The sequence below is a fragment of the Haladaptatus sp. HS23 genome (assembly GCF_056892285.1).
The window spans coordinates 547,573-605,243 of record NZ_JBXGLH010000002.1; the positions used below are offsets into that span (position 1 = coordinate 547,573).

Below are 57,671 nucleotides of genomic sequence, written 5' to 3' on the forward strand. Positions count from 1 at the left end.
GTGTGTGCTCGTGCGAGCCGAATCGCGTGATAGGTCGCCTCGCTCCCGCTGTTGCAGAAGTTGACCTGCTCGACGCCGGGGAGGAGGGAGGTCAGTCGCTCGGCCACCTCGACTTCGAGGGGGGCCGTTCCCGCGCCGTAGAGGACGCCGTCGCCGATGGCGCTTCGCGCGGCGTCGTCCACCCGGTCGTACGCGTGTCCGAGGATGATGGGGCCGAATCCGAGGTGATAATCGGTGTACTCCTCGCCGTCCACCGTGGTCAGCGTCGGCCCCTTCGCTCGTTCGAACGCGACGTCACCCGTGTCGTAGGCCTGCGCCCGGAGTCCGGTCTGTGCGCCGCCCGGAATCACCTCGCGGGCGCGTTCGACGATTCGCTCGCTTCGCGTCGCGTCGGTTGTAGGGTCCGAATTCATCGATTGTCGTTGTTTCCGTCAGTCGTCGCCCGTGATAGTGTTGGGTGTGTCACCCGCGTCGATGCTCTTGTCGTCGGCCCACACGCCGGTGCCGAAGTCGATGGCGTCGTTCCACTTGGCGACGAGCGTCGTCACCGCGAGGTCGCCGGTGATGTTGTTCATCGTCCGCATCCGGTCGAGCAGCGGGTCGATGCCGAGGACGAACGCGATGGCCTGAATCGGCAGGCCGACCTGCGTGAACACGACGGTCATCATGACGATGCTCGCGCCCGGAACGCCCGCGGTTCCGACGCTGGCGATGAGCGCCGTGACGAGGATGCTCAACTGTTCCGAAATCGTGAGCGTCTTCCCGACCACGTTCGCGGTGAAGATGGCGGCGATACCGAGGTACATGGCCGTTCCGTCCATGTTGATGGTCGCACCGAGCGGCAGGGAGAAACTGTACACCTCCTGGTCGATGCCGAGGTTCTCGTCCGCGTTCGACATCGTGACAGGGAGCGTCCCGCTCGACGAGCGGATGCTCAACGCCGTCACCATGGCGTCCTTCCCGCCACGGATGAACTCCATCGGGGATTGACCGACGAGTCCGCGGACGATTACGAGGAGGTACACTATCGATATCTGGAGGCCGATGGCGATGGCGAGCGTGGCGAAGAGTTTGAACAGGGAGAGGATGGCTTCCGGTCCAGTCTTCGCGAACAGCGCCGCCATCAGCGCGAACACGCCGATGACGCCGTACTCCATGATGCCCCAGACGATTTTGAACATCACTTCGGCACCCGCCTCGACGACGTCGAACGTCGTCTGAACGCCGTTGTAGACGTCCGACCCCTCTTCGGCCTCGTCGCGGACGACGGTCAGGCCGATACCGAACGCCAGCGCGAAGAAGATGACGCCGAGGATTTTCCCCTCCGCCATCGCGCTGAACGGGTTCTCCGGGACGATGTTGAGGAGGACGCTCGCGAGTCCCGACGCCTGTTTCGTCTCGACGGCCGGTTTCGCCAGCGCGTCCTTGAGGTGCAACCCGACACCGGGGTCGATGAGGTTCGCCACGCCGAGGCCGATGGCGATGGCGACGGCCGTCGTGAGGAGGTACAGGAAAATGACCTGCCCGCCGACCTTGCCGAGGTTCTTCGGCGAGAGGTTCCGCGCCGCCATGATGAGGGTGAAGACGACGATGGGAACGATGACCATCTTCAACAGCCGGACGAAGAGGTCGCCGAGCGGTTGGAGGTTCGTCGCCGGTTCGCCGACCACGAGTCCGACGACGGACCCGAGGACGAACGCCGCCGCGATACGGTAGATGATGGCGACAGACCGGTAGCGCCGCCATGCCTGTTGGACAATGCTTGCCATACGTCTCCAATAGTACTCAAAAACAGTGCAAAAATACTTCGGTTCGGCTCAAAATATGGAAATAAATTCCAATAATGACTATTATATTGGATTGATGTAGTTTTCACCGAGATAGAACAGACGATCGTCGCTGGTAGCTATTGTCCGTCATTTTCCCGGTTGGAGCCTCGTTTGTCGCGTTCTCATCCACGCCGATACCGTGTTCACTCGCTGGGAAAGTCGGCAAAACAGAACGTTTGTAAGCGTGGAAATATAGTGAAAGAAAACCATCTTACTCCCGCTTCGCCCCCGGATTCGTCACCGCGCCAGTTCCACCTTTTTCCGCGGTCGGAAGCAGAATCCAGCGTGAACCGCGCCGGATTCTGCTTCTCCCTCGAAAAATCTGGACCAAAAGCCGAGAAACCCCGCTTCCGTCGCTCCTTTCAGTCACTCCGTCGGGAGATTCTCGGCCCGCTCACTCGACTCACGGCTTCGCCGTTCGTGTTTCGAGGCGCAGAGCGCCTCGTTCGTTCGCGGAAACGAATCGGCGCTTACTCCCGCTTCGCACCCGGATTCGTCACCGCACCGTTGGCCGCGGAGCCGAACGTCTCGCCGTATTTGGCGAGGACACCGGACGTGTATCGCGGGTCGTTCGGTTCCCAGTCGTCCAGTCGAGCGTCGAGTTCCTCCTCGGAGAGGCCCACGGAGAGTTCGCGGTTCGGGATGTCGACCGTGACTTCGTCGCCGTCCTCGACCACCGCGATGGGGCCGCCGTCGCGGGCCTCCGGGGCGACGTGGCCGACCATCGGGCCGCGGGTCGCGCCGGAGAACCGCCCATCCGTGAGGAGCGCCACGTCGTCCTCGTGGCCCTGTCCGACGACGGCCGCCGTCACGCCGAGCATCTCGCGCATGCCGGGACCGCCGCGCGGACCCTCGTTCCTGATGACTATCACGTCACCCGACTCGATGTCGCCTTCCTGCACGTACTTCATCGCGTCCTCCTCGTTCTCGAAGACGCGGGCCGGGCCGCTGTGGTGGAACGTGTCCTCCCCCGTGACCTTTAGGACCGACCCGTCGGGCGAGAGGTTCCCCTTCAGGATTTTGATGGCCCCTTCCTCGTGGAACGGGTCGTCGACGGGGCGGAGGAAGTCGGCGTCCGACTCGCCGGAAACTCCCAAGTGGTCCAGTTCCTCCTCGATGGTGCGACCCGTCACGGTCATGGCGTCACCGTGGATGTAGCCCCCGTCGAGCAATCGTTGGAGAACGACGGGGATGCCGCCCTCGTCGTGGAGGTCCTTCATGACCCGCGTACCGCCGGGTTGGAGGTTGGCGATTTTGGGCGTCCGACTCGAAATCTCGTCGAAGTCGTCAATGTCGAGTTCGATGCCGGCCTCCGCGGCGAGCGCGAGGAGGTGGAGGACGGCGTTGGTCGAACCGCCCATCGCAACCTGCATCGTGATGGCGTTCTCGAACGATTCCCGTGTCAGGATGTCCGACGGCTTGCGGTCGTTTTCGACGGCGTCCAGTACGAGTTCACCCGCTCCTTCCGCGACTTCATACCGTTCCGGCGATTCGGCGGGGGGACTGGCCGAACCGAGGGGTGCGAGGCCGAGGGTTTCGCTCATGGTCGCCATCGTGTTCGCGGTGAACATCCCGCCACAGGACCCCGCGCCGGGACAGGCGTCGTGTTCGAGTTCGACCAACTCGTCCTCGGTCATGTCGCCGTGGGCCACCGCGCCGACGCCCTCGAAGACGTTCTGAACGGTTACTTCCCGCCCTTCGTGTTCGCCGGGGAGAATCGACCCGCCGTACAGGAAGACGGTCGGCAGGTCAGTACGGATGGCCGCCATCATCATACCCGGAAGGTTCTTGTCGCACCCCGCGACCGTGACGAGGGCGTCCACGCGTTCGCCGAAGGCGACGAGTTCGACGCTGTCGGCGATGACCTCCCGCGAGATGAGACTGGCCTTCATCCCCTCCGTCCCCATGGAGATGGCGTCGGAAATCGTGATGGTACCGAACTCGATGGGCATGCCGCCCGCCTCGTTCACGCCGTCGATGGCCGCCCCGGCCACGTCGTCCAGATGGACGTTACAGGGCGTGATGTCGGCCGCCGGGTTCGCCACCGCGACCATCGGCGAGGAGAGGTCGTCGTCGTCGAACCCCATGGCACGGAACATCGACCGGTGCGGCGCGCGTTCCGGTCCCTCCGTCACTTCTCTGCTTCGCAACGACTCGTCTTTCTCTGTGCTGTTGCTCATGACTGTGAGTATGGGTAACGAAGTGTGTTAAAGGCTCCCGAATCGACAGACCTTGCTGTCGAATCCGTCGCACGGTTCGGCGGGGTCACGCTCGATGCCGTCCGTACGTGACCGACCAACCCGTCGGTTTGAGGACGCGCCACGCGAGGGGCGGACAGAACAGCGACGTGGGCGGTTGCTCCATCGTCATCACCCGAAGGAACGCGGCGGACAGCACGTCGTCGGTGTGCGCCTTGCGAAGCAACCGGGAGAGATACCGACCGATGAAATCGGTACCGCGTGGTTTGGAACCGGTCGTTCGTTCGAACCCGAAATCGTTCCCGACTGCCAGTAACCACGCGGTATCGATGACCGACGCGGCGCGGTCGAAAAAGCGGAGCGCGAGACGGTCCCGACCGCCCGCAGACATGGTGTGGTGGAGTACCAGCGCTTCGAGCGCGGCCACCGATATACCCTGCGCGTACACCGGATTGTAGCTGGCTATCGCGTCACCGACGACGAGTAGTCCCTCGGGAAATCGGTCGAGCTTTTCGTAGCGGTATCGCCGATTGGACGGGAACGGATAGCGGTCGATGCGCTCGGAAACCGGCGGGTGGTCGTCGAGTAACCGCTTCAGTTCGGTGACGGGAAGGCTCCCGGCGAATTCCGAGAACTCCTCGAAATCCGTCGGCGGGACGTCACCGTGGACGCCGTTCACGTTCACCACCCAGCGGTCACCTTCCACGGGTGCGGCCATGCCGCCACGAGTGCGGGGCGAGGACGGCGGCACGAGATACGTCCGGAGGTCGTCGGGCGGTCGGTCGATGAACGTCGTGCTGTACGTCACGTCGATGCGGACCGTATCGAGCGGCGGCGACGTGTATCCGTGGCTCACCAGCCAGTTCGGCGTTCTGCTCGTCCGGCCGGTGGCGTCGACCACCAAATCGGCGTGTAATTCCGTCCGCTCGGTACCGTCACGAACGGCGATACCCTCGACAGTCGACACCGTGTCGTCGTGGAGGTACTCCGTAAACTGGCAGTTCGGGCGTACCAGCACCCGGTCGAGTTCGGAGACGTGTCGTCGGGCCACCTGCTCGAACAGCGGCCGACTCGCGGAAATCGTCTCCATGCGGTTCGGCCCGTGGGCGAGAAAGTCGCCCTCGCTGTAGAAATTCACGTCGGTGGAGAAATCGAGGACCGTTCCACCGGCCGAGACGACGTCCTCGCTGAATCCCGGAAACAGGTCCTCCAGCGTCGCTCGCCCGGCCTCCATGAGCGCGTGCGGTTGGCGTCCCTGTGGTACGCCACGGCGTGCAACCGGTTCGTTGGGGAACAAATCCCGGTCGATGACCCTGACCTCCTCGAACCAATCGGTCAGCACCCGCGCGGTAACCAGACCGGCCATACCCGCTCCGATCACCACCGCCGTCCCGCTCCTGTCGGTCGATTTTGCGCCGTCGTACCGTGGAACGGTTGCCAAGGTCATGCGGACATCCCTCCCCATCGTAGGCTTCGTCGAGGTGTATGTTAACTGTTACCACGCAAAATGACGTCGGAGGGTCGACGATGCGGCGGCGCTCACTTCTGTTCGGAGAGAATTTCGTCCACCAACTCCCGCGCCCGTTCGACGTGTTCGTCCGCTTCCTCGCTGCCCGTCCCCTCGACGTGTGAGAGCAGTTCGTCCGCCTGCGAGACGCGCTTTTCCACGACCGGTTCGGGTGCGCCTCTGGCGTCCCCGACGACCGCTTGTGCTTCGCCGAGATACTGGCTCGGGCGGGTAGCGACCGGCAGGGACGCCGTCGCCTCTAACTGGCCGTACAGGTCCGCGACGAGTTGATGAAGGTCGGTGATGGTCGTGGTTCGTGGGGGTCGAAAAAGAAGTTATTCCTCGCCGGTTTCGATGGGAGCCCGGACCAAGTTCCCCCACTCGGTCCACGACCCGTCGTAGTTGCGCACGTCGTCGAAGCCGAGCAGTTCGTGAAGCGCGAACCACTCGATGGACGAGCGCTCGCCGACGCGGCAGTAGGCGATGATGGACTCCTCCCCGTCTACATCGTGGTCGGCGTACAGTTCGCGCAGTTCGTCCGCCGACTTGAACCGTCCGTCGTCGGCGAGGACCTGTGCGACCGGGACGTTGCTCGCGCCGGGGATGTGGCCGCCGCGCTGGGCCGTCTCCTGCAACCCTTCGGGAGCGATGATTTCGCCCGTGAACTCTTCCGGGGAGCGCACGTCAACGAGCGGCAGGCCGGATTCGATGGCCTTGTCCACGTCGTCCTTGTACGCCCGAATCCCCTCGAAGGGACCGCGGGCGTGGTACTGCTGTGCCGAGTGGTCGGTGACCTCTTCGGTCAGTTCGTAGTCGTTTTCGACCCAGTAGTCCTTCCCGCCGTTCAGTACGCGGGCGTCCTCGTGGCCGTAGTATTTGAACTCCCAGTAGGCGTACAGCGCGAACCAGTTCGGAATCCACCCGTCGCCGTAGAAGACGACGGTGGAGTCCTCCGTGATTCCGGCGTCGCCCGCCACCTCCTCGAAGTCCGCTTTCTTCAGGATGTCGCGCTCGGTTTCGTCCGAGAGGTCCTCGTCCCACTGCAACCCGATTGCGCCGTGGATGTGCCCGTCGTCGTAGCGCGACGGGAAGTCGCTGTCGGGCGATTCCGGGCTGTTCACCTCCACCAACCGGTAGTCGGGGTCGTCGCTCTCGAACGCCTCCCTGTGGTCTTCCACCCAATCCGCCGAGACGAGAACGTCGTGTTCGTACTCTGGCATCGAACTCTGGACGACGCCGCCCGGCAAAACTCTCTCGGCCAGCACGAATCGAGGGAGACTGTGTCTACCATCAGGACTACTTTCGTGCTCGACGTGGTTTCGCGTATGTCACGCACCTCGATACGCCAGATGGTTTCGACGCTCCGGGAGTCACGGGAGGCGATTCACGAGGGACGAATCGCCATCGCCGAAGCCAACGTCGAACTTCGAGCGCGGTACGACCGCGCCCAGCGTCGAATCGACGACATCGACCACGCCATCGGCTTGCTTCGAGAGGACGGTCCCGACACCGACCTCCGCGAGCTGTTCGAACTGCTCGGCAACGACGATACGTCCACCCGACGCGCCGCCGCCGACCGAACGGACGGCGAGGCCGTCGTTCCGTCACGCTGACCCTCTCGACGGAAACACGTGCCGTCCGAGTCGTCCCGTTCCTCCCATCGTTTTCGTGTCACCGTCGATCTTTTCGACGCTGTTTTACGAATCTGGAAGAATTGTTTGGTATACAAGAACTGAACTACCGTCATCTGGAACTGAAGGACGGGAATGGAAAACATAAGCGGCAAATTTATAAACAATACCTCTTATCTTCTACGCACAGGAGAGCCAGTTAATGTCCGAGGACTTACCCAAACACGGCACGGTAGAATCCGATTACGAGAGAGAGGACTACCATCGCTTCGAGACGATAGCCCAATTCGACCGCGAGGAGATTCGGGGGGTCGCCCGATGACGCTCGGCACCAATCACGACTGGTGGCCGGAGCACCTGAAGGTGGAACTCCTCGACGAGAATGCCCGGGACGTCGGCCCGATGGACGAGGAGTTCGACTACGCCGAGGCGTTCGAGTCGCTCGACCTCGACGAAGTGAAGGCGGACATCGAAGACGTGATGACGACGTCCCAGGACTGGTGGCCGTCCGACTACGGCCACTACGGGCCGCTGTTCATTCGGATGGCGTGGCACAGCGCAGGGACGTACCGCACGTGGGACGGCCGCGGCGGCGCGTCCGGCGGACGCCAGCGCCTCGCCCCTATCAACAGTTGGCCGGACAACGTGAACCTCGACAGGGCACGCCGACTGCTCTGGCCGGTCAAGCAGAAGTACGGCCGCGCGCTCTCGTGGGGCGACCTCATCGTGCTGACCGGGAACGTCGCGCTGGAATCGATGGGCTTCGAGACGTTCGGCTTCGCCGGCGGCCGCGAGGATTCATTCAAGGGCGACGACGCGGTCAACTGGGGTCCCGAGGACGAATGGGAAGGCGCCTCCCTGGACCGCTTCGACGAGGAGGGCGACCTCGGAGAGCCGCTCGGTAACACCGTGATGGGGCTCATCTACGTGAACCCGGAAGGCCCGCAGGGCGAGCCGGACACCGAGGGGTCGGCTCACAACATCCGCGAGACGTTCGGAAACATGGCGATGAACGACGAGGAGACGGTGGCGCTCATCGCGGGCGGTCACACCTTCGGGAAGGTCCACGGCGCGGACTCCGGCGACCACCTCGGTCCCGACCCCGAAGCCGCACCCCTCGAAGAACAGGGTCTCGGTTGGGATAGCGACCACGGCGAAGGTAAGGGTCCGGACACCATCACCAGCGGCATCGAAGGACCGTGGACCACCGCACCGACCCAATGGGACATGGGCTACATCAACAACCTGCTCGACTACGAGTGGGAAGCCCACAAAGGCCCCGGCGGCGCGTGGCAGTGGCGGCCGGTCGACGAGGAGGCACAGGGAACCGTCCCGGACGCCCACAACTCCGACGAGTCGGTCGACCCGATGATGCTCACCACCGACATCGCGCTCAAGAGGGACCCCGACTACCGGGAAGTCCTCGAACGCTTCCAGAACGACCCGAGCGTGTACCAAGAGGCCTTCGCGAAGGCGTGGTACAAGCTCATCCACCGCGACCTCGGCCCGTCGTCCCGGTTCCTCGGTCCGGAGGTCCCTGACGAGGAGATGATATGGCAGGACCCGCTGCCCGAAGCCGACTACGACCTCATCGGAGAGAATGAAGTCGCCGAACTCAAGCAGGAACTCCTCGATTCGGAACTGTCCGTCTCCGAACTGGTCAAGACCGCTTGGGCGTCGGCGTCGACGTTCCGCGGCAGCGACAAGCGCGGTGGCGCGAACGGCGCGCGCATCCGCCTCGAACCGCAGAAGAGCTGGGAGGTCAACGAGCCCGAGCAGTTGGCGGACGTTCTGGAGACCTTGGAAGGGATTCAGGAGGACTTCAACGGCTCGCAGTCCGACGGGACGAAAGTATCGCTCGCCGACCTGATAGTTCTGGGCGGCTCCGCGGCCGTCGAGAAGGCGGCTGCCGACGCCGGATACGACGTTGAAATTCCGTTCGAACCGGGACGAACGGACGCCACGCAGGAACAGACCGACGTCGAATCCTTCGACGTGCTCAAACCGGAAGCCGACGGGTTCCGGAACTACCTCGGCGGCGAGCACGACCGTAAACTGGAGGAGATTCTGGTCGACGAGTCGGAACTGCTGGACCTGACCGCGTCCGAGATGACGGTGCTGATCGGTGGCATGCGCACGCTCGGCGCGAACTACGAGGACAGCGACCTCGGCGTCTTCACCGACGAACCGGGGACGCTGACCAACGACTTCTTCCAGACCCTGCTCGGCATGGACTACGAGTGGGAACCGGTCTCGGACGACGAACAGGTCTTCGAGCTACGCGACCGGGAGACGGGCGAAGTCGAGTGGGAGGCGACCCGCTTCGATCTCGTTTTCGGTTCGAACTCCCGACTCCGAGCCGTCTCCGAAGTCTACGGTGCCGACGACGGTGAGGAGAAGTTCGTGAGCGACTTCGTCGACGCGTGGAGCAAAGTGATGAAACTCGACCGCTTCGACCTCGAGTAACCGCAGTCACGACTCGCCGTGTCGATGACCGTGTACCGCGTCTCGATGTCGCGTAATCACGGTCCCGACAGGGTCTCACGGAAGTGTCGTGACGGCTCTACGAACCGGCGTGCCGACATTTTTCTCGCGGCGTTCGAGCGAATCCATTATTTCGATTTTTCGATTCCGCGCGCGAAGCTGTTAGAGTCGATACAGAACTGCGCTTCGGGAAAGGTTGATATGCCGACGTTTCACATTCGTATTCGATGACAGGAGAGTTTTCCCTCGAAGCCCTCGCACGCCTCCCGGAGTTCAACCATCCGGCGGCGTCACCCGACGGCGAACAGGTCGCCGTCTACTACGACGACACCGGCCGCAACGAACTCCACGTTATCGACGTGGCGTCGGGCGAGATGCGGCAGGTGAGCGACGGCGAGGTTCCGCGAAACGCGCGGCATCCGTTCATGTGGGCACCGGACGGCGAACGCGTTTACTTCCATCTCGACGATGCCGGCGACGAGCAGAACGACATCTGGGAGATGGACCTCGATGGCAACGCCGCGCCGGTCGTCGAGGACTCCGGACAGTGTCTGCTCACCGACGTTCACGACGGGAAATTGCTCTACGTGAGCAGCGTCGGCGGGCAGATGAACCTCTACGAATACGACCGTGAGACGGGGACGAACGAGCGACTCACCGAGTACGAGTTGGGCGTCTATTTCGCGTCCTACGGTCCCGACGGCGACCGGATGGTCTACATGACCAACGAGTCGGACGACATGACCAACATGGACGTGTACGTCGCCGACGCCGACGGGTCGAATCCCCGGAACCTCGAACTCGGCATCGACGGCAGCGAGAGCCACTTCGAGGATTGGTCGGCGGACGGAACGGAACTCCTCGTCTCGGACGACGCGGAGGATAAGACCCGCTGTGGTATATACGACTTCGAAACGGAGTCGGTCGAGTGGTTCGGCGACGGCGAACACGTCGAGGAGGCCGTCGCGTTCCTCCCCGACCGAAACGGCTTCCTCGCGCTTCGGACGCGCCGTGCCGCCGTCGTTCCGTTAGTGTACGACTTCGACGGAACCGTGACGGAACTCGACCTCCCGACGGGTGTCGCCTCCTTCTCCAGTTACGGCGATGCCGCCCTCCTCGGCGACGGACGCGTGCTGGTCGAAGAAACGACGCCGACACGGCGCCCCGCGCTGCTCGTCCACGACCTCGAATCGGGCGAAACCGAAACGCTCCTCGAACCGGTCTACGGTGATATCGACCCGGAAACGTTCACCGACGCGGAGTACGTCACGTTCGAGTCGCACGACGGGACGGAAATCGGCGGCCTGCTGTACGACTCCGGGGAACGCCCGTCCAAAGCGGTCGTGAAGGTCCACGGCGGCCCGCCGGTACAGGACCAGCGGAACTTCAAACGGCGGACCCAGTTCTTCCTGAACCGCGGCTACACGGTTCTCGAAATCAACTATCGTGGGTCGGCGGGTCGCGGACGCGAGTTCAAAGAGCGCCTCATCGGCGACTGGGGCGGCGGCGAACAGGACGACGTCGCCGAGGGAGCGCGATGGCTCCGCGACAATGACTGGATAGACGAGGACGAAGTCGTCGTGTACGGCGGGTCCTACGGCGGCTACAGCGCCTACTGGCAGATGGTCCGGTACCCCGAACTGTATTCTGCGGGTATCGCGTGGGTCGGCGTCACCGACCTCCACGACATGTACGAGAACACGATGCCGCACTTCCAGACCGGACTGATGGAGAAGTACCTCGGCGACCCCGAGGAGAACCACGACCTCTACCGGGAACGAAGCCCCATCGAGTACGCGGAAAACCTCAGTTCGCCACTCCTGATGGTCCACGGCGTCAACGACCGTCGGGTGCCGGTTTCACAAGCTAGACTCTTCCGCGACGCGCTGGAAGAAGACGGCTTCGAGGAGGGAGAAAACGGCGACTTCGAGTACGAGGAACTCGGCGAGGAGGGACACGGCAGCACCGACATCGAACAGAAGATTCGGTCGATGGAACTCGTGGCCGACTTCCTCGACCGTCGGGTGGCGACGAACTGAGTACCGTCTCAGCGGTCGTGGACGACCGCCAATCCGCGTGCCGTCGTCCGCTCGAACTCGGTCGGCCACCCCTCGACCACTTCTCGCCACGTCGTCCCGGCGTCCTCGGTTCGGTAGATGCCGCGGTTGTTCACGGCGTACAGTTCCCCGCCCGAGTCGCCCGACCGGAAGACGGTTCGGGTGACGCCCTCCCCGGTCGGAAGGCCGTCCAATCGCTCCCACGGTTCGCCGTCCCGTTTTCGCGAGACGATGGAGTCCGCGGAATCGGCGTTGTGGGCGGTTCGCGGTCCCGTCGCGCTGGAGAGGAGGACGGTGTCCGGGTCGTCCGGTACGAGGGCGACGCTCCAGCAGTAGCGACGGTCGAGTCCCTCCTGCGGGTACTCCCACGTCTCGCCACCGTTTTCGGATTCGGCGTAGCCGTCCCCGGCGGCGGACCAAACTTGCCCCGGTGCATCGGGGTGGGTCGTCAAGGAATGGTTGTCGATACGGGCGGTCGGCACCTTGTCCTCCCACGTCTCGCCCGCATCGTACGTCTGGACGAGCGCTCCCGCTTCGATGCCGACGTAGAGGTGGTCCGGGTCATACGGGTCGGGTTCTATCCACCGGACGTGATGGGTGTGGGGTCGGGGTGGAAAGGACCAGTTCGGTTCGGAGGGAAGGTCGGTCAGTCCGTCGCGGTGTTCCCACGACTCGCCGCCGTCCGTGCTTCGATAGACCGCGCTGGGTTCCGTGCCGACCCACACGGTGTCCGGGTCCGAGGGGCCGACGGCGAGCGACATCACCGACTCGGGAATCGCCCCCTCGCCGACCGATTCGAACGAGTCGCCGCCGTCCTCGCTTCGGAAGAGACCGGCGTCGAACGTGCCACAGAAGACCCGTTCGCCCGCCGCGGCGACGCACTCCAAATCGTGGTCCGTCAGCCGAACGGAGGAGGTTCCGCTTTCATCGACGACGAACAGGCCGTTTCGCATCGCGGCGTACAGTCTCATGGTTTGTATGACGCGCTCCACCCGCCTGAATCTGTGGATTTAATAGCAATTTTTCTACAGGAATGCGTTTCAGGAAACGGTTTACCCTCCTTCGGCCGAACGCCGATTCGATGGCTCGCCTTTCAGCAATCTACAAATACTACTGCTATCAAGCGACCGTCTCGTTCGGGTTCTTCTCGCCGATATTCACCCTGTTTCTCCTCTACCGCAACCTCGATTACACGCAAATCGCGCTGCTGAGTACGCTGTACACGACGCTGACCATCGTCGGCGAGATACCGACGGGCTACGTCGGGGACCGAATCGGCCGCCGGGACAGCCTCGTCGTCAGTTCGGTTTGCATGACGCTCTCCATCCTCGGCTTCGTCGTCGCACGGTCGTTTCTCGCGCTCGCGGTGCTGTACGTCCTCTGGACGCTCGCGCTCGTCTTCCGCTCCGGGAGCGACGACGCGTGGCTCTACGACCACCTCCGCGTCGAACTGGACGCTGACGAGTTCGCCCGCGTCCGCGGCCGGGGCATGGCCGTCAATCGCGCGGTGACGGTCGTCACGGTACTCGCAGGGGGCGTGCTGTACGAACTCGACCCGCGATTGCCGTTTCTCGCCTCCGGCGTTCTGAACGGCGCTGGCGTGGTCGTGTTGCTGGCTCTTCCCCGCAACCGGGGATACGGCGACGGCGACGACGTGCTTTCGCCCACCGACGCCATCGACGTCATTCGTCGCCACCTCTCGGTCCCCCCGCTTCGGTCGTTCGTGGCTTACGTGGCGCTGTTCTTCGCCGCGGTTGGGGTGGTAGAAAGCTACGTCCAGCCCATCGCGACGGGCCCGCTCGGGTTTCCAGTCGAACTCATGGGTCCGCTGTACGCCGGATTCACGCTCGTCTCCGCGGGAGCGAGCTACTACGCCGGGGCGATAGAGGAGACCTTCGGGCTCCGAACGACGACCCTGCTCGTCCCCGTAATACTCTGTGTCTCACTTGTCCTGCCGGTGTTCGCGCCCCTCCTCGCTCTCCCGATGTTCGTCGCCCGAACGGGGTCGAACACGCTCCTCCGGCCGTTGGTCAACCAGTACATCAACGACCACTCGGAGTCCGTCGGACGGGCGACCGTCCTCTCCGCCGCGTCGATGGCCTATGCGGCGCTACGGCTTCCCCTCACCCTCATCGGTGGGTTCGTCGCCGACGCGTATTCGCCGCTGGTCACCGTCGCTGGCGTCGGCGTCGTCGTCCTCGTCGGACTCGCGCTGGTCGCCCTCTGGGGGTCGCCCGTCCGAGCGGGGACGGAGACGACCAGTACGTCGTGAGAAACACGCACCGAGTTCACTCGACGGGACGTGACTGGTCCCTCTCGACCGTTCGCGGCGGTTCCCCGTCCCGTCTCGTGATGTACCCCGCGATTTTGTTGCGGACGCTCTTCGAATCGACGTTCGTCAGGGCGGTCACGCTCTCCTTGTTCCGGTCGAAATCGTCGGTGAACGCGTTCGGATATCGTTCCAACAGGATTCCACCCACCTTCTTCACGTAATCTGGTTGGACTGGCATTGGAACGTCGTCAACCCACTCCGGGAAAACCGTTGGGGTGGGATTACTACCGGAAGGCGGAAACTGAAACTGGCCGTTCGATGGACCACCCGAACCTGTTGATTTATTGACTCAGCTCGGCCGAGGATTATAGGGTCGTCAGGAACCAACCTCGCCGACATGACACGGATTGCAGTGACGGGTGCCGGCGGCAACGTCGGGAGGGAGTCGTTGACCGCCCTCGACGAGTTCGACGTGACGCCGCTCACCCACAGCGAACACGACGACATCGACAGCGTACTCTGTGACGTGACGGACTACGACGCGCTTTCGGACGCCTTGTCCGGGCACGACGTGGTGGTACATCTCGCCGCGAACCCGTCGCCGGAGGCGGAATGGCGAAGCACCGTGGACGTGAACATCGAAGGGACGCGGAACGTCTTCGAGGCGGCGCGCGAACACGGAATTCGGCGGGTCGTCTTCGCCTCCTCGAACCACGCCGTCGGGATGTACAACGCGGCGGACAGGACCAAAACGGAGACGATGACGCCCGACACGGCCGAACCGATATACCACGACGACCCGCCGCGCCCGGACTCCTACTACGGCGTGAGCAAAGTGACCGGCGAGGCGCTGGGAACTTACTACGCCGACCGCTACGGCATCGAAGTCGTCAACCTCAGAATCGGCTGGCTCATTCCCGAAGAGAAGCTTCGGGAGACACAGGACGAACCGGAGGAACACGCCCGCTTCGCTCGCGCCATGTGGCTCAGCCCGCGAGACTGCCGCGACGTGATTCACGCCGCCGTGACGGCGGACCTACCGGAACCGACCGTCACCGCCCACGCCACCTCGCGGAACGACGAACGATTCCTCTCGCTCCTCTGGAGCGAACGTGCGCTGGGCTACCGGCCACGGGACAACGCGGCGGAAGTCCTCGACTGAAGGCGTTCACGAACGGGAAACCGGTCTACTCGGTCCGGCGAACGCCCGTCAGCAGTCGAACGAGCCACGTCACGACGACCGCGAACAGGTAGTACGTGACGAACAGTCCGGCTTCCCACAGTAGCTTCCCACCGCCGAAGACGCCATCGAGGGCGTAGACCACGTTTTCCAGCCCCCACGGGGCGTCGTAGAGGAAGAGCATCACTAAATACGACGGGATGAACAGAAGCCGCCAGAGGAGAGAACTGTAGATATCGAGGACGACGGGCAGTTGCGACGTGAGCGCGAGGAAGGCGAACAGGAAGAGCGTCGGACGAGCGAACCACACCGACGGTATCGGTGCGGTCGGTAGTGGTGTTTCGGCCATACCATCGCGTACACGTTCGAACGGCTTTACGTCGCGTCCGGTCGTCCACGACGAGGGCTGTCGCGGCCGTCAGACCGGTTCGGCGCTACTCCATCTGCGGCGGACCGTCGGACTGCCGTCGTGCGCCGATAGTCTTCGGATGAGGGTTCTCCCCGCGTTCGGCCATGCCGAGGTATAACGCCGCGTTGACCAATCCGACGTGACTGAACGCCTGCGGGTAGTTCCCCAACAATCTCCCCGACTCCGGGTCGATTTCCTCGGCGAGGAGGCCGAGCGGACTCGCGTGCTCGCAGACCGATTCGAACACGTCGCGCGCCTCCTCGACGCGTCCGGAGAGCGCCAACGCGGAGACGAGCCAGAACGAGCAGATGACGAAGGTTCCCTCCTCCCCCGGCAAGCCGTCCGTGCCGTTGTAGCGCCGAACGAGGCCGTTGTCGTCCGCTTCGAGTCGGTCGCGGACGGCGTCGATGGTGTTCTGCACCCGGTCGTCGTCGAACGGAAGGAAGCCGACGATGGGAATCAACAACGCCGTGGCGTCGAGCGATTTCGAGTCGTACGATTGGGTGAAGCTCCCGATCTCGTCGTCGTATCCTCGTTCGAGGAGTTCGCCGCGAATCATGTCGCGGGTCTCCTCCCACTCCGCCGTCGGGGCGTCGAACTCCCACTCGTCGGCGATTCGCAGGCCGCGGTCGATGGCGACCCAGCACATCACCTTCGAGTGGACGAAGTGGCGAGGCCCGCCGCGGACCTCCCAGATTCCCGCGTCGGGGTCGTCCCATACGTCGCAGACGTGTTCGACGATGCCGCGAATCGCGCCCCAGTCGTGGGGAGAGAAGTCGTCGGGTTCGGCGGTTTCGAATATCGCCAAGAGGAGTTCGCCGAAGATGTCGAGTTGTCGCTGGTCCTTCGCCGCGTTGCCGACGCGAACCGGGGTCGAATCGCGGTAGCCCGAGAGGTGGTCGAGCGTCCGTTCCGTCAGGTCGGGGTCGCCGTGCAGTCCGTACAGCGGTTGGAGTTGGGTCGGATGGTTCGCGTGACTGAGGTCGAGAAACCAATTCAGATACGCGTCGGCTTCGGCGGTGTGGCCGAGGTTGGCGAGCGCCTGAATCGTGAACGCGGCGTCACGGATCCAGTTGTAGCGATAGTCCCAGTTTCGAACCCCGCCGGGGTTCTCCGGGAGCGAGGTGGTCGGTGCGGCACAGATGGCCCCCGTTTCGCGGTGGGTGAGCAGTTTGAGTACCAACCCCGACCGAATCGCGAGGTCGTGTGCCACTCCGCTGAACGTACAGCCGTCGGGACAGGAATGCACCCAATCGTGCCAGAATTCGGTGGTTCGTTGGAGGCGGCCCTCACAATCGTCGGGTTCCGCCTGCCTCGTCTCGTCGTGAGACAGCACGAACCACGTCGATTCGTCCGCCGATACCGACCACGTGGTTCGTACCGTCGATTCGTCCATCTCGAATCCGACGCCGCCCGAGAGGAAGACGAACTCCCCGTCGTCCGTTCTGCCGCCATCGTCGCCGTCTCCGTCCGTAACTCGAATCCCGTTCTCGACGGACTCCACTGCCGTCTCTCCGCGGGCGTAGTCGAGGCGTGGTTCGAACGTCAGTTCGAGTTCGACGCTCCCCTCGAGGGCCGCCACCTTACGGTAGACGGCGCGCTCCGTCCCGTCGTCCTGGACGGGCATGAAATCGATGACACGTACTCGACCGGAAGCCGTCTCGAACGTCGTCTTCAACACGTTCGTTTCGTCCAGATACGACTGCTCCGCGTCGAACGGTTCGGTGGGCTGAATCCGCCAGTAACCGCCGTCTTCGGCGTCCAAGACGCTCGCGAACACGCTCGATGACTCGACGTGGGGCATGGGGAGCCACTCGATTTCACCCTCGTCGTTCACCAGCGCACAGGTCTCCAGATTGCCGATGAGTCCGTACCGTTCGAGGGAGGGGTAGCGAGTCACCGTTTCGCACCTCCGGAAAACTGCGTCATACTGATAGTTCGACCGAGAAACGAATTGAAGCTTTGGGCGGATTGCCGTTCATATTCGGGCCGGTCGGCGTACGTTTTTATGCGATGACGGGAGCACTCCCGGCCACCGTGGGACACCGAGCACTCGTCGCGTACGAGCGACCGGACGGCCGTTACGACCGCCACTACGCCCATTGGGGTGCGACCGACCTCACGCTGCGCCACGAAATCACGGCGGAAACGCCGTTCGCGGCCAAACGGGAGGAACGAACTCCGGCCTCATGGACCCCGGCCATCGACCCGACACCGCGAGAACGGGCGCTGTCGTTCGAAGATGCCGCCACGTTCGACTATCGGACGTACGAGGCGTTCTACGTCGTCTCGCTCGCCTGGGTCGTCACCGCGTTCCTCCCGCTGTGGTTCGGCACCTCCACCGACGACGACCCGCATGCCGGCGTCCTCCTCGCTGTCAACTCCGAGCGCGATTCCGAACGCGTTCGACGGTGGTTTCGCGCGACGAGGGTGGTGGTTCGGGACATGGTCCGTCGGGAAGCGCTCGACGGAGCGGCGGCACACGACTACCTCGACGCTCGCGTCGGCGAGTGGACGGGAAGCCGTCGGGAGGTGATTTCCGTGCGCTGATGGCAATCGGTTTTTATCCGACTACCATCTACCATCCGGAAGTGACGCAGACGAACGATACGGACCCCGCCACGCTTCGAAGGCCGACACACGACGAGGCGCTGGCACACGTCGAAACGGCGGTGGAACGAGGGGACCTCGTGACCATGTTCGGCCGCTGTACCGTCGATTACGACGGACGCGCGGAGAGCTATCTCGGACCGGGCGACCGCCTCGTCGTCCTCAAACCCGACGGAACCACACTCGTCCACACCGAGGAGGGACAGAAACCGGTGAACTGGCAACCGCCGGGCGGCATCCTCGCCACTGAACTCGTGGACGGCCAACTCCGCGTCGGGAGTCGACGGACGAGTCCGAGCGAATCGCTCGAAGTCCAGTTCGAACGCCTCGTACAGGTGTCGGCGTTCGACGTTACCGACGCGAAGGAACTGTCGCTCGCGGGGACAGAGGAGGACCTCCGCCAACGAATCCTGGACGACCCGGACCTGGTGGAAGCCGGGTTCACGCCGCTCGCAACGGAACGGCAGACGGCGGCGGGTGCCATCGACATCTACGGCAAGGACGCGGACGGAATCACGATGGTCGTCGAACTCAAACGGCGGCGCGTCGGCCCCGATGCGGTGGGGCAACTCCGGCGATACGTGGACGCCCTCCACCGTGACCTGCATGCCGAGGCCGAGGTTCGCGGCGTCCTCGTCGCGCCGTCGGTGACGGAACGCGCCCGCAACATGCTCGCCGAAAGCGGCTTGAAGTTCGTCTCGTTGGAACCGTAAAACGGCAGTCGTTCAATCCAACTGCCCTTTCAGCTTATCGAGCAGTTGCAACGCTTCGAGCGGCGTCGTGTCCGCGACGTTGGTTCGTCGGAGTTCGGCCAGTACGTCGTCCGAAGCGGCCGACGCGGACGGAGAGGGGGCGGAGTCGGTCGAATCGGTATCTCGGGAATCGGAATCCGTTGCATCTACCCCGTCGCTTTCGGCCAGCAACTCCTTCGAGCGTCGAATGACCGACTCCGGCACGCCCGCGAGCCCCGCGACTTCGACGCCGTAGGACGCCATCGTCGCGCCCTCCGAGATGTGATGTTCGAAGACAACGTCGCCGTCCCGCTCCGTCGCGCCGAAGTGGAGGTTCGTGGCGTTCGGGAGGTCGGCGGCGACGGCGGTGAGGTCGTGGTGGTGCGTCGCGAAGAGCGTCTTCGCGCCGATTTCGTCGTGAATGTGTTCCGTCACCGAACGGGCGATGGCGAAACCGTCCGTCGTACTCGTTCCGCGACCCACTTCGTCAAGCAAAATCAGCGACCGGTCGGTCGCGTCGCGGAGGATATCCGCGAGTTCGGTCATCTCGACCATGAACGTCGAACGACCGCCCGCGATGTCGTCGCTCGCGCCGACGCGGGTGAACACGCGATCCACTAATTCGACGCGCGCTTCGTCGGCGGGCACGAAGCTGCCGACCTGTGCGAGGATGGAAATGAGCGCGACCTGCCGCATGTACGTCGATTTTCCGGCCATGTTCGGCCCGGTGATAACTGCGAGCGTGTCGTGGTCGAGGTGGGTATCGTTCGGGACGAACGAGGATTGGGTTCGCTCGACGACCGGATGACGACCGTTCCGAATCTCGATTCCCTCGGGAACGATTTCGGGGCGAGAGTAGCCGTGATTCGCGGCGACTTCGGCGAGCGCGACGAGGGTGTCGAGTTCGGCTAACGTCTCGGCGAGCGACTGCACTCGTTCGGACTCCTCGGCGACAGCCTCGCGAACCTCGCGGAAGAGGTCGTACTCCAACTCGTCGGCGCGCTGTTCGGCGCGGACGATTTCGTCCTCGCGCTCCTTGAGTTCCGGCGTGTAGAACCGCTCGGAATTTTTCAGGGTCTGCCGTCGCGTGTAGTCCTCGGGCACCTTGTCGAGGTTCGGGTCGGTGACTTCGATGTAGTAGCCGTGGACCTGATTGTAGCCGACTTTGAGCGAACCGACGCCCGTTCGCTCGCGTTCGCTCGCTTCGAGGTCGTCTATCCACGCCTTGCCCGAGCGCTCCGTCTCACGGAGGGAATCGAGTTCGTCGTCGTAGCCCGACTTGATGACGCCGCCCTCGGTGATTTCGATGGGCGGCTCTTCGGGAATCGCACGGCCGATTCGGTCCCGTACGTCGGCCATCTCGTCCAGATTGGCGTGGAGCGTTCGGAGCTTGGGTGATTCGACTCCCTCCATCGCGTCCGCGATGTCGGGCACCACGTCGAGCGTCGCCTTCAGCGAGCGCAGGTCACGGGCGTTGGCCCGGCCACGCGAGACGCGCGAGATGAGGCGTTCGATGTCGTAGACGTTCCGAAGCAGGTCGTGGACCTCCTCGCGTGCCTGCACCGCGGTCGTCCACTCCTCGACGGCGTCGAGTCGGTCCTCGATGCGGTCGCGTTCCAGCAGGGGTCGGCGAAGCCAATCCTTGAGTTTGCGACTCCCGAGGGCACACGCCGTTTCGTCCAAGACGCCGACGAGGGTGGCTTCCTCCTGTCCATGGACGGCACGAGGGGAGAACAGTTCGAGGCTCGTGAGCGCGACCGCATCCAACAGCATGTACGAGCGCGGGTCGTAGCGCGTGAGGTGGTTGAGGTAGTCGAGTCGGGTGTCCGCGACGTACTCGCTTCCATCCTCGTCGACCGCCCCTTCGCCGCCGCGGACGTACTCGGCGTAGGAGAGGAGCGCGCCACAGGCCCGGACTTCGGCGTCGGTGGCGAACAGCCGTTCCGGCGGGCCGAAGTAGTCGGAAACGAGGTCGCTCGCGCCGTCGATGCCGAACGTGGCACCCTCGTACTCCGTCACCATACAGTCCGCGTCGAACACGTCGGGCGTCGACGCGTCGTCGGCGTCGAACGCGGGCGCGACGATGGCTTCCGTGGGCGCAAAGCGCTCCACTTCGTTGCGGACCTCACCCTCGGTTTCGACCGTCGTCGCGTAGAAGTCGCCAGTGGAAACGTCGAGGATGGCGAGTCCGTAGCCGTCGTCGCGGGCGAGGCTGGCGACGAAGTTGTTGTCGTCGCCGTGAAGTAGTTCGTCCTCGGTCAGCGTGCCGGGCGTGACGACGCGGGTGACGGCACGTTCGACCACGCCCGAGGCGTCCGCCGGGTCCTGCACTTGGTCAGCGACGGCGACGCGATACCCTGCCTCCAACAGCGCCTCGATGTACGATTCGGCGTTGTCGATGGGGATTCCGGCCATCGGATACGTCCCCGTGTTGTCCTCGCGTTGTGTGAGCGTGATTTCGAGAATCCTCGAACAGCGCTCGGCCGCCTCGCAGAACGTCTCGTAGAAGTCGCCGACCTGAAACAGTACCATCGAATCGTCGTACTGGCGACACAGCTCGAAGTACTGACGCATCATCGGCGTCAGCTCGTCGCTGTGTTCGGCCATCTTCTCGGGTGCCCCCAGCGCCGCGTCCATGGGTGAGACCCAGTCCCCGCACGGCAATAAGCCACCGGAATCGCGGCGCAGGTTCCCGGTTTGGCCTATCGTTCGTCCGTGAACGCCACGTCGTAGAGGTGGTAGTCCGCCGTAGCGAGTTCGAGTGCCCCGTCCATGTGTTCGCGTACGTCGGGTCGCTCGAAGATGGCTTCGTAGTCAGCTTCGCTCTCCCACTGGGCGTAGTTGACGACCCGCTCTCCGTCCCGGCTTCGGTGGATGTTCGCGGAGATGAAACCGGGGAGGTGGCGCATGGCCTCCTCGGTGGCGTTGGCGAGGAAGTCCACCAGTTCGTCCTGCCGCTCGGGAGCCACCGTGAGGACGTTGATGAGCGTCGTTACGTCCGTTTCCGTGTCGATAGTCGTCATCGAATCCTGTTCGTCACACCGACGGAAATACGCTCCTGCCCATCGCTCCCGTCCGTTTCCAGTGGAGTTAAGTGGAGTCGGCCTCTCGGAAGTGAAGGTTACCGATGGACATCAGGACAGGTCTCTCGTACGGCGATGTACTGCTCGTTCCGCAACGCTCCCCGGTCGATAGCCGGAGCAACGTCTCTCTCACGACGAATCTGACGCCGAACCTCGAACTCGACGCGCCGCTTCTCTCCGCGCCGATGGACACCGTCACCGAGACGGACGCCGCAATCGCCCTCGCCGAGATGGGCGGTCTCGGCACGATTCACCGCTTCATGGGTATCGAGGAGCAGGCCGAACAGGTGCGCGCGGTGAAAGCGGCCGGTGGACAGGTCGGTGCCGCCGTCGGCATCAACGAGGAGTTCATCGACCGGACGGAGGCCACGCTCGACGCGGGTGCGGACTGCATCATGGTGGACGTCGCCCACGGCCACATGGAGCGCTGTTTGGACGCCGTTTCGGAAATCAAATCCGAGTTCCCGGACGCGGAACTCGTCGCCGGAAACGTCGTCACACCCGAGGCCGTCTCCGACCTCTACTCCGCGGGCGCGGACGGCGTGAAGGTCGGCGTGGGTCCCGGTTCGCACTGCACGACCCGCAAGGTGGCCGGGGCGGGCGTCCCGCAACTGACCGCCGTGGACGACTGCTCGGAGCGGGCAGACGAGTTGGGAACCCCCATCGTCGCGGACGGCGGCATCCGCACCTCCGGCGACGCCGTGAAGGCGCTCATGGCAGGCGCGGACACCGTCATGATGGGAAGCTTCTTCGCCGGAACCGAGGAAGCGCCCGGCGAAACCGTGACCGTGGACGGGCGGACGTTCAAGCGCTCGCGCGGCATGGCCTCCACCGCCGCGAACGCGAACCGCACCGACAAGGACCTCACCCCCGACGCCGACGAGGGAATCGAAGGCCTCACCGCGTACAAAGGCTTGCTCGCCGACGAAACCGAGACCTTCCTCGCCGGAATCCGCTCTGGACTCAGCTACTGCGGCGGCCACGACATCGCCGCCGCCCGCGAGAACGCCCAGTTCATTCAGGTCGCCCCGAGCGCGCGGGAACGCGAAGGCGCTCACTCGGTCTTCGCGGACGTGAAAACGGAGGAGGAGAAAGCACTGGCTCCGCTGCAGTAATCCGGTTTCACGTCGCGCATTTCGATTTTAGATATGGCGCGCGCTGGGACAACCCTGAGGGCAGCGAGGTTTTGGAAAACCTCGAAAGCGAGCGGCGTCGCCGCGAGCCATCGTCCGAAGGGCTGTGCTGATAGCGTGCGAGGTCTTCGTGAGTGACGAAGGAACGAGCGAATGGCTCGTCAGAGGGAAGCTCTGACGGTGGATGAGCACCGGAACGAACGAATGTGAGTGAGAAGCGCAATCGGTTGGGGAGGGTGTGGCTGTCGTGGTGCTGTGCGGTGCGGAAGCGGGTGTGGATGGACTGAAAGGGACCGCCCGGTCGCGTTTGTCGTGGTCATCTCGGCGACCGTTATCGGGGACCGGGCGTTGTGGAGAGGTCCCCGATATGTTGTCGAGTGGCCGCGAGCGGGCGGGGGCTTTCGAAGACACCTTCCCGGCGATTGAAATCGCACTAGAGTCAGGATTCTTTCGTAGCGAGCGTGGCGGGAACCCTGAAAGTCCCCTCCGTCCTCGTTACCGAGACGAAACCAGCGCGACGAAGAGAACGTTTCAATACAGTTTTCGACCGAACCAACACGGTATTTGTGCGCCGCCGAAATACCACCGGTATGAGCGACCTCGGGAAGATAGACCGCGACTTCTTCGACGAACACATCTATCCCTATCTCGGCGCGGACCGCGACGACGAACTCCTCGGGCCGAAACACGGCGTGGATTTCGGCGTGATTGAACTGGAAAACCAAGTCGTCGCACTCGCCACCGACCCCCTCTCGCTCCTGCCCGAACTGGGATTCGAGCGGGCGGCGTGGTTCGCGTTCCACGTCGTGATGAGCGACGTGGCGGTCAGCGGCCTGCGACCGACCCATCTGGCGGTGGACTTCAACCTGCCGCCGGAAATCACCGACGAGGAGTTCGCCACGGTGTGGCGGACGTTCGACCGGGAAGCGAAGAACCTCGGCGTCAGCGTCGTCACGGGCCACACCGCGAGATATTCGGGCTGTCAGTATCCGTGGGTCGGCGGCGCGACGACGCTCGCGGTGGGGGAGAAGGGGAATCTGGTCCGACCGGACGGGGCACGACCTGGCGACAAGGTCCTCGTGACGAAGGGACCGGGCGTGGAGACGGCGGGGTTTCTGGTGACGCTGTTCGAGGACCGAATCGACCTTCCCGAGGAAACTATCGCGGACGCGAAAGAGCGATTCTACGACATGAGTCCGGTCGAGGACGCGCTGGTGGCGGCCGAAGCGGGACCGGTCACGGCCATGCACGACGCCACGGAGTGCGGGATTCACGGCGCGCTGGTCGAGATGGCCCGCTCCGCCGAAGTGCGCTTCGACGTGAGCCACGACGACGTGCCGATTCTGCCGGGCGTGCTGGAGGCCTGCGAGTACTTCGACATCGACCCGTGGGCGTCCACGACCGAGGGAACGCTCGTGCTGACCGTCGCGTCGGAGGGCGCAGAGGACGTGTTGGCCGCGTTCGACGACGCCGGGATTCCGGCGGCCGAAATGGGGACGGTGCGTGAGGGCGAAGGTGTGTACGTCGATGGCGACCGAATCGAGCATCCCGACGTAGACCCCTCGTGGCAGGTGTTCGCCGAGTTGTCGGGCGAACGGGAGTGAACACCACGGATAAATACCACAAGATAATATTTCGGACCGATGAGCGAGTTAGGCAAAGTGGACGGCGAGTTCTTCGAGGAGTACATCTTCCCGCATCTCGGCGCGGAGCGAGACGACGTGACGCTACAGCCACAGCACGGCGTGGACTTCGGGGTCATCGAGCTTGACTCGATGGCCAGTCAGACGGAGTCTGACGATGTTCTGGAGGTCGGCGGAAACGCGATTGTGACGGCGACGGACCCCATTTTCGTCATGCCCTCGCTCGGCTTCGAGCGGGCGGCGTGGTTCGCGTTTCACATCCTGATGAGCGATGTGGCGGTCAGCGGTCTCCGTCCGACCCATTTAGCGGTGGACTTCAACCTGCCGCCGGAAATCACCGACGAGGAGTTCGCGACCGTTTGGCAGACGTTCGACCGGGAAGCCCGAAAACTGGGCGTCAGCGTCGTCACCGGTCACACGGCCAGATACGCGGGGTGCAACTACCCGATGGTCGGCGGAGCCACCGCGATGGCCGTCGGCGACCCCGAAAAGGTCGTCCGACCGAACGGCGCGCGACCGGGTGACAAGGTGCTGCTCACGAAGGGTCCCGCCGTGGAAGCGACCGGCCTGTTGAGCAACCAATTCGAGGACCTCGTGGACCTCCCCGAGGAAACCGTCGAGCAGGCAAAAGAGCGATTCTACGACATGAGTCCGGTCGAGGACGCCCGCGTCGCGGCGGAGACGGGCGACGTGTCGGCCATGCACGACGCCACGGAGGGCGGCGTCCACGGCGCGCTGGTCGAGATGGCGACCGCGAGCGGGGTTCACCTCGAGGTGAGCAGCGAGGACATGCCTGTGCTACCGGGCGTGTTAGAAACCTGCGAGTTCTTCGGCATCGACCCGTGGGTCTCCATCAGCGAGGGGACGCTCCTACTGACCGTGGCACCCGAGGACGCGGAACGCGTCGTTTCCGCGCTGGACGACGCCGACATCCCCGCGGGAATCATCGGCGACGTGCACGACGGGGACGGTGTCACCGTCGATGGGGAGGAGATAGCACATCCCGAGGTGGACCCCTTCTGGGCCGCCTTCGAGGAGTTCATGGAGAAATCGACGTGACCCGAAACGCCGCACCGGTCGAGATTCCGGTCGCGCTGACCATCGCCGGGAGCGACTCCGGCGGCGGGGCGGGGATTCAGGCCGACCTGAAGACGATGGAGGCCCACGGCGTGTTCGGCACCAGTGCGATCACGAGCGTCACGGCACAGAACACCCGCGGCGTCGAAGGGTTCGCCACGCTTCCCGTCGCGGAAGTCGAAGCCCAATGTGAGGCCGTCCTCTCGGATTTCGACGTTCGAGCGGTCAAAACCGGCATGCTCGCCGAAGCTCCCGTCGTTCGAAGCGTCGCGTCGCAGGTCGCCGACGTGGACGTCCCCGTCGTCGTGGACCCGGTGATGGTCGCGGCTTCGGGCGACCGACTGCTCGATGCTGACGGCGAGGAGGCCTACGCCGACCTGTTCGAACACGCGACGCTCGTCACGCCGAACGCGGACGAAGCCGAGGTTCTGACGGGTATCGAACCGACCGACGACGAGAGCGCCACGGCGGCGGGAGAAGCGCTCCTCGAACTCGGCGCGGACGCCGCCCTCGTGAAAGGTGGACACGTCCCCGGCGAGACGGTTCGGGACGTGCTCGTCACGGACGACGGTACGGCGGTCTTCGAGCACCCGCGAATCGACACCGACGCGACCCACGGGTCGGGATGCACGCTCGCCAGCGCCGTCGCCGCCCGGTTCGCGTTGGGCGACGACCTCGAAACCGCGGTGTCGGGAGCCACCGACTTCATGGAGCGAGCGGTCCGCTACGCGGCCGACGTCGGCGAGGGACCGGGAGCGGTCCACCACCTCGCCGATCTCCGGAACCGAGCGGCACGGAACGACACGGCGGAGGCGGTCGAGCGAATCGTCCGCTCCTTCGTCGAACGGGACGTGAGCGCGCTGGTCCCCGAAGTCGGCATGAACGTCGTCGCGGCGACGCCGTACGCCGAGAACGCGGGAGAGACCGCCGCCGTCGAGGGGCGAATCACCCGCACCCTGTCCGGTGTGAACCCGAATCGCGGCGTTCGATTCGGCGCATCGAGCCACGTAGCCCGGTTCCTGCTCTCGGCCCGTGAGTTCGATTCCGACCTTCGATTCGCCGTCAACTGCCGGTTCGACGCCGACGTGGAGGACGCCCTCTCGACGCTGAGCGGCGAAGTCGCGGAGTTCGACCGCGACGCGGAACCCGAGTCCGTGAAAGAACAGGAGGGAAGTACGATGGGGTGGGGCGCAAAGCGAGCCTTCGAGTCGGCTGACGAAACGCCCGTGGCGATAATCGACCGCGGCGAAGTCGGGAAGGAGGCAATCGTCAAACTGCTCGCGACGGACGAGGAGGAACTCCAGCGACGGACGTTAGCCCTCCAGTCCGCGTTGGAAGCGGGAGGGTCGTCGTGAACGCCGACGTCGGAGTCATCCTCCCGCAGTACGGCCACGACTACGATACCGTCCACGACGTGGCGCTCGATGCGGAAGCGTGCGGGTTCGACGCCGTCTGGCTCGAAGACCACTTCCAGTCGTGGATCGGGAAAACCGAACGGGACACCTACGAGTGCTGGACGACGCTCTCGGCGCTCGCGGAGGCGACGAACGGCATCCGACTCGGAACGCTCGTCACCTGTCAGGCGTACCGTCACCCGTCGTTGCTGGCGAAGATGGCCGCGACAGTGGACCGCGTGAGCGACGGTCGCCTCGACCTCGGACTCGGCGCGGGGTGGTACCGGGACGAGTTCGAGCGCTTCGGCTACGAGTTCCGCGAACCGCCCGCCGCGCGCATCGAGCGACTGCGCGAAACGGTCGAGGTTCTTCAGGGGCTGTGGACGAACGAGTCGTACACTCACCACGGCGACCACTTCGATGTGGACGACGCGTTCTGTCGTCCGGAACCGGTACAGGACCCGCACCCGCCCATCTGGGTCGGTGGCGGCGGGGAGCAGTTCACCCTGCGGTACACGGCCGAACTGGCCGACGGGTGGAACTACGGAACCCTCGACCCCGACGGCTTCGCGGAGAAGTTGGCGGTGCTCCGGGACCACTGTGCGGACGAGGCGCGGTACGACGACATCACGAAATCCGCGGAACTGTTCGCGTTCGTCGCCGACTCGCGGGCAGAGGCGGAGGAAAAGCGGGACCGGTTCACAGAGCGCCACCTGCCGGATGAACCGAGCGAACCGCGGGAGTTCTTCCTCGGAGGCTACGTGGACACGGCGTTGGTCGGCACGCCGGACGAGATTCGGTCGGAGTTGGAACGCTACGAGGCGGTCGGTATCGAGGCGTTCATGCTGAGCGTTCCGGACGCACCGCGCGACGACAGTTTGGCCGTACTCGCGGACGAACTCGTTTGAATCGGCGGGCGGCAGGGAACCGTCTTCCTGCGTCCTCTACGCCATCATCTGGCGACAGCTTTTCGCACAGTCCTCCAGCACGTCGGCACAGACCTGGCAGTGGTCGTGGTCGTGCTGGGAACACTCCTCGGCACACTCCTCGCAGGCACCGGCACAGGCTTCGGCGAGTTCGGCGTCGTAGTTCGAGTTTCGCGACATGAACCGCGCGTGCATCGACGCGAGGTCGGCCACGTCCCGACAGAGGCGGATGCACCGTGCCATTCCCTCACCTTTTTCCGCACACTGGTCCGCGCACCATTCGCAGGCTTGGGTCGCCTCGAAGCAGTCGTTGATGCAGTTGTCCATCTCGGCGTCGATGTGGTCGATTTGGGTCAATGCCATGGGACGATTGACGGCGGAACGACGAGTGTTTATTCTGGTTGCTCACGCAACCGGCTTTTGGGACTTCGGACGAACAGCCAGAGGCCTGCAAGAAAGACGAGGAGGGCCACACATCCCAACGCGAGGTGCCACCCGGCAACCCAGTACGGGAGCGCGACCACGTGCCGGGCGCTGTCGAGGAGGTAGCCGAAGACGGGCAGTTTCGTCGTTCCGACCCCGACGGTCCCCGTCTCCCCCGTGGGCGGTCCGGCGGGGTATTCGCCGGGGTAGCGGTCCGCCTCGTAGGGAAGGGTGGGAACGCGGGCGCTCCAGACCATCGCCCCCGACTCGTTCAGTTCCACGACGCGGTTGTTCCTGCTGTCGGTGACGAGCGTGTGGCCGTTCGGTAAACGGTCCGCGTCCCGCGGCCAGTCGAAGCCGATGCCTCCCGCACCGTGGGCCTGCCACGCGATTTTCCACGTCCCGTCGACGCGGTGGAGTTCGACCACACGGTCGTTCTCGCTGTCGGCGACGAGGATGGCGTCCGTCGAGAGGTACTGGGGATTGTGCTGTTTGTTCAACCGTCGCCAGTTCCCGTCATCGTTCACGACGTCGACGACGCCCTCCCCGCGCTGGAGGACGACGAGTTGGTTCGCGTTCCGGACGCTGACGAGGTAGCGTCCCGGCCCGATTCGGTCCACGTCGTTGATGTGCAACCAGTCCGTTCGCGTCGGGTCCGACGGCGGGTCGTACCGTTCGCTCGCGTTCCACTGCCACGTTACCGTCCCGTTGGGTGCGAGCGTGAACACCCGTTCCTCGTCCATGTCCGCCACGAGGAGTTCCCCCGAGGGAAGCAACTCGGCGTCGTGCATCTCGCTGTCCCGTCCGGTTCGGACGGGAAACGTCCACTCGTAGACGACGTGCGGCGAGGGCTTCGGGTCGATGACTCGTACGCCAGTTCGGGCACACGGGAACTCGTAGGGGCCGCAGTTCCGGTAGCCGTTATCGATGAACGACGCGAGGACCGTGCCGTTCGGGAGCCACGACACGTCGTGATAGCCGTTGGCGTGACCGTACTGCCAGAGCGTGTGCCCGTCGGCGTCGAGGGCGACGACCCGTCCGTCGGTCGTCGTGGACTGGACGCCGACGACGGTCGGGTTGGAAACGGTCGGGGACGAGACGTTCGAAATCGGCGGCGTGACGGCGGCGCTAACGACGAGCGTGAGGACGAAGCCGAGGACGGCGACACCCATCAACGTCGCGCCGAGTCGACGCGAACCGGACGGAGCGGAAACCACGCGAGGAGAAGGTAACGGCGGCGGACGGCAAAACCGTACCGGCGGGAACACGTCCGAGCGTCCGACGGATTTCGCGCCGAATCCGTACCGTTTTAGTCGCCGTCCGACCCACTGTCGCACATGAATTCGGTTCTCGCCTTCGGGGGTGTCCGTCGTGAGTGAGGGCGGCATCGTCGGGGAGTTCCTCTCGCTCAAGGCCGAGACGGACGCGGACGTGTTGACGATGCAGGTCGGGGACTTCTACGAGTTCTTCGCGGACGACGCGGAGTTCGTCGGCGACGTCCTCGACCTGAACGTCTCGAAGAAGTCCAGCCACGGCAGCAGCTATCCGATGGCGGGCGTTCCGCTCTCGGAACTGACGCCGTACGTCAAACAGTTGGTCGAACGTGGCTACCGCGTGGCCGTGGCCGACCAGTACGAGACGGACGGCGGCCACGCCCGACGGATTTCGCGGGTCGTGACGCCCGGCACGCTGCTCGAAACCTCCTCGGCGGACGCCCAGTACCTCGCGGGAATCGTCCGCGTCGACGACGGCTACGGGTTGGCGTTCGCGGACGTGACCACGGGGAGGTTCCTCGTCAGCGCCGTTTCGGGACCCGACGCGGAGTCGAAGGCCCTGACGGAACTGTATCGGTTCGACCCGGCCGAGGTCCTTCCAGGGCCAGAGATTCGGAACGACGATTCGTTCCTCGAACGGGTGCGCGACCGGACCGACGCCTCCCTGTCGGTCCACGACGCGAACGCCTTCGCGCCGGGCAAGGCCGCACACCTCACTCGCGAACAGTTCGGAAAGGAGACCCTGTCCAGCCTCGGATTAGATTCGGGCGACGGGGTGGAAGTACGGGCGGCGGGCGCGGTCCTGTCCTACGTCGAGGAAACCGGCGCGGGCGTCCTTGGGTCCATGACGCGCCTGCAGTCCTACCACGCCGACGACCACGTCGAACTCGACGCGACGACTCAGCGAAACCTCGAACTCACCGAGACGATGCACGGCGACCGAAAGGGGTCGCTGTTCGAGACGGTGGACCACACGAAGGCGAGCGCGGGCCGACGGTTACTGAAGGAGTGGCTCCAGCGCCCCCGTCGTTCCCGCGACGTCCTCCGGGGACGCCAGTCGAGCGTCGCCGCCTTCGCCGAGTCGGCGCTCGCCCGCGAGGAGATTCGTGAAACGCTCGCGGACGCCTACGACCTCGAACGGTTGGCGAGCAAGGCGGTGTCGGGGAGCGCCGACGCCCACGACCTGCTACGAGTTCGGGACAGTCTCGCCGTCCTCCCGTCCGTGGCGGACGCCATCGCGAACGCGCCGTCGTTGTCGAATTCGCCGCTGTCCGAACTCGTCTCCGACCCGGACCGCGAGGGCGCGGAGCGATTGCGCGAGGAGCTAGCCGAAGCGGTGGCCGAGGACCCGCCGAACACGGTCACGCAGGGCGGCCTGTTGCGACGCGGCTACGACGCTGAACTGGACGAAATCATCGACAAGCACGAGGAGAATCTGGAGTGGTTCGACACGTTAGCGGGGCGTGAGAAGTCCCGAACCGGCATCTCGCACCTGCAGGTGGACCGCAACAAGACGGACGGCTACTACCTGCAAGTCGGGAAGTCGGACACCGACAAGGTTCCCGCGGAGTACGAGGCCGTCAAGACGCTGAAGAACTCCGAGCGGTACGTCACCGACGAACTCCGGGAGCGGGAACGGGAAATCCTCCGACTCGAAGAGCGTCGCGGCGAACTGGAGTACGAACTGTTCGGGGAACTCCGAAACCGCGTTGCCGAACACACGGAACTGCTACAGGACGTGGGACGAACACTGGCTGAGTTGGACGTGTTGGCCAGCCTCGCCGTCCACGCCGTCGAAAACGGCTGGGTACGGCCCGAACTGACCGAATCGGGACTCGACATCGAACAGGGTCGCCATCCCGTCGTGGAGCGGACGACCGAGTTCGTCCCGAACGACGTGCGGATGGACGACGACCGCGAGTTCCTCATCGTCACCGGGCCGAACATGAGCGGGAAATCGACGTACATGCGGCAGGTCGCGCTCATAACGTTGTTAGCGCAGGTCGGCAGTTTCGTGCCCGCACGGTCGGCCCGCATCGGCGTCGTCGACGGCATCTTCACCCGCGTCGGGGCGCTGGACGAGTTGGCACAGGGGCGTTCGACGTTCATGGTCGAGATGCAGGAGTTGAGCAACATCCTCCACTCCGCGAGCGAGGAATCGCTCGTCATTCTCGACGAGGTGGGTCGCGGAACCGCGACGTACGACGGGATTTCCATCGCGTGGGCGGCGACGGAGTATCTGCACAACGAGGTCAGGGCGAAGACGCTCTTTGCGACTCACTACCACGAACTGACGACGCTGGCGAACCACTTGGACCGCGTCGAGAACGTCCACGTGGCGGCCGACGAGCGAGACGGCGACGTGACCTTCCTCAGGACCGTTCGAGACGGCCCGACCAATCGCTCCTACGGGATTCACGTCGCCGACTTGGCGGGCGTCCCGATGCCCGTCGTGGAACGTTCGCGCGACGTCCTCGACAAACTCAGGCAGGAGAAGGCCATCGAGGCCCGCGGGTCGGGGTCGAACGAGTCGGTGCAGGCGGTGTTCGACCTCGGGTCGGGACAGTTCCAGACGAACGGTGCAGAGGAGAGGACGGAGGAAAGCGACGCGGATGGGACGAACGACGGCGAGGAGTCCGACGCGCGCGATTCCGCGCTCGACCCCGAAGCGGAGGCCGTGCTCTCGGAACTCTCGGGCGTCGAAGTCGCCGACATCTCGCCCATCGAGTTGATGTCGAAGGTACAGGAGTGGCAAAAGCGAGTCGAGAACTGACCGACGGTCGACGCGTTTTCAGGAGTGGCGCTGTCGGCGTCCGTAGCGGTGTTCGCCGCAGTGCCCGTGTCCGTCTCCGGGCGCTCCGTCGGGGAGGTCGTGTCCCGGCGGATGGATGATGTACGCGATGCCGCCGGTTCCCGTGGTTCGCTGCCAGACGTTCTCGAAGTTCGCACGCGGATAGACGAGTCGTACCTCCTCGTCGGTCGGGGCTACCGGGTCGTTGGCGACGACGTCGCCGTCCTCGGTGAACCCGACGACGACCATGAGGTGTCCGTTCGTTCCGTATCCGGCCCCCGGCAGTTCCTCCTCCTCGAACGACTGTGAGGTGATGACGGGTACTCCGGCTTTGATGTACCCTTCCAACTCGTTCAGCGAGCGCAGTCGGGTCACGAACCCGTCGAGACCGAACCGTCCGGCGTAGGCGACGTTGAACGGCCAGTTTCCGGCACCGTCGTAGCTGTAATCGAACGTTCCGCGCGCCGCAAAGTCCACTTGTGGGTCCTCGTACTCCGGGTTCACCCAACTCATCTGTTCCTCCGTGGGACCACGACCCCAGTAGGAAACGACCATCGCCGTCGAAGTGGGACTACACCACGCCTCGCCGCCGCCGTCCCACCGCGGGTACTCGCCGTCGTGAATCGACTGTGAGTACTCGGGAACGTCGAGCGTGATTCCCTCCGCGCCGCCGAGCGGGCTAGCATCGACGTGTTCCCGTTCCGGCAGGTGGGAGGCCATGGCGCTGACCGAGCGCAGTACCGGCGAGGCGTCGTTCTCGGGCAAGCGATACAACGACACGCGGAGCTGATACGCACCGAGCGCGACCCCGTCGGCGGCTTTGAACGTGTCGATGGCTATGTAGCCGTGGTCGTCGCCCTGAGACGAGACGGAGGTCCGATGAATGTCCACGTCGGTCGCCGCCCAACGACCCATGGCGTACCAGTCGGTCAGCTCGCCGCCCGTCGTCGCACCGCGCATCTCTACCTGCAACCACGTCCCCTCCGGGGTGTCCGCCGTCCACGATGCGACGAGTTGCTTCGCGCCGAATCCGACAGGAGACATCCGGGACGTCCATCGAGCGTACTCCCACGCCTTCGTGCCGTTGCCGAACGGGTCGGTGTACTCGTACTGGCCGATAGGGTACGCGACGGTGAGCGCCGTGCCTCCGCGAGCAGGGCGAACGCCCCGAAATTCGCCAGTGGCGAAATCGCGGAGGGACCGCCACCGCTGTACGTCGATTCGCTCGTTTCGCTGCTCGGAGTCACTTCTGGCGGAACCGATTCCCGGAAGGGTGGATAACAGACCGACCGTTCCGACCGTTTTCAGAACGCTCCGTCGAGGAAGACCGCCGTCTCCGTCGATGTCATGTTGGTTGATACCGTTGTTCACAATTCGTTCATGCGATGATAAATATTATATTTATTTATCTATTATTTAAATAAAAATTATGTGGTTCGAAACCGAACACCGGCCAACGCGGGTGAATCCCGTTGCCGAGAATTATTCGCCGGACGAGTAGTTGACGGTGACCGTGGCGACGCCGTAGATGTCGTCCCAGTCCTGGTCCTTGTCCATCAGCAGAACCATCAGTTTGACCTCGCCGTCCTCGGCACCGGCCTCCTCGAGGCCGCCGGGGCGGATGTCGATGGTGAACTCGCCGTTCTCGTCGCGGGAGACGTCGGACCGCTCGATGAGCGTGCCGTCGGTCCGAGCGAAGCGCGACCCGTTATCGAGCGACCCGTCGACGTACACGAGGAAGAACGGTTCGCCGTTCACCGTCCCGTGTTCCGCGGGGTCGACGTGGTGCATGTTCGTGTTGGCTTCGACCTTCAGGTCGAAGTTGGAGTATCCGCCGTTCGCGGATTTCGTGTTCACGACCGAGACGCTCTCTATCCAGTTACCCCCGTCCTCTGATTCCATCTTGTTTTGGAGGGGGGTGTTGGGGGATTGCGGTTCGGACCACGACGATTCCGTGGTCGTGGACGCTTGCGTCGTCGTCGCTGTCGTCGACTGTGTTGTCGTCGCTTGCGACGTCGTCGTGGTTTCTTCTGCCGACTCGGTCGTGTCGGCGTTCTCTTCGGTTGTCGCTGTCGCCGCGGTCGATGTCGCGACCGTCGTCGTTTCCGTGGGATTTTCCATGGACGATGTCGTGCTGGCCGTTCCGTCGTCGCTGCCGGTGAGCGACGAGCAACCGGCGACGGCCACGCAGAGGACCAACAGGAGTGTAATGGTCGTTCTCTTCATGTAGTTGCGAATGACCTCGGACTGGAATTCACGCATGAGCCCATAACTTTGGTACATTGTTTCGTTAGTTGTACGGAATTAAGTATGAAATACACGTCGTCAAATCGACCTGCGTGGTTCGATTTCGTACCAAGCGGTGAAACGATTCCCGGACGGTGGTATCCCTCCCTCTTCGCTTGTTCTAATAGGTGACTAATCGAAAAGTATGAATGACATATGAACGGTCTAATGATTCGGAACCGAGAAGTATTGTGTCAATAGATATGATTTTTGTGCCGAAGTGGTCGTCATCAAACGGCGTCCGAGGAAATAGTTCAGCGAGAGAAACTCTGTCGCAACAACAACAACTCTACATAGTCCCGAAATCGTCGTATCGTTGCTAATCGTACCACCGTTCGAATAGACGAGTTTGAACATCGTATGTACGACACTGCACCCGAGCGGCGGAAAAGTGAAACGAACACGCACATGTGGTTCTCTTCAGGGTCCGAAAACCCGGAATATTTATCTGAAAGAATTCCAATTCATACGGTATGACTTCGGGACACCAGTTTCGGGGGGACGATGCGGATTCGAACTTCCAGACGTGGTTGCAGCAGTTAAAACGACGCGGGAGCAACCTCCTCGTGACCGGAAACGTCCCCGACTGGGTTTCCGCAGCGGCGGCGCGCGCGCTGTTCGGGTACGGACGAAAACGGTATCGAATCTTAGCGCTCATCGACCGAACCATCGACAGCCCCGAATCCCGATTCCCGGAGGACGCGTCCGTCGCGGATACGACGACGTGGGTCATCGACCAGCGAAACGGAGAACGGTCGATTCCGGCCGCCGCGACGTCTGCTGTGTCCTATCTCGACCCGCCGGAGAGGGATAACATCCATCAACTCGGGGAAGAAGTTCAGACGGCGATCAGCTTTTACGAGGAACACGAAAACGGACTCGACTCCGCTCAACTCCGGGTCGGTATCGACTCGCTCTTTCCACTCATTCAGCGAGATAGACGGGCAACGAAACGGGTCCTTCGAACCCTCACCGCGACGGTCCGTGGAGTGAGCGGAATGGCACACTACCACCTTCGAGTCCGGGACGACGAAACCATCGTGAACGACTTGACGCCGCTGTTCGACGCGCGAATCGAACTCCGCCGAAAGCCGGGGATGCACCCCGAACAGCGCTGGCACGTGCCCGAACTGAACGAGACGACGGCCTGGATAGAGCTGTAATCACCGCGAACGTGATACGAGATTGACATGGAGTTCGATACCCTCGACCGGCGCTCCGGGCTCGCCCTCTTCGACCCCGTCGAGAACGTTCGATTCGAACTGTACACCGGGAAACCCCCGTCGATAGAACCCGCCGAGACGGCCGGTTTTTACTTCCCCATCGACGGGGCAGTCGGGTTCGAAACGGCTGCAATCGAGGTTCCGAACCACCTCTCGGTCGTCGTCCGCACCCAAGACGGGTCCATAGTCACGGACGTGACGACGTTCGACGGGTTGTCCCTCCCCTTCGATGCCTACCTCCTCGAAGTGCAGAGCACGCCGATGAAACTCTACATCGCGGTCGAGAGTTCGCTAACACTCGACCACGGCGAAACGTCCGCGATGATCCGTTTCGACGGGCGTCGCCGGGTCCGAATCGGCGCACGGTCGTTTCACGACCGACCGGCGGGGACCATCACCGTCACCGACGACGTCGAGGACGCGATGTCCGCCCTCTCGTTGCTCGGGTCGGCGCTGAAAACGACTTCCTGTGAGCGGTCGTTTCCGACGCTTCGAGGACATCCACCGGTCATCGAGTTCGGGGAGTCCTTCGACGTTCCGAGCGGTATCGAGCGCCCGAAAACGGGCGTCGAACTCGTCGTGCCACCCGAGCGACAGTACGTGTATCCCGCCGCGTCGTTGGCGTACTACCTCGGCGCGGAACTCGTCGCGGGGGACGCACCACGATTGCGAATCGGGGAGTTCGAACACTCGCTTTCCGGACCGGACGGATACGAAGCCGCGGTCAATCGCACCCTCCGACAGGTGTTCTTCCTCGACTGTCTCACGCGCACGGAGGGATACTATCCGGTGGAACTGCACGAACGCGAGCGGGTCGAACCGTTAGTGGACCTCGATTTTGCCGTGTTGTACGACCAACCGTTGGCAGAACAGCTCCCCGACTACCTCTCGATTCCGTTCGAGACGCTCCGACCGCACGTTCCCGACTGGCATCTCACGACGGACGTGGTTCCGACGGCGGAGACGCTTCCCGCGCTCCCGTACTTCGCGAACGAACTATCGCTGTTGCGGACGCCACGGAACCCCGCAACGTACACGTCACGACCCAAGCCGAAGATGTTCGACGAATTTACGCGAACGGCGGCGGTTGCGGCGGGCGACTTCACGAGAAGTACCGATAGCGCGTGGGACTGGGGGGAGGACGAACTGTTCCAAATCGAGACGGCGGATACCATCGAGCACGCGTGGGTCGGCAACGGCTATCCCATCGAGGCGAACAAGGTGTCGATAGAATCCCTCCGCCAGCGGGTCGATTACACCGCGCCGGACGATTCGGCGCTGAAGGTCCACGTCGTCTGCAACGACGTCGCGATGGACGAGGAGAACGTCGTGGGGGGGTTCTACGGACTCCGGGATTTCGTCGCCTTCGACGTGTCGATTCACGAGGAGACGACGACGGACGAACTCGCGACCCTGTTCCGGTCCGACGCCGACTTCATCCACTACATCGGCCACGTGGACGACGACGGGTTCCACTGCACCGACGGCTGGCTCGACGTGAACACGCTCCCCGAGGTCAACGTCGATGCCTTCCTCCTGAACGCCTGCCGTTCCTACCGGCAGGGAGCGACCCTCGTGGAGAAGGGGAGCAGGGGCGGCGTCGTCACCCTCGCGGAGGTCATCAACTCCTCGGCGACGAAAATCGGACGCTCGCTCGCCAGACTGCTGAACTGCGGGTTCTCGCTCCGGAGCGCGCTCAGCATCGCAAAGGAGGGGTTGGCTGGCGGCGTGGAGTACATTACAGTTGGGGACGGCGGGGTAACGCTGTGCCAGAGCGAGAGTGGCGCTCCAGCGATGTTTCGGGTTTCTCGTGATGGTGAAGAATTCTTGCTTGAACATTACCTTTTCCCGACAGCAAACTACGGGTTAGGGTCGATGTCTGCGTCTAAACTCGAAGATGCCCCCATCCGATATCTCATATCTGGGCCATTGAAGCGGTTTGAGGTTTCAAGGGACGAGTTAATGTCCCTGATGAAGCTTGAGTTGCTTCCAGTTAGGGTTGAAAATGATCTCTATTGGAGTGATGAAATTAATACTGCTGATTTGTAGCTTAAGGTCCGTTAGTAGTGTCCGCTGACGCCGCTAAAACGTTCCCCGCTTGTAAGAGGAGCGTACAGATCGTGAACAGAACGCCGATCATTCGCGGGTGCTGTGCTAGGTACCGTTGTAGGTTATCCTCTGACATGCGATTAAATGAATTCAGCGTGTATACCTATCTTTTTCTTAAAGGTACATACCTATGTAATATAGAAATAAATAGGGCAGAATACGACAGGAGTTTGAATGTGTTCGAATATCCGGGAAATCGACGGAGTGAACCGGCTTTGTTCGACACGTCCGACGTAGTTCGACGATATTATCAATCAATTGACCAATGTTCCGGATGTCGCTATCGAGGAAGAACGCGCTCGGAAACGAAACCCGAGCGCCAACCCACACATGAAAAACTACGAGTAGCACGCTCGGCTATCGGTTCGTAGCAGCCAACTATCCGTGACACCACTCGTCACGTCTCAGTGGTGCCGACCGCTCTCCAACAACCATGAAACGGTATCCAACGACGCCGCACGCCGACGACGCGCCCGCCCTGTTCGAACGAGGCCACCTCTGGATTCAGGAGAAGATAGACGGGGTCGGCGTCCGCTTCCAGTTACAGGAGTCCGGCGTGATTCGCGTCGGCGACCGGGAACGCGTGTACGACCCCGAGGAGATACCCGCTTCGCTCCAGCACCTGATTCGGCACCTCCGGGAGAACCTCGACCGCGAAGCGTTGCGCGCCGCGGTCGGCGACGTCGAATCTGTGGTCTTCTTCGGCGAAGCGACGGTCAAATGCGACATCGATTACGAGTGGGAGCGCGTCCCGTCGTTTTTGGGGTACGACATCTGGGACGGAGACGAAGGGCGGTTTCTTCCGCCGGATGCCGTCGAGAAGGTGTACGAACGCCTCGGACTCCACGCCGTGAACGCCCTCCAGAAGGAGGTCCGGGCGGTCGATTTCGACCCCGACAGCTACGAGATTCCGCGCTCGAACTGGTACGACGGGACGGCGGCGGGCGTCGTCCTCCGAAACAAGACGGGGGGTCGGGCGGAACTCACGGACCAAAACGTGGGAACTGAGGCGGGCGCGGAACCGATGCAGTCGCCCGCCGACGAGGCGGCGAAGGAACTCGCGACCGACCGACGGTTTCGGAGGGTCGCCGCGGAGGTCGAAGGCGGAAATCAGGGAGTCACGGTCGATACCCTGTACGACCGCGTGTTCGAGGACATCGTCCGGGAGGAACGCGACCGACTGTTTCACGACGCCGCCCAGTTCGACGAGCAGGCGTTTCGGTCCGAACTCGCAGCGCTCACGGGAGAGTTCGTGGCGAAGCGGTCGGCATAGTCGTCCCATTCGATAGCGGTTCGGTTGTGAACCAGTTCGCAGATGGAATAGGATGTGTCGTTGAATTTGGGTACTAATTTGGATTTTATGGAGAATTCTCGGTTAGAAGTCGTAATCGGGCGACACGACGAGCAGTGGATTCATGACCGTGCCGCCCATTCTATCCCTCAAGGACCCTCGTTACCGAGGGGGATGGTACAATGACGTCATTTCCCGACAAACGGACGTCGCAGAACGTCGGCGGGTTCGACGCCCTCGTATCGAGTGTAGGTGATGATCCTCAGTCGCTCGCGAAACTGTTCTCGGCGTTGGACGACACGGTATTCGCGTTCGCGTTCCGGCACGAGGAACCCCTGTCGTGGTGGTCCGACCGAGTGACCGACCTGACCGATCGTTCCGATACCGACCTCGCCGCACAGCGGGCCGGTGCCCTCGTGACCGAGTCCGACCGCGAACGCTTCGACGCCGCGTGTACCTCGGCGCTCGACGAGGGCGAAGCCACCGTCTCCGTCGGCTTTGCCACGGCAGGCGAACGGGAACGTTCCGGGGACTGCCACTTTGTTCGACTTTCCGAAAGTGACCGCCTCTTCGTCGCCGTCGAGATGGACGAGGAACCAACCGAACGGACGGCGCACGAGCGCGACCTCGAACGGTACGAAACGATATTCGAAACCGTCGACGACGGTATTTACGCGCTGGACGACGATTTCTATCTCCTCGCCGTCAACGGGGCGATGGAGGAGTTGACGGGGTACGATCGGGACGAACTCGTCGGCGCACACGGGTCGCTCATATCTGACGAGAAACACGTCTCGGAAGCGTTTCGACAGCGTGAGCTCCTTCTCGACGGTGAGAAGGACGTCGGCACGTACGAAATCGAAATTCGGAGGGCCGACGGCGAGACGGTTCCCGTCGAAGTGCGATTCACGTCGCTTCCATCCGAGGACGGCACGTTCGAGGGAACGGTCGGAGTCATGCGCGACATATCGGAACGGACCGAGCGCGAACGGCGTCTCCAACTCGAACGCGACCGGGTCGCGGCGTTGTTCGATGATTCGGGTGACGCGACGGCCTACTGCGAGTACGAAGGCGACGTTCCGACCATCAGAGCGGTGAACGCCGCGTTCGAGCGGACGTTCGGCTACCCCGAAGACGAGATGGTCGGCCGCCCGATAGACGACGTCGTTCTGCCGTCGGAACTCGCCGCGGAAGGGGAAGTCATCAATCGCCGGGTGAAGAAGGGAGAGTACATCGAGGACGAAGTCAGGCGCGAAACGGCCGACGGCGTCCGGGACTTCTTCCTGCGGTCGATTCCGGTTCACCCCGGCGAGTCCGGTGAGCGGTCATACGCCGTGTACACCGACATCACCGAACGGAAGGAGCGCAAGCGCGAACTCGAAGAAACCAAGACGCGCCTCGAATCGCTCGTCGAGAACGTTCCGGTCATCCTGTTCGCACTCGATTCCGATGGACGGTACACGCTTACCGAGGGTCGTGGGTTGTCGGCGTTCGACGCATCCCCGGGTGTGGCTGTCGGTGAGTCGATATTCGACATGCTATCGGAGTATCCCGATATTATCGGCGACGTACGGCGGGCACTCGGGGGTCAACGAGTCAACGCCGTCTACGAACTGGATGACCAGTACTTCGAGACGTGGTACCAACCGATGCGCGACGAAGATGACGAAGTGACGGATGTCATCGGCGTCTCGATGGACGTCACGGCCCGGATGCGCCACGAGCAGGCTCTCACGGCGTTACACAGCGCGACACAGGAGATGCTCGAAGCGTCATCGACCGAAGAAGTGGCACGAATCGCCGCCGACGCGGGTGCGTCGGTGCTCGACCTCCCCGGCGTCGTCGTCTTCCTCTTCGACGAGGAGACGAACACGTTGGTCCCGACGGCCCATTCGGACGACGTCCCACCGCTCGTCGGCCCACCAGTTCCCTTCGAGGCGGGCGAGAGCATCACGTGGCAGGTGTTCGCCACGGGTGAGACGCAGGTGTTCGACGACGTTCGCGAGTCCGAACACGTGTACAACCCGGAGACGCGTCTCCGGAGCGGGCTGTACGTCCCGCTCGGGAACCACGGGGTGTTCATGTCCGTCGACGACGAAACGGGGACGTTCGAAGCGGACGCCATCGAACTGGCAACTCTCTTCGCCGCCACGACGCAGGCCGCGCTCGACCGGGTGAGCCGAGAGACCGCGCTCCGCAAACGGGAGCGCGAACTCGAAGAACAGGCTGCACGCCTCGAACGCCTCCACGAGACGACGGAACTGCTCCGCGACATCGAACACCTGCTCGTCCTCGCGGACTCGCGCTCGGACGTCGTGGACGAGGTGTGTGAGCGTCTCGCCGCGACCGACCGATTCTCCATGGCGTGGGTCGGCACCTTCGACGAGGCGGCATCGAAGGTCGTCCCGGAAGCGTGGTCCGGGATGGAACGTGGGTATTTGGACAGCGTTTCCTTGGAGTTGGAGACGGACTCGACGGCGGTGGAACCGGCGGTGCGTACGGTGAAAAACGGCTCCCTCACGAGCGTGACGAACGTCGCCGGAGGCGTCCAACGCGAGGCGTGGCGGTTCGAAGCGCTCACGCGAGGGTATCAGTCGGTTATCGGAATCCCGCTCGTCTACCGGGATTACTCCTACGGCGTTCTGATGGTGTATGCGACGCGCTCGAACGCGTTCGACGCGCTCTCACAGGCGGTGTTCGCCGAACTCGGGGAGACCATCGCGTACGCCATCGACGCCCTCGAAACGAAGCGTGGCCTGTTGACCGACCGGAGTATCGAACTCGACTTCCGGGTCACCGGTTCCGACGACTTGCTCCAACGACTCGCCACGAGTCTCGACTGCCGAGTCACGTACGAAGGCATCGTCACCGACGAGGAGAGGGACCACCTCTTCATCACCGTTCACGAGGCGGATGTCGATGCAGTCGAGGCGTATCTGAGTGAAGTCATCACGGTGGAACGCAGTCGCCCCGTCACCGAACGCGACGACGAGGCGTTGTTCGAACTCACGGTGACGGAGTCGCTCATTCCGTCGGTGTTCGGAGAACGGGGTGCGGTTCCCGAGTCGATAACCGCCACCGAGGAGCGAATCCGGGCGGTCGTTACCGTCCCGCCCACGACGGAGGTCCGGGAACTCGTCGAGACGCTCCGAACGCGTTATCCGGGGCTCGAACTCGCCGCACGGCGCGACCGCGAACGGCCGGTACAGACGGTTCAGACGTGCCGTGCGGCCTTCGAAGAGGGGCTCACCGACCGGCAGCAACAGGTGCTGAAGACGGCCTACTTGAGCGGCTTTTTCGACTCGCCTCGCGGCACCACCGGGCGAGAAGTCGCGAAGTCGCTCGATATCACTCAACCGACGTTCATCAACCATCTCCGAATCGCACAGCGGAAGTTGTTCGACCGGCTCTACGAGACCGAGTAGCTAGATATCTAGTGTCGACCTCGCCATGGTACTGCATAGCTAGCTGGAATCGCTTTACCGATACTTGTTCTGCTTCCGGTCGTGGAACGCATGAGTGAACGAGGAACTACTGCCACTATAGCTGTCGAAGACGGACGCGTCAGCGAGGCCGTGATACGTGCCGTCGCCGACGTCGCCGAAGCCGATCCCGCCCGTATCACACCGCTATACGACATCATCGACCCGGACGCGCTCGACAGGCTATTCCGACCGACCCCATCTGTAACGCGGAACGTCGAATCCAGCGTTTGCTTTACCATGGCCGGTTGCGAAGTGGTGGTTTCCGACAACCGAACGGTAACTGCCACACTCCTCTCGCAAGTAGAGGCATGAACGATACCCCCGGCATAGAGGAGCGGGATGGTCGTTGCGATGACACCATCACTCGGTCCGTGACGCCCGTCTGTTCCCACTGCGATACGCCCATCGACACCACCACTTGGTACCCCATCGTTACGGAAACGAAAGAGGACGGAGCGGTCGTCCTCCACTCGTTCTGCGACGAGACGTGTCAAGCGGCGTGGAGCCACCGATGAACCTCCGCTCGGCGTCCCCAGCGATTCGCTCGGCAGCGACTCACTCACCCCCTACCCAACCATGACGATTACCAGCGACGAACGAACCGAAGAACTCCAGTGTACCGAATACTCCGACGGGGCGGGTCGGGTCGTAATGATGTACGACCCGAAGAACTCGAACGCGTGGATTCGCTCCTGCGTGACCGCACCCGTCGAACGCTGACCACCGACCGATAGTGCCCAGACGGGTCGGCTATCGGCGACAGCAAGTCGGCAGTCACCGCGTGATTTCCATCCCGAGCGCTTCTCCGGCGACGGTCCAGTCCGCGTCGCCGAGGCTGTAGTGGCGAACCTCCGGCGTCGTCCACGACCCATCGACGCAGACGGCACTGATCTCACAGCGTCGTATCCCCTCGTGTCGTGGCTCGATTTCGAGGCGGAAGCGGTCGTCGGGCATGTAGTCGATGGGGCTGGCCGGACCTTCGAACGCCTGCCCGTTCTTGAGTTCGATTCGGACGTGATTCCCCAACGTCACGAGTTCCAGCGTTTCGGTAAACGACTCCATAGCAAGAGCGTACACGCGACGGACGCGAGTAAACGTTGCGATTCCATTATTATTATTCGTGATAAATGTCGCGGCGAACGAACACACGAACCTTGATTACGCCGGGACGAAACGGTTCGAGAAATGAGCGACGGGGAGACGAACATCCGGGCGCTTTCCGAGACGACGATTCAGCGAATCGCGGCGGGGGAGGTGGTCGAACGGCCGTCCTCGGTGGTTAAGGAACTGGTCGAAAACAGCCTCGACGCCGACGCCTCACGGGTTTCGGTGCGGGTCGACGGCGGCGGAACGGAGCGAATCGCGGTCACGGACGACGGCATCGGGATGAGCAGGGAGGACGTCCAAACCGCCGTAGAGGAACACACGACGAGCAAGATTCGGGACATCGACGACCTCGAATCGGGAGTCACGACTCTCGGCTTTCGCGGCGAGGCGCTGTACACCATCGGCGGGGTGTCGCGGACCAAAATCCGAACGAAACCGAGAGACGGCGACACGGGGACCGAACTCCGTCTCGTCGGCGGCGACGTCGAGGGACTGGGACCGGCAGGGTGTCCTGAGGGAACGACGGTGGAAGTGAAAGACCTCTTTTTCAACACCCCCGCCCGTCGAAAGTACCTGAAAACCGATTCCACGGAGTTTGCCCACGTCAACCGCGTCGTCACGCAGTACGCGCTGGCGAACGCGGACGTGGCGTTCTCGCTGGAACACGACGGGCGCGAAGTGTTCTCGACCACGGGGCAGGGGAACCTCCAGTCCACGATTCTGTCGGTGTACGGCCGGGACGTCGCCACGTCGATGATTTCGCTGGACGGCGGGGACGCCGTGGACGTTTCGGGCTACGTCAGTCACCCCGAGACGACCAGAAGCACCCGCGAGTACGTCGCGACCTACGTCAACGGACGGTACGTCCGCTCCTCGGTGGTTCGGGAAGCCATCCTCGACGCCTACGGCAACCAACTCGCGCCGGACCGCTACCCGTTCGCGGTCCTCTTCCTCGACGTGCCCGGCGACTCCGTGGACGTGAACGTCCACCCGCGAAAGATGGAAGTCAGGTTCGGCGACGAAGCGCGGGTGAAGACGGCGGTCCGTGACGCCGTTACCGACGCACTCCTCGACGACGGTTTGGTCCGGGCGTCCGCTCCGCGCGGTCGTTCGGCACCCGACGAAACGAACGTGACCCCTGAACCCGTACAGTCGGAACTCGGGGAGGACGAAGGAGCGGACGAGGAGACGATGGACGCGAGGGCGGCCGATTCGGAGACGACCCCACAACCGGGGTCACGGAACGTCTCGTCCGGTTCCCAAGGTACTGACCCCACGGACGCGAATGCGACGCAATCGGGCCGGACGTCGTTAGGGGGCAGCGATTCGGCCACCGAGCGGACCGCGACGGAATCCCGGACGGAGTCGGTGTCCGACGACGATTCGGCAGCGAATGAGACGACGCCGGGTGACTCAGCGAGCGAGCGGAGCTTCGCGGCGGAATCTTCGACGGGCGAGCGTTCGACGGACAACCCTCCATCCCGCAATCCGGAACGGAAGTTCAGCGCACCGACGGCGGCGACGACGCTCTCCGAAACGGACGAGGGAGGAGTGGAAGGGTCGGACGAACGTTCGTACGAGCGACTGCCGAGCATGCGGATACTCGGCCAACTCCACGACACATACGTCGTCGCCGAAACCGACGACGGGTTGGTGCTCATCGACCAGCACGCCGCCGACGAGCGGGTGAACTACGAACGGCTCTGTCGACAGTTCGCGGGCGAGACGACCACGCAAGTCCTCGCGTCGTCAGTCGAACTCGAACTGACGGCAGCCGAAGCGGCGCTGTTCGAGGAGTATCGAGAGGCGCTGGCGCGCCTGGGTTTTCACGCCGCGCTCGTCGGAGACAGGAGCGTCGAGGTGACGACCGTTCCCGCCGTCTTCGAGGAGACGCTTTCGCCGGACCTCCTGCGAGACGTCCTCTCCGAGTTCATCTCGGCCGATTCGGAAACCGAGACCACGTCCGCGGAGGCGGTCGCGGACGAACTCATCTCCGATTTGGCGTGTTATCCGTCGATAACCGGCAACACGTCGCTCCGGGAGGGGGACGTGGTGAGCCTCCTCGCGGCGCTCGACGAGTGTGAAAACCCCTACGCCTGTCCGCACGGCCGACCGGTAGTCATCGAGTTCAATCGCGGAGAGATAGAGGACCGATTCGAACGTGATTATCCCGGCCACGCCGGACGACGTGCCGAGTGAACCCCACATGTTTACAACCCGAGACTATCCGTTTTCGGACCCGTAAGGATAACTTTCATATCGGCTGGCCGAATGGAGCCACAGTATGGCACGCGGGACGAGTCAGGGAGGACTCACCGACGCAATACGATACGACATCGCACAGTTACACACCGGATGGATGGCACTGTTCTTCCCGCGACAGAGACAGCAGGCCCACTCGGTCCTCGGAAAGTGGAAACCACAGAGTACGACGGGGAAAGTCGCCTACAGCGTCTGGAGCGTGGTCGGAACGCTCGTCGTCGCCCTGCTCTATCCGTTCGTCCTGTTCGGCTTCGCGGTGCGCTACTACACGAGCAAAATCGACCGGACGGCGGCGAGTCTCGGCGTCCTCGGCGTCGTCTTGCTCTCGGCCGTCGTCTGGGGCGGATTGGCCGCACTGGCGCGGTATCGTTTCTCGACGGAAGGGTTCTACGCCGTCGCCGCCGCCGGTGGTGTGGCGACGGCCGCGGCGGTGTTCTCGTACCTCACCAGTCGATACGGCGGCCGAATAACGACGGTGCTGTTCGCCTACCCGTCCGGCATGACGGCCATCTTCCTGCCGCCGGTCGTCGCGGCGCTGTACTCGCCGACGCTCTCGAACGTGATCTTCCCCAACAGCACGAACCTCGCGGTGTGGTTGCTGAACAACGTCCTCACCTACCGGGGTATCGACGAGATACTGCGGGCGCGCTTCGAACTCGAAGGACTCGCCTACGTCGGCATGTGGTTCGGTATCGCCGTGCCGGTCGGTTGGGTCCTCGGATTCTTAGTTACGCTGGCGAATCTCATGCGCCCGAAATCGGAGTAAGGCTTTTCGTCCGGTCGGCGAACTGTGCGACATGGAGTTCAACTTACCTGCGACCGTCGGAGCACTGGTGGTCATCGTCGCTATCGGTACCGCGGGCCTCATCGGGATGGGAGCCATGGCGACGAGTACGGTACTGATGATGGTGGCACCCTCGATGCTGGTGTTCGGCCTGATAGCGCTCTTTATCGGCGTGAAACACGGAGAATATCGGGCGACGCGATAACGAACCGACTCACTCGACCCGTCCGACCGCGAGGATGTGATTCGACAGGTCGGCAATCGTTGGGTCCTCCCGAAGCGTCCGAACGATATCGGCGACGGTTCCCTGCGCTTCCCCGTCGATTTTCTCGATATTCGCCCCGAAGTTCGAGGCCGGGCCTTCGAGTCCGGCGACGACGTCGACGGCGATTCCGTGGTTTTCGAGGAGACGGCGAAGTTCGTCCGCGCGGAAGAAGTGACACTCGACGAACGACGGGTCGTCGATACCGTGTTTTTCGAGCAGTTCCGGCGAGTAGTCCCGCGATTCGACCACGTCGGGCAGTTGTCGAACTCCCGCCTCGAAGCCCGGCGCGCTCTTGATGAGGTTCTGAACGACGGCGACGAACCCCATTACGGAGACGAAGACGGGGGACCCCTGTTCGGTGACTCGACGGAGGTCCCGAACCGCCGCGTCCCGCTCCTCGGCGTCGATGACGTGCGAGAGCGGGCCGCCGAGACAGAGCGCGGCGTCGAACCGATTCTCCGAGAGCGGCAACTCCCGGATGTCGCCCCGCTGGACGGTGACGCGGGATTCGAGGCCGCGTTCCGCGACGCGCCGCTCCGCGATTGCGACTTGTTCCGCCGAAAGGTCGAGCAAGGTCACGTCGTATCCTCTCTCCGCCAACCAAATCGAGTACCGTCCCGCGGCCCCGCCAGCGTCGAGGACGCGCCCCGATTCGGGCAGGTACTGGCCGAGGTAGTCGGTCGTGTTCTCGAATTCGAGGGCGTTCTTGAACGACTCTTCGAGGCGCTCCCACTCCCCTTCACCGAGTCGGTCGTAGTAGTTCGCGGGGTCGATACGGTTCCGCGGGTCGTTCGTCATTCGATATGTCGATGGGAATGGAGAAACAAAAGCGATTTTTGTGTAGTGGTATCGTTTGACGCACTCGGCGTCGAAACGAATCCCGGCCAGCGACGGCGAACGGACGTGAGCCGAGAGATAGACCGGTGGCGAAACCACCGAAATCAGCGACACGACCGCCAGAAACGAACGATCGGTACGACGACTGAATCCACAAATGAAACGACCCTGAAAATCAGCGAGCGACACAACCGTCCGTCGCTAGCTCACCCACCGAAAGACCTGCGGTCTTTCGAGCCATCACAATTGCGGGGCGATTGTGAGACACCGGAAAATCGGAGATTTTCCGGGCCGACGACTGAATGAAGACGAACGACTCGCGCCGCGAGTCGTTCGTCGAAATAAGGGAGGAGCGCTTTTGATGAACGTTTTACAGGGAGACAGTCAGTTCGCCCGCGATTTCGCGGGCGAACTGGCCTTCGACCGTTGTAAAACGTTCTACATGTAACCGAGGTCACGCAGGCGTTCCATCAGGTCCTCTTTGTCCTGTGCGCGGCCTGCGCGCTCGGTGGTGTTCTCCATGTCCTGCAACCAAGCCGGTTCCTGGTCGCTCTTCTCGGTGCTGATTTCGCTGCCGAGCGAGCGGAACCCTTCGAAGTACTTGGGCGAGACGGGGATGTCGTCCTGCGAGAGGTCGTTCGGCAGGTCGTCGAATCCTTGCGGGACGTAGCCGTCGTCGGGGTAGCCCTCCACCGTGTCCGGGACGACGAAGTACCAGAACGCGTCCCAGACCGCGGGTTCGTCGAAGTGGAGGATGGGTTGAATGCGGTCGTGCGGCGGATAGATTTCGGGGTCGTGGCGCGGGCTGAAGAACGTCTCGTCGGCGCGGGCTTCCTGCTCGTCCCAGCGGACGCCCGAGATGACGCCGTCCACGTCGTACTCTTCGAGCGCGTCGTTGAGCGCGACGGTCTTCAGCAGGTGGTTGCCCACGTACGTGTCGAGGAGGAACGGGAACGTGTCGTCCTCGTATTCGAGGAGGTCACGAACGTGGTGCTGGTTGTGCTCCGAGAGCGCGTCGATTTCGATATCGTCACCGGGTTCAAGGTCGTGTTCGTCGACGTAACCGCCCACGTCCTCGTTGCGGGCGTAGATGACTTCGAGGTCCCATTCGTCGGCCCAGTAGTCCACGAAGTCGTGGATCTCCTGGAAGTGCTGGTAGTGGTCGATGAACACTGCCGGGGGGACTTCGAGGTCGTAGCGCTCCGCGACTTCCTTGATGAAGTACAGCGTGAGCGTCGAGTCCTTGCCGCCGGTCCACATGACCGCCGGGTTTTCGTACTCTTCGAGACCCTTGCGAGTGACGTCTATCGCCTTCTCGATTTTGTCTTCGAGCGAGGGATAGTCCTCGGGGTTCTCGCCTTCGCCGTCCGTGTAATCCACGTCGAGATAGTTGGGGAAGTCGTTTGGCATGACGTGTAATTACATATAATTAGGTCGCTAAAGTGCTTTTCGGCTCGTCGTGAGGAACCGTTTAAAATAATCGCCCTGACACGTCTCGTTTTCGAGCAGTAGCTACACGAAGGGGGAACACGGATAAAAATCGAACGGCTGATTCGTGCGTTTTCACGCCACAGGGGCGTGTATGAAGAGATTCCGAACGGGGAGATGGCGACGGATTAGCTGATGAACTTGTTGTCGCGCCAGTTCACGCCGCTGGACGACGAGTTTTCATTGCGGGGTCCTTCGACGACTTCGATGGACGCCGGTCGGTCGTCGCCGTCGACGATCCGGGTGGCTTCGAGGTCGCCACCGACTTCCGAGATGGCGGTCAGCGTCCCCTTTTCGGCTTTTCGCGCGATGGTGCAGAGCACCTGGAACATCGGATACTGGACCGCGGTGTTTTGGAGCACCGTCTCGCGGTCACCCTTGAACGCGGCCATCTCGATGAGTTCGCCCGTCGGTTCCTCCTCCTCTTCTTCCTCCGGCGTTCCCCATCGAGGCGCGTTACGTCGTGCCTCTTCCTCCTCGGTAAAGACGCGCGTCTCGGAGACGCTCGCTTTGAGCTGTGCAGTCGGCGTGTACTTGCTGATGCTTTCGTCCGTCGAGACTGCGCTGATGATGAGGGTGTTGTTCCGGCGGGTGATATCGACGCTGTCGATTCCATCCGGTAGGTCTGGGTCGCTTTCGAAGTAGTCGTAAACGGTTTCAAGCGGCAATTCGAGCGTCGAATGTAGTCGGTATACCTGGCTCATTTGTAGTCGTGGGTTCCGTCTCCCGTCGGCGGTACGTATTTGTATACGCGCCCCGCACTTATAGGGTCTACTCTTTGCGCTGCGTGTGCAACCCGCGGACTGATGTCAGTCCGCTCGAAGTGTCGATTCGAGTTCATTTCGTTCTTCCATCTCCGCGAGGATGTCGCTCCCACCGATGAATTCGCCGTCTACGTACGTCTGTGGGATGGTTTCCCATCCGCTGTGACCCGACAGCGCTTCGCGGTACGCGTCTAGGTTATCGAGTACGTTCACCGTCTCGAATTTCTCACCGCGATGTTTGTCGAGGAGTTCGACCGCGCGCATGGAGAAGCCACACTGCGGCATGAGCCGCGTCCCCTTCATGAATAGCACCACGTCCTCGTCCGCGATTACCGAATCAACCCGTTCCTCGACTTCCTCGGCGGATAACTCCTCGCCGGGTGTGAAGGTCATACGTTTGCGTAGGCACCCACGCCGCAAAGAAGTTGCGCCCGCGTCACGACGTGCCGTGGACGGGACGGTAACGAGCGAAGGACGAGTCGGTATTCTCGATGGTCGTCACCCGTTCCCCGTCGACGACGACGGTAATCGTATCGTAATCGCGCGGCACCGTCATGCTCGCGTCGATGGTCGTTCGGGGTTGGCAACCCTCCGGCGCGGGTCCTTTCTTCGCCGATGCGGCGCGGTCGGGACTGGTCTCGATACGGAGGAAATAATCCCCGTTCGCGCTCGGGTCGAGCGACGCGTTCACGTCGACGGCCGTCGTCTCGTGTGCGACGGTGTAGTTGAACGAGACGGCCATCACGTCGTGAATCGGTTGTTGGCCGACCCAACCGGTGGATTGCGGAGCAGGTCCACAGCCAGTTCCCGAGGAGAAAGAGAGGGATTCGGTGGGCGTCGAAGCGCCGGCCCCTGCGAGTCCGAACAGCGATGGCCCGGCAGATCCGATGACGAGGCCGATTACCACCCCGACGACGAGGGTTCCGAGGAGAACCCGTCCGGTAATCATACCTGACGGTACCGGTCGGAAGATAAGTACTTTCTGTCGAGTTCGCCGCGCTACTCTTCGCTTCCGACGCCGATGACCTGCACCAGCGAGTAGATGGGAACGCCGTCCAATTCCTCGATGCCGCGCTTGTCGGCGAGGACGATGCAGGCGACCGGGTCGCCGCCGCGGTCCTTGATGGCCTCGATGGTCTCGGTCATCGTCGTCCCGCTGGTGATGGTGTCGTCCACGACGTAGCACTCGCGGTCCCGAATCTGAGCGAAGTTACGCGAGAAGGTACCACCGTTCTCGTCGATGTCGCCTTCCTCCCACTGGTGTTTCCGCGGCGCGTAGGTGCCGAGGTCGGTTTCGAGTTCGCGGGCCACCGTCGTCGCGAGCGGCGCGCCGGCCTTCTCGATGCCGATGGTCAGGTCGACCTCCTCGCCGTGTTTCGACAGCATGTCGGCCATCGCCGCGCCGACGTGCGAGAGGCGGGTGCTGTCGCGCCCGATGGCGCTCCAATCGACGTGGATGTCCTGCGTGCCGCCCTTCGGTTCGGGAGTCGGCGCGCTGCCGCTCCGTTCGACCAACCAACTCGCCGTCTCGCGCGAGACGTTCAGTTCGTCAGCGATTTCGCCCTTCGAGAGACCGCGCTCTGCCAGCTCGGCCGCGCTCTCGATGAGGTCGTCAACGTTCTTCATACTCGTAGAATTTCATCGCGGCCTTTATTGTCGTTTCGTCGTCCGCAAATGCGTCCGTGAGGTTCGATGAATCGTAGATGCCGGTCACGAGGTCGTCCAATAGCCACTCCGGAAGCGAAGCGAGCGTCTCCGTGGCGGCCTCGAAATGGTGGTAGCCGGAGTTGACGCTCCCGACGAGCGCCTTGTTGTGCATCACGAGTTCGCGGTGAAGGTTCCCGCCATCCACCTCGAAGGACCACGAGTCGGGAACGCCGAGGAGCGCCGCGACGCCGTTCGGGGCGAGCGCTTCGATGCTCTCGAAGGCGTGAGGAGCGTACCCCGTCGCCTCGAAGACGAAGTCCATCGGTTCGTACGCGTCGGGAATCGCCGAGACGGGCGTCTCGCGCGAGTCGATGTACGTCGCACCCAACTCCTCCATGATGTCGATAGTTCGGTCCGGTCGGTCGCGGCGGCCGAGGCAGTAGAGTCGCTCGACGGAGTCGCCGAGCATCGCCAACGTGAGGAGGCCGAGCGACCCGTTGCCGAGGACGAGCGCGCTCTTCGGGTTCCAGTCGAACGCGGAGCGCGAAGCATAGGCGTGCTCGATGGCCTTCTCGGCGATGCTGATGGGTTCGACCAGAAAGCCCCAGTTGGCGAGTTCGTCCGGGATGGGTAACAGGAACTCCGCTGGACTGGTGAAGTAGTCGCTCATGAAGCCGTGACCGCCGGTGATTCCCCGTTCGACGACGTCGTCCGGCGGGGCCATATCGGGTTCGCCGCGGTCGAAATATTCCGTCGGGCCGTCGGGAAGCGGGCGACGAACGGTCGGGACGACCACGTCGCCTTCCTTGAACGCGGTGCCGTTCGAGTCTTCCACGACACCGACCGCTTCGTGCCCGAGGACGAGGTGATCGTCGTCCGCGGGAAAGCCGCCGTGATGCCCGGCGATGACTTCGTAATCGGTTCCGTCGATGCCTACTCGGAGTGTCCGCACTAAAACCTCGCCGGCGTCCGGTTCCGGGCGTGGTTTTTCGATGACTTCGGGAGCACTCGCGCCGCGCTTGAGTGCGACTGCGTGCATGACAGCCCCTTGCACCCCGGTGTTCAAAACATTTATTCTTTACCGAGTAAATAGTTCAGATGCGAGTGGGCGGCCGTGAGCATCCATGGTATTATGCTCACATCGAACCGGAATCCGGTCCGCTTCGTCGCTTCCGGCCGTCCATGGTTTTCCGACGCACATCCCCCGGAGTCGTCACTCCGTCGTCTCGGCCCCTTCACTGACCACCATTTACGCGGTCATCGTTCGACCGCCACGCGCTCGCCGGTTTCCGCCGACTCGTAAATCGCTTCCACGGCCCGCATATCGACTACTCCGTGTTCTCCGTCGGGTTCCGGGTCGCGCCCCGCGAGGAGACAGTCCGCGAAGTAGTCGAACTCCTCCCGTTCCTCGTCCACGGGCGCGACGGAGAACGCCGCCTCCGTGTCACCGCGCTCGACCGTCAATCCCGCCTCGCCGAAGAACGCTGGGGAGAGAGTCAGTCTCCCTTCGGTTCCCGTGACCGAAAACGAACTTCCCTTCTGGGCGTACTGGCTGGCGACGCAGGCCGCCGCGACGCCGTTGTCGAACGTGACTTCGAACGAAACGTGCTGGTCCACCTCGCCGAAATGTTCGTGTGGACTGCGAGTGGTCCCCTGTGCGCTCACCGGGTCGGCGTCGAGGACGAAGCGCGCGGTGTTCAGCGGATAGATGCCGAGGTCGATGAGTGCCGACCCGCCCGCGAGGTCGGCGTCGAGTCGCCACTGGTTCGAGTCGGGCGAAATCTGCTCGAAGACGTTCTGGCACATCGACCCCTCGACCAGCGCGGGTTCGCCGACGAATCCCTCGCGCACGAGTTCGCGCATCCGACGCACGGCGGGGTTCGTGTGCATTCGATAGCCGACCATCAGCGGAACCCCGGCCTCGTCACAGGCCGCCACCAACCGCTCCGCCCGCGCCACCGAGACTTCCATCGGTTTTTCACATAGCACGGCTTTCCCGAGGTCGGCGGCGGTTTCCACGAATTCGAGGTGGGTCGCGTTGGGCGTGGCGACGTACACCGCATCGTAATCCTCGCTTCCCGCTCCCTCGTGAAATTCCTCGTAGCTCAACGCGCGGTCCGCATCGGTTTCTTCCCCGAGGCGAGCGGCCTTTTCGGAGGAACCGCTGACGAGCGCCCCGATTTCACAGCGGTCGCTGTCCCGAAGCGCCGGGACGACCATCTCGGTCGTGAACCAACCGAGGCCGACGAGCGCAAATCGGACTCGCTCGTTCGGTTCGGAGACGGTCTCCCAGTCGCGCCGGGGGAAGTCGGAGAGGAGGTCTTCGAGCGTCATCCTACGTGGAAACGGTCCTGAGTCGGTTAGCGTTTGGGGCGTCGTCAGCAGTGGGAGACAAAAAATCGAAACACGTCAGCGGGAGGGCCGAACGCGTCAGCGAGAGACGATGCCGAACGACGTCGAGCGTTCGATTTCGTAATCAGCGCTACTCCCAGAGGTGGTACAAGTCGTCCCGCGGCGGGTCGGCAATCTCCTCGTCGTCCAGCGCGAGCGTTCCCTCGCCTTCGACGGCCCGTCCGATTACGGTCGCCGAGATTCCCGCTTCACGAACGGCGGCGAGCGCGTCTTCGACCGAGTCCTCGGGAATCGCCGCGAGGAGCGCCCCGGACCCGAATATTCGGAGTGGATCCACGCCCATCGCATCACAGAGTTCACGGGTCACGTCCCGCACCGGAACGTCGTCACGCGCGACTTCGAGGCGTACACCGGAGGCTTCCGCCATCTCCAGCAGGCCGGTGACCACGCCGCCCTCCGTCGGGTCGTGCATGGCGTGGGCGTACTCGCGGAGGAGGCGGGCGTCCTCGGCGACGCTTATCTCCTCGAAGAACGATTCGCCCTGTTCCGCCGCCGGACCGACTTCGTCGCGGAAGTCGGTGGCGAGGATGGCCGTCCCCTCGATTCCGGCCCCCTTCGTCAGGACGAGTTCGTCGCCGGGTTCGACCCCGCCGGTCGGGACGAACTCGTCGGCGAGTCCCATGCAGGTCATCGTGACCATCGGGCGTGAGAGGTCGGGCGCGTACTCGGAGTGGCCGCCGACGATTGCGATGTCGAGGTCGGTCGCCGCGTCGTCTATCTGTCGGGTCACGATGTCGAGCGTCTCCCGGTCGTCGTCCGGGAGGAACACGACGTTCGTCAGCCATCGCGGGTCGGCCCCGGAACAGGCCACGTCGTTGCTGGCGACGTTGACCGCCAACGTGCCGAGGCGTTCGCGGGCCAACGAGAGCGGGTCGGAACTGACGACGAGCGTTCGGTCGCCCACCTCGATTGCGGCGGCATCCTCGCCGTAGCCGGGACCCACCGAGACGGCGTCGTCGCGCGCCCCAGTCCGGGAGACGACGAGCGCGAGGTCTTCGGGGTCGAGTTTACCGATCATGGTCCGACCTTCTCACGACGTGCCAATGTGCGTTTCGTCGTATCGTCGCGTCGTTGCGTCGTCGCGTCGCGTTCGACACCACGTCGAAAAACTGCCTCGCTCGTCTATTTCCTCGCTCGTTCCCCCGGGACTAGTTCTTTTGCCGATGCTGACGTACCCGGTGTGGGGGTATCATGGCAGACAGAATGCAGACCGGACCGGTTCTGATACTCGGGGAGGAGGCACAGCGAACCAGCGGGCGCGACGCCCGGGGGATGAACGTCACCGCCGGACGGGCGGTTGCGGAGGCGGTCCGCACCACGCTCGGCCCGCGCGGAATGGACAAGATGCTCGTCGATTCGATGGGCGACGTCGTCGTCACGAACGACGGCGTAACTATCCTCACGGAGATGGACATCGAGCATCCCGCGGCGACGATGATGGTCGAAGTCGCCGAGACGCAGGAGGAGGAGACGGGGGACGGAACGACCACGGCGGTCATCATCGCGGGCGACCTCTTACGGCGGGCGGAAGGGTTGCTCGAACAGGGTGTCCATCCGACCACGGTCGCGCGGGGCTATCGACTGGCGAGCGAGGAGGCGGCCGACGTACTCGAATCGGCGGCCCATCCGGTCGAGGAGAGTGGTCTCCTCACCGAAATCGCACAGACGGCGATGACGGGGAAAGGAGCGGAAGCGGCGAAGCAGGCGCTCTCGGAACTCGTCGTCCATGCGGTGCGCGCGGTCAGGGACGAGAGCGAGGGTGACATCGACCTCTCCAACGTCACCGTCGAGACGGTCGTTAGCGGCGCCATCTCGGATTCGGAACTCGTCGAAGGCGTCGTCGTGGACAAGGAACGCGTGAACGACGACATGCCGTGGCAGGTCGAAGACGCCACCATCGCGCTGGTGGACACGCCCATCGAGGTACAGGAGACGGAGGCGGACGCGGCGGTCAGCATCACCGGCCCGGACCAACTGCAGGGCTTCCTCGACCGCGAGGAGGCACAACTCCGCGAGATGGTCGATAGAGTCGTGGACAGCGGCGCGAACGTCGTCTTCTGTCAGAAGGGAATCGACGACCTCGCACAGCACTTCCTCGCACAGGAGGGCGTCCTCGCGGTTCGCCGCGCGAAAAAGAGCGACATGAACCACCTCGCGCGGGCGACGGACGGACGTATCGTCTCCAGCCTCGGCGACATCGACCCCGACGACCTCGGACACGCCGGACTCGTGGCGGAACGGGACGTGGCGGGCGACACCCGGATTTTCGTCGAGGAGTGTGACAATCCGCGAAGCGTCGCGCTCCTCCTCCGCGGCGGTACCGAACACGTCGTTGCGGAAGTCGAGCGGGCCGTCAACGACAGCCTCGGGGTCGTTCGGGTCGCCCTGCTCGATGGACGGGTGCTACCGGGCGGCGGCGCACCCGAAACCGCGCTCGCGCTCTCCCTCCGCGAATACGCCGACGGCGTGGGTGGTCGGGAGCAACTCGCCGTCGAGGCGTTCGCCGACGCGATGGAGACGGTCCCGCGGACCCTCGCGGAGAACGCGGGTATCAGCCCCATCGACGGCATGACTGACCTCCGAAGCCGTCACGATGCGGGCGAGGAGAACGCCGGATTGGACGCCGAAACGGGCGAAATAGAGGACATGCTCGACGCGGGCGTGGCCGAACCCCTCCGGGTCAAGGTGCAGGCCATCCAGAGCGCGACGGACGTGGCCGAACTCCTGTTGCGCATCGACGACGTGATTTCGGCGGGCGACCTCGGCGGCAGCGACGAGGAGGAAGGTGCCCCCGAGATGGGCGGAATGGGCGGCATGATGTAGGTCGGTGGCGCGCGGTACGGTTCGTTTTTTCGCCGACTTTCGAAGCAGATGGGATTTTCGTGACCGTCATCACGAGAGACAGAGCGTCTTTCGAACGACTTCGACCGTCCTCAGATGGTGTCCAGTACGCCGAGAACGCGCTCTTCGTTCTCCCGTCCCGGGTCGTGTTCGCTCCCGTCTCGGTCGCTTTCGAGGTGTTCCTCGACGGTTCGTTCCATCGCCACGTCGAGCGGCGT

Annotated in this window: 52 protein-coding genes (2 of these 52 only partly in view); 24 read left to right on the plus strand and 28 right to left on the minus strand. The window is 63.4% G+C overall.

What is annotated here, in order from left to right:
- The 6 genes from AC1XDK_RS09090 to AC1XDK_RS09115 form a co-directional block, all read right to left on the minus strand.
- Positions 1-413: the beginning of an aspartate aminotransferase family protein gene (locus AC1XDK_RS09090; RefSeq protein WP_483349522.1), read on the minus strand. 904 nt of this gene lie to the left of the window's left edge; 413 of the gene's 1,317 nt are visible here — the first part of the coding sequence; it begins with the start codon at positions 411-413; its stop codon lies beyond the left edge, outside the window.
- 18 nt (positions 414-431) lie between these two features.
- Positions 432-1,769, minus strand: coding sequence for a dicarboxylate/amino acid:cation symporter (locus AC1XDK_RS09095; RefSeq protein ID WP_483349523.1), 1,338 nt, complete (start codon positions 1,767-1,769; stop codon positions 432-434).
- 530 nt (positions 1,770-2,299) lie between these two features.
- On the minus strand, positions 2,300-4,009 hold the full coding sequence (ilvD, locus tag AC1XDK_RS09100; RefSeq protein WP_483349525.1) for a dihydroxy-acid dehydratase: 1,710 nt from the start codon (positions 4,007-4,009) through the stop codon (positions 2,300-2,302).
- 85 nt (positions 4,010-4,094) lie between these two features.
- Complete coding sequence (locus tag AC1XDK_RS09105) at positions 4,095-5,474, minus strand: FAD-dependent oxidoreductase (RefSeq protein WP_483349526.1); 1,380 nt, start codon at positions 5,472-5,474, stop codon at positions 4,095-4,097.
- 92 nt (positions 5,475-5,566) lie between these two features.
- Positions 5,567-5,839 (minus strand): DUF8152 family protein, encoded by a 273-nt coding sequence (locus tag AC1XDK_RS09110; protein WP_483349864.1) that lies wholly within the window; start codon positions 5,837-5,839, stop codon positions 5,567-5,569.
- A 30-nt stretch (positions 5,840-5,869) separates the two neighbouring features.
- Positions 5,870-6,754: a sulfurtransferase gene (locus AC1XDK_RS09115; RefSeq protein WP_483349527.1), complete on the minus strand. Its 885-nt coding sequence runs from the start codon at positions 6,752-6,754 to the stop codon at positions 5,870-5,872.
- A gap of 105 nt (positions 6,755-6,859) precedes the next feature.
- Here AC1XDK_RS09115 and AC1XDK_RS09120 point away from each other — a divergent pair, with 105 nt between their 5' ends.
- The 3 genes from AC1XDK_RS09120 to AC1XDK_RS09130 all read left to right on the plus strand — a co-directional run bounded on the left by AC1XDK_RS09120 (position 6,860) and on the right by AC1XDK_RS09130 (position 11,688).
- Positions 6,860-7,147, plus strand: a complete 288-nt coding sequence (locus AC1XDK_RS09120; protein WP_483349528.1) for a hypothetical protein — start codon at positions 6,860-6,862, stop codon at positions 7,145-7,147.
- Positions 7,148-7,483: 336 nt separating this feature from the next.
- Positions 7,484-9,631, plus strand: a complete 2,148-nt coding sequence (katG, locus tag AC1XDK_RS09125; protein ID WP_483349529.1) for a catalase/peroxidase HPI — start codon at positions 7,484-7,486, stop codon at positions 9,629-9,631.
- Positions 9,632-9,876: 245 nt separating this feature from the next.
- Positions 9,877-11,688: a S9 family peptidase gene (locus AC1XDK_RS09130; RefSeq protein WP_483349530.1), complete on the plus strand. Its 1,812-nt coding sequence runs from the start codon at positions 9,877-9,879 to the stop codon at positions 11,686-11,688.
- Positions 11,689-11,696: 8 nt separating this feature from the next.
- On the opposite strand, the gene AC1XDK_RS09135 is transcribed toward AC1XDK_RS09130, so the two are convergent.
- Positions 11,697-12,677, minus strand: a complete 981-nt coding sequence (locus tag AC1XDK_RS09135) for a WD40/YVTN/BNR-like repeat-containing protein (RefSeq protein ID WP_483349531.1) — start codon at positions 12,675-12,677, stop codon at positions 11,697-11,699.
- Positions 12,678-12,787: 110 nt separating this feature from the next.
- Between AC1XDK_RS09135 and AC1XDK_RS09140 the strand changes: the two genes are divergently transcribed.
- Complete coding sequence (locus tag AC1XDK_RS09140; protein ID WP_483349532.1) at positions 12,788-13,978, plus strand: MFS transporter; 1,191 nt, start codon at positions 12,788-12,790, stop codon at positions 13,976-13,978.
- A 16-nt stretch (positions 13,979-13,994) separates the two neighbouring features.
- Here AC1XDK_RS09140 and AC1XDK_RS09145 read toward each other — a convergent pair whose 3' ends face one another.
- On the minus strand, positions 13,995-14,216 hold the full coding sequence (locus AC1XDK_RS09145) for a 30S ribosomal protein S17e (RefSeq protein ID WP_483349533.1): 222 nt from the start codon (positions 14,214-14,216) through the stop codon (positions 13,995-13,997).
- Positions 14,217-14,375: 159 nt separating this feature from the next.
- Between AC1XDK_RS09145 and AC1XDK_RS09150 the strand changes: the two genes are divergently transcribed.
- Positions 14,376-15,140 (plus strand): NAD-dependent epimerase/dehydratase family protein, encoded by a 765-nt coding sequence (locus AC1XDK_RS09150; RefSeq protein WP_483349534.1) that lies wholly within the window; start codon positions 14,376-14,378, stop codon positions 15,138-15,140.
- Positions 15,141-15,165: 25 nt separating this feature from the next.
- Here AC1XDK_RS09150 and AC1XDK_RS09155 read toward each other — a convergent pair whose 3' ends face one another.
- Positions 15,166-15,507, minus strand: coding sequence for a hypothetical protein (locus AC1XDK_RS09155; RefSeq protein WP_483349535.1), 342 nt, complete (start codon positions 15,505-15,507; stop codon positions 15,166-15,168).
- 85 nt (positions 15,508-15,592) lie between these two features.
- A complete protein-coding gene (locus tag AC1XDK_RS09160) occupies positions 15,593-17,467 on the minus strand; it encodes a glycoside hydrolase family 15 protein (RefSeq protein WP_483349536.1) in 1,875 nt (624 codons plus the stop codon).
- Between the two features lie 113 nt (positions 17,468-17,580).
- On the opposite strand from AC1XDK_RS09160, the gene AC1XDK_RS09165 reads away from it, so the two are divergent.
- The gene (locus tag AC1XDK_RS09165; protein WP_483349537.1) at positions 17,581-18,117 is read left to right on the plus strand and encodes a DUF6735 family protein; all 537 of its coding nucleotides are present in this window, start codon (positions 17,581-17,583) and stop codon (positions 18,115-18,117) included.
- Positions 18,117-18,890 carry an endonuclease NucS gene (gene nucS, locus AC1XDK_RS09170; protein ID WP_483349538.1) on the plus strand — a complete coding sequence of 258 codons (774 nt, stop codon included), beginning with the start codon at positions 18,117-18,119 and terminating at the stop codon, positions 18,888-18,890. The genes AC1XDK_RS09165 and nucS overlap by 1 nt, the downstream gene beginning before the upstream one ends.
- A 12-nt stretch (positions 18,891-18,902) precedes the next feature.
- Here the strand turns inward: nucS and mutS (AC1XDK_RS09175) are convergent, their stop codons facing one another.
- Both mutS (AC1XDK_RS09175) and AC1XDK_RS09180 read right to left on the minus strand, forming a co-directional pair.
- Complete coding sequence (mutS, locus tag AC1XDK_RS09175; RefSeq protein ID WP_483349539.1) at positions 18,903-21,545, minus strand: DNA mismatch repair protein MutS; 2,643 nt, start codon at positions 21,543-21,545, stop codon at positions 18,903-18,905.
- Positions 21,546-21,610: 65 nt separating this feature from the next.
- Positions 21,611-21,931 (minus strand): antibiotic biosynthesis monooxygenase family protein, encoded by a 321-nt coding sequence (locus AC1XDK_RS09180; protein WP_483349540.1) that lies wholly within the window; start codon positions 21,929-21,931, stop codon positions 21,611-21,613.
- A 104-nt stretch (positions 21,932-22,035) separates the two neighbouring features.
- On the opposite strand from AC1XDK_RS09180, the gene AC1XDK_RS09185 reads away from it, so the two are divergent.
- The 5 genes from AC1XDK_RS09185 to AC1XDK_RS09205 all read left to right on the plus strand — a co-directional run bounded on the left by AC1XDK_RS09185 (position 22,036) and on the right by AC1XDK_RS09205 (position 28,146).
- On the plus strand, positions 22,036-23,106 hold the full coding sequence (locus AC1XDK_RS09185; protein ID WP_483349542.1) for a guanosine monophosphate reductase: 1,071 nt from the start codon (positions 22,036-22,038) through the stop codon (positions 23,104-23,106).
- Positions 23,107-23,714: 608 nt separating this feature from the next.
- Positions 23,715-24,728: an AIR synthase family protein gene (locus AC1XDK_RS09190; RefSeq protein ID WP_483349543.1), complete on the plus strand. Its 1,014-nt coding sequence runs from the start codon at positions 23,715-23,717 to the stop codon at positions 24,726-24,728.
- A 39-nt stretch (positions 24,729-24,767) separates the two neighbouring features.
- Positions 24,768-25,826: an AIR synthase family protein gene (locus AC1XDK_RS09195; protein ID WP_483349544.1), complete on the plus strand. Its 1,059-nt coding sequence runs from the start codon at positions 24,768-24,770 to the stop codon at positions 25,824-25,826.
- Positions 25,823-27,199: a bifunctional hydroxymethylpyrimidine kinase/phosphomethylpyrimidine kinase gene (gene thiD / locus AC1XDK_RS09200; RefSeq protein ID WP_483349545.1), complete on the plus strand. Its 1,377-nt coding sequence runs from the start codon at positions 25,823-25,825 to the stop codon at positions 27,197-27,199. The genes AC1XDK_RS09195 and thiD overlap by 4 nt, the downstream gene beginning before the upstream one ends.
- Positions 27,196-28,146, plus strand: coding sequence for an LLM class flavin-dependent oxidoreductase (locus AC1XDK_RS09205; RefSeq protein WP_483349546.1), 951 nt, complete (start codon positions 27,196-27,198; stop codon positions 28,144-28,146). The genes thiD and AC1XDK_RS09205 overlap by 4 nt, the downstream gene beginning before the upstream one ends.
- 36 nt (positions 28,147-28,182) lie before the next feature.
- On the opposite strand, the gene AC1XDK_RS09210 is transcribed toward AC1XDK_RS09205, so the two are convergent.
- Both AC1XDK_RS09210 and AC1XDK_RS09215 read right to left on the minus strand, forming a co-directional pair.
- Positions 28,183-28,527, minus strand: coding sequence for a four-helix bundle copper-binding protein (locus AC1XDK_RS09210; protein WP_483349548.1), 345 nt, complete (start codon positions 28,525-28,527; stop codon positions 28,183-28,185).
- A gap of 29 nt (positions 28,528-28,556) precedes the next feature.
- Positions 28,557-29,975 carry an aryl-sulfate sulfotransferase gene (locus AC1XDK_RS09215; RefSeq protein ID WP_483349549.1) on the minus strand — a complete coding sequence of 473 codons (1,419 nt, stop codon included), beginning with the start codon at positions 29,973-29,975 and terminating at the stop codon, positions 28,557-28,559.
- Here AC1XDK_RS09215 and mutS (AC1XDK_RS09220) point away from each other — a divergent pair.
- Complete coding sequence (gene mutS / locus AC1XDK_RS09220; protein WP_483349550.1) at positions 29,959-32,634, plus strand: DNA mismatch repair protein MutS; 2,676 nt, start codon at positions 29,959-29,961, stop codon at positions 32,632-32,634. The two genes, AC1XDK_RS09215 and mutS (AC1XDK_RS09220), sit on opposite strands and share 17 nt — an antisense overlap.
- An 18-nt stretch (positions 32,635-32,652) precedes the next feature.
- Here mutS (AC1XDK_RS09220) and AC1XDK_RS09225 read toward each other — a convergent pair whose 3' ends face one another.
- Positions 32,653-34,023: a C39 family peptidase gene (locus AC1XDK_RS09225; protein WP_483349551.1), complete on the minus strand. Its 1,371-nt coding sequence runs from the start codon at positions 34,021-34,023 to the stop codon at positions 32,653-32,655.
- Positions 34,024-34,134: 111 nt separating this feature from the next.
- Positions 34,135-34,878 (minus strand): hypothetical protein, encoded by a 744-nt coding sequence (locus tag AC1XDK_RS09230; RefSeq protein WP_483349552.1) that lies wholly within the window; start codon positions 34,876-34,878, stop codon positions 34,135-34,137.
- 533 nt (positions 34,879-35,411) lie between these two features.
- Here AC1XDK_RS09230 and AC1XDK_RS09235 point away from each other — a divergent pair.
- Both AC1XDK_RS09235 and AC1XDK_RS09240 read left to right on the plus strand, forming a co-directional pair.
- Positions 35,412-36,101, plus strand: coding sequence for a DUF7504 family protein (locus AC1XDK_RS09235; RefSeq protein ID WP_483349553.1), 690 nt, complete (start codon positions 35,412-35,414; stop codon positions 36,099-36,101).
- A 27-nt stretch (positions 36,102-36,128) separates the two neighbouring features.
- A complete protein-coding gene (locus AC1XDK_RS09240; RefSeq protein WP_483349554.1) occupies positions 36,129-38,210 on the plus strand; it encodes a hypothetical protein in 2,082 nt (693 codons plus the stop codon).
- A gap of 1 nt (position 38,211) precedes the next feature.
- On the opposite strand, the gene AC1XDK_RS09245 is transcribed toward AC1XDK_RS09240, so the two are convergent.
- Positions 38,212-38,346, minus strand: a complete 135-nt coding sequence (locus tag AC1XDK_RS09245) for a DUF7503 family protein (protein WP_483349555.1) — start codon at positions 38,344-38,346, stop codon at positions 38,212-38,214.
- 357 nt (positions 38,347-38,703) lie between these two features.
- Here AC1XDK_RS09245 and AC1XDK_RS09250 point away from each other — a divergent pair, with 357 nt between their 5' ends.
- From AC1XDK_RS09250 to AC1XDK_RS09270, 5 genes are all read left to right on the plus strand, one after another.
- Positions 38,704-39,543, plus strand: coding sequence for an RNA ligase family protein (locus AC1XDK_RS09250; RefSeq protein ID WP_483349557.1), 840 nt, complete (start codon positions 38,704-38,706; stop codon positions 39,541-39,543).
- A gap of 200 nt (positions 39,544-39,743) precedes the next feature.
- Positions 39,744-42,986 (plus strand): PAS domain S-box protein, encoded by a 3,243-nt coding sequence (locus AC1XDK_RS09255; protein WP_483349558.1) that lies wholly within the window; start codon positions 39,744-39,746, stop codon positions 42,984-42,986.
- Between the two features lie 90 nt (positions 42,987-43,076).
- The gene (locus AC1XDK_RS09260; RefSeq protein WP_483349560.1) at positions 43,077-43,358 is read left to right on the plus strand and encodes a HalOD1 output domain-containing protein; all 282 of its coding nucleotides are present in this window, start codon (positions 43,077-43,079) and stop codon (positions 43,356-43,358) included.
- A complete protein-coding gene (locus AC1XDK_RS09265; protein WP_483349561.1) occupies positions 43,355-43,561 on the plus strand; it encodes a DUF7576 family protein in 207 nt (68 codons plus the stop codon). The genes AC1XDK_RS09260 and AC1XDK_RS09265 overlap by 4 nt, the downstream gene beginning before the upstream one ends.
- A 61-nt stretch (positions 43,562-43,622) precedes the next feature.
- Entirely contained in the window at positions 43,623-43,766 is a 144-nt protein-coding gene (locus AC1XDK_RS09270) for a hypothetical protein (protein WP_483349562.1), read from the plus strand.
- A 54-nt stretch (positions 43,767-43,820) separates the two neighbouring features.
- Here AC1XDK_RS09270 and AC1XDK_RS09275 read toward each other — a convergent pair whose 3' ends face one another.
- Positions 43,821-44,108: a hypothetical protein gene (locus tag AC1XDK_RS09275; protein WP_483349563.1), complete on the minus strand. Its 288-nt coding sequence runs from the start codon at positions 44,106-44,108 to the stop codon at positions 43,821-43,823.
- Positions 44,109-44,231: 123 nt separating this feature from the next.
- Here AC1XDK_RS09275 and mutL point away from each other — a divergent pair, with 123 nt between their 5' ends.
- The 3 genes from mutL to AC1XDK_RS09290 all read left to right on the plus strand — a co-directional run bounded on the left by mutL (position 44,232) and on the right by AC1XDK_RS09290 (position 47,404).
- A complete protein-coding gene (gene mutL, locus AC1XDK_RS09280) occupies positions 44,232-46,352 on the plus strand; it encodes a DNA mismatch repair endonuclease MutL (protein ID WP_483349564.1) in 2,121 nt (706 codons plus the stop codon).
- An 85-nt stretch (positions 46,353-46,437) separates the two neighbouring features.
- Positions 46,438-47,181, plus strand: a complete 744-nt coding sequence (locus tag AC1XDK_RS09285; protein ID WP_483349565.1) for a hypothetical protein — start codon at positions 46,438-46,440, stop codon at positions 47,179-47,181.
- A gap of 31 nt (positions 47,182-47,212) precedes the next feature.
- A complete protein-coding gene (locus AC1XDK_RS09290) occupies positions 47,213-47,404 on the plus strand; it encodes a DUF7333 family protein (RefSeq protein ID WP_483349566.1) in 192 nt (63 codons plus the stop codon).
- A gap of 9 nt (positions 47,405-47,413) precedes the next feature.
- Here AC1XDK_RS09290 and AC1XDK_RS09295 read toward each other — a convergent pair whose 3' ends face one another.
- The 9 genes from AC1XDK_RS09295 to AC1XDK_RS09335 all read right to left on the minus strand — a co-directional run bounded on the left by AC1XDK_RS09295 (position 47,414) and on the right by AC1XDK_RS09335 (position 55,630).
- Positions 47,414-48,262, minus strand: coding sequence for a class I SAM-dependent methyltransferase (locus tag AC1XDK_RS09295; protein ID WP_483349567.1), 849 nt, complete (start codon positions 48,260-48,262; stop codon positions 47,414-47,416).
- Between the two features lie 477 nt (positions 48,263-48,739).
- The gene (locus AC1XDK_RS09300) at positions 48,740-49,711 is read right to left on the minus strand and encodes a phosphoadenosine phosphosulfate reductase family protein (protein WP_483349568.1); all 972 of its coding nucleotides are present in this window, start codon (positions 49,709-49,711) and stop codon (positions 48,740-48,742) included.
- Between the two features lie 206 nt (positions 49,712-49,917).
- Positions 49,918-50,493, minus strand: coding sequence for a DUF7110 family protein (locus AC1XDK_RS09305; RefSeq protein ID WP_483349570.1), 576 nt, complete (start codon positions 50,491-50,493; stop codon positions 49,918-49,920).
- 105 nt (positions 50,494-50,598) lie between these two features.
- Positions 50,599-50,946, minus strand: a complete 348-nt coding sequence (locus tag AC1XDK_RS09310; protein WP_483349572.1) for a glutaredoxin family protein — start codon at positions 50,944-50,946, stop codon at positions 50,599-50,601.
- 43 nt (positions 50,947-50,989) lie between these two features.
- Positions 50,990-51,502 carry a hypothetical protein gene (locus AC1XDK_RS09315; protein WP_483349573.1) on the minus strand — a complete coding sequence of 171 codons (513 nt, stop codon included), beginning with the start codon at positions 51,500-51,502 and terminating at the stop codon, positions 50,990-50,992.
- Positions 51,503-51,552: 50 nt separating this feature from the next.
- On the minus strand, positions 51,553-52,179 hold the full coding sequence (gene gfcR / locus AC1XDK_RS09320) for a transcriptional regulator GfcR (RefSeq protein WP_483349574.1): 627 nt from the start codon (positions 52,177-52,179) through the stop codon (positions 51,553-51,555).
- Positions 52,166-53,239, minus strand: a complete 1,074-nt coding sequence (locus AC1XDK_RS09325) for a glucose 1-dehydrogenase (protein ID WP_483349575.1) — start codon at positions 53,237-53,239, stop codon at positions 52,166-52,168. Before AC1XDK_RS09325 ends, gfcR begins: the two co-directional genes overlap by 14 nt.
- 218 nt (positions 53,240-53,457) lie before the next feature.
- Positions 53,458-54,534, minus strand: coding sequence for a D-xylose 1-dehydrogenase Gfo6 (gene gfo6, locus AC1XDK_RS09330; protein WP_483349576.1), 1,077 nt, complete (start codon positions 54,532-54,534; stop codon positions 53,458-53,460).
- A 148-nt stretch (positions 54,535-54,682) separates the two neighbouring features.
- Positions 54,683-55,630, minus strand: a complete 948-nt coding sequence (locus tag AC1XDK_RS09335) for an AIR synthase family protein (protein WP_483349577.1) — start codon at positions 55,628-55,630, stop codon at positions 54,683-54,685.
- Between the two features lie 185 nt (positions 55,631-55,815).
- On the opposite strand from AC1XDK_RS09335, the gene thsA reads away from it, so the two are divergent.
- The gene (gene thsA / locus AC1XDK_RS09340; protein WP_483349865.1) at positions 55,816-57,435 is read left to right on the plus strand and encodes a thermosome subunit alpha; all 1,620 of its coding nucleotides are present in this window, start codon (positions 55,816-55,818) and stop codon (positions 57,433-57,435) included.
- A 110-nt stretch (positions 57,436-57,545) separates the two neighbouring features.
- On the opposite strand, the gene AC1XDK_RS09345 is transcribed toward thsA, so the two are convergent.
- Positions 57,546-57,671, minus strand: partial view of an NAD-dependent epimerase/dehydratase family protein gene (locus AC1XDK_RS09345; RefSeq protein WP_483349578.1) — the end only. The gene runs 855 nt beyond the window's last position; 126 of the gene's 981 nt are visible here — the last part of the coding sequence; the start codon falls outside the window, past its right edge; the stop codon is at positions 57,546-57,548.

Coding starts and splice junctions, on each gene's coding strand:
- AC1XDK_RS09120 (WP_483349528.1), top strand. CDS start 6,860: ATGTCACGCACCTCGATACGCCAGATGGTTTCGACGCTCCGGGAGTCA.
- AC1XDK_RS09275 (WP_483349563.1), bottom strand. CDS start 44,108: ATGGAGTCGTTTACCGAAACGCTGGAACTCGTGACGTTGGGGAATCAC.
- AC1XDK_RS09185 (WP_483349542.1), top strand. CDS start 22,036: ATGGACATCAGGACAGGTCTCTCGTACGGCGATGTACTGCTCGTTCCG.
- AC1XDK_RS09180 (WP_483349540.1), bottom strand. CDS start 21,931: ATGACGACTATCGACACGGAAACGGACGTAACGACGCTCATCAACGTC.
- AC1XDK_RS09235 (WP_483349553.1), top strand. CDS start 35,412: ATGACTTCGGGACACCAGTTTCGGGGGGACGATGCGGATTCGAACTTC.
- AC1XDK_RS09310 (WP_483349572.1), bottom strand. CDS start 50,946: ATGACCTTCACACCCGGCGAGGAGTTATCCGCCGAGGAAGTCGAGGAA.
- AC1XDK_RS09215 (WP_483349549.1), bottom strand. CDS start 29,975: ATGCCGCCCTCACTCACGACGGACACCCCCGAAGGCGAGAACCGAATT.
- AC1XDK_RS09245 (WP_483349555.1), bottom strand. CDS start 38,346: ATGTCAGAGGATAACCTACAACGGTACCTAGCACAGCACCCGCGAATG.
- AC1XDK_RS09305 (WP_483349570.1), bottom strand. CDS start 50,493: ATGAGCCAGGTATACCGACTACATTCGACGCTCGAATTGCCGCTTGAA.
- AC1XDK_RS09250 (WP_483349557.1), top strand. CDS start 38,704: ATGAAACGGTATCCAACGACGCCGCACGCCGACGACGCGCCCGCCCTG.
- AC1XDK_RS09195 (WP_483349544.1), top strand. CDS start 24,768: ATGAGCGAGTTAGGCAAAGTGGACGGCGAGTTCTTCGAGGAGTACATC.
- AC1XDK_RS09315 (WP_483349573.1), bottom strand. CDS start 51,502: ATGATTACCGGACGGGTTCTCCTCGGAACCCTCGTCGTCGGGGTGGTA.
- thsA (WP_483349865.1), top strand. CDS start 55,816: ATGCAGACCGGACCGGTTCTGATACTCGGGGAGGAGGCACAGCGAACC.
- AC1XDK_RS09285 (WP_483349565.1), top strand. CDS start 46,438: ATGGCACGCGGGACGAGTCAGGGAGGACTCACCGACGCAATACGATAC.
- ilvD (WP_483349525.1), bottom strand. CDS start 4,009: ATGAGCAACAGCACAGAGAAAGACGAGTCGTTGCGAAGCAGAGAAGTG.
- AC1XDK_RS09265 (WP_483349561.1), top strand. CDS start 43,355: ATGAACGATACCCCCGGCATAGAGGAGCGGGATGGTCGTTGCGATGAC.
- gfcR (WP_483349574.1), bottom strand. CDS start 52,179: ATGAAGAACGTTGACGACCTCATCGAGAGCGCGGCCGAGCTGGCAGAG.
- mutS (WP_483349539.1), bottom strand. CDS start 21,545: ATGGACGCGGCGCTGGGGGCACCCGAGAAGATGGCCGAACACAGCGAC.
- AC1XDK_RS09115 (WP_483349527.1), bottom strand. CDS start 6,754: ATGCCAGAGTACGAACACGACGTTCTCGTCTCGGCGGATTGGGTGGAA.
- AC1XDK_RS09140 (WP_483349532.1), top strand. CDS start 12,788: ATGGCTCGCCTTTCAGCAATCTACAAATACTACTGCTATCAAGCGACC.
- mutL (WP_483349564.1), top strand. CDS start 44,232: ATGAGCGACGGGGAGACGAACATCCGGGCGCTTTCCGAGACGACGATT.
- AC1XDK_RS09270 (WP_483349562.1), top strand. CDS start 43,623: ATGACGATTACCAGCGACGAACGAACCGAAGAACTCCAGTGTACCGAA.
- AC1XDK_RS09165 (WP_483349537.1), top strand. CDS start 17,581: ATGACGGGAGCACTCCCGGCCACCGTGGGACACCGAGCACTCGTCGCG.
- nucS (WP_483349538.1), top strand. CDS start 18,117: ATGGCAATCGGTTTTTATCCGACTACCATCTACCATCCGGAAGTGACG.
- AC1XDK_RS09155 (WP_483349535.1), bottom strand. CDS start 15,507: ATGGCCGAAACACCACTACCGACCGCACCGATACCGTCGGTGTGGTTC.
- AC1XDK_RS09295 (WP_483349567.1), bottom strand. CDS start 48,262: ATGACGAACGACCCGCGGAACCGTATCGACCCCGCGAACTACTACGAC.
- AC1XDK_RS09230 (WP_483349552.1), bottom strand. CDS start 34,878: ATGAAGAGAACGACCATTACACTCCTGTTGGTCCTCTGCGTGGCCGTC.
- AC1XDK_RS09130 (WP_483349530.1), top strand. CDS start 9,877: ATGACAGGAGAGTTTTCCCTCGAAGCCCTCGCACGCCTCCCGGAGTTC.
- katG (WP_483349529.1), top strand. CDS start 7,484: ATGACGCTCGGCACCAATCACGACTGGTGGCCGGAGCACCTGAAGGTG.
- AC1XDK_RS09190 (WP_483349543.1), top strand. CDS start 23,715: ATGAGCGACCTCGGGAAGATAGACCGCGACTTCTTCGACGAACACATC.
- AC1XDK_RS09105 (WP_483349526.1), bottom strand. CDS start 5,474: ATGACCTTGGCAACCGTTCCACGGTACGACGGCGCAAAATCGACCGAC.
- AC1XDK_RS09335 (WP_483349577.1), bottom strand. CDS start 55,630: ATGATCGGTAAACTCGACCCCGAAGACCTCGCGCTCGTCGTCTCCCGG.
- AC1XDK_RS09290 (WP_483349566.1), top strand. CDS start 47,213: ATGGAGTTCAACTTACCTGCGACCGTCGGAGCACTGGTGGTCATCGTC.
- AC1XDK_RS09210 (WP_483349548.1), bottom strand. CDS start 28,527: ATGGCATTGACCCAAATCGACCACATCGACGCCGAGATGGACAACTGC.
- gfo6 (WP_483349576.1), bottom strand. CDS start 54,534: ATGACGCTCGAAGACCTCCTCTCCGACTTCCCCCGGCGCGACTGGGAG.
- AC1XDK_RS09150 (WP_483349534.1), top strand. CDS start 14,376: ATGACACGGATTGCAGTGACGGGTGCCGGCGGCAACGTCGGGAGGGAG.
- AC1XDK_RS09135 (WP_483349531.1), bottom strand. CDS start 12,677: ATGAGACTGTACGCCGCGATGCGAAACGGCCTGTTCGTCGTCGATGAA.
- AC1XDK_RS09255 (WP_483349558.1), top strand. CDS start 39,744: ATGACGTCATTTCCCGACAAACGGACGTCGCAGAACGTCGGCGGGTTC.
- AC1XDK_RS09260 (WP_483349560.1), top strand. CDS start 43,077: ATGAGTGAACGAGGAACTACTGCCACTATAGCTGTCGAAGACGGACGC.
- AC1XDK_RS09325 (WP_483349575.1), bottom strand. CDS start 53,239: ATGCACGCAGTCGCACTCAAGCGCGGCGCGAGTGCTCCCGAAGTCATC.
- AC1XDK_RS09095 (WP_483349523.1), bottom strand. CDS start 1,769: ATGGCAAGCATTGTCCAACAGGCATGGCGGCGCTACCGGTCTGTCGCC.
- AC1XDK_RS09240 (WP_483349554.1), top strand. CDS start 36,129: ATGGAGTTCGATACCCTCGACCGGCGCTCCGGGCTCGCCCTCTTCGAC.
- AC1XDK_RS09145 (WP_483349533.1), bottom strand. CDS start 14,216: ATGCCAGTCCAACCAGATTACGTGAAGAAGGTGGGTGGAATCCTGTTG.
- AC1XDK_RS09300 (WP_483349568.1), bottom strand. CDS start 49,711: ATGCCAAACGACTTCCCCAACTATCTCGACGTGGATTACACGGACGGC.